General features: G+C 45.8%; 40 protein-coding genes and 2 pseudogenes (1 of these 42 only partly in view). 15 read left to right on the forward strand and 27 right to left on the reverse strand.

The features are described 5' to 3' along the window. From pal to motY, 8 genes are all read right to left on the reverse strand, one after another. Positions 1-11 carry the 5' end (the start) of a peptidoglycan-associated lipoprotein Pal gene (gene pal / locus Q4Q54_RS10275; RefSeq protein WP_006081256.1) on the reverse strand. The gene continues 526 nt to the left of window position 1, outside the view, so only the first 11 of its 537 coding nucleotides appear in the window; the start codon lies at positions 9-11; its stop codon lies off the left edge, out of view. 46 nt (positions 12-57) lie between these two features. Further along, positions 58-1,386: a Tol-Pal system beta propeller repeat protein TolB gene (tolB, locus tag Q4Q54_RS10280; protein ID WP_006081255.1), complete on the reverse strand. Its 1,329-nt coding sequence runs from the start codon at positions 1,384-1,386 to the stop codon at positions 58-60. Between the two features lie 13 nt (positions 1,387-1,399). Then, a complete protein-coding gene (gene tolA / locus Q4Q54_RS10285; protein WP_311988391.1) occupies positions 1,400-2,410 on the reverse strand; it encodes a cell envelope integrity protein TolA in 1,011 nt (336 codons plus the stop codon). Next, positions 2,411-2,845 carry a protein TolR gene (gene tolR, locus Q4Q54_RS10290; protein WP_006081253.1) on the reverse strand — a complete coding sequence of 145 codons (435 nt, stop codon included), beginning with the start codon at positions 2,843-2,845 and terminating at the stop codon, positions 2,411-2,413. It abuts the gene before it with no gap. Continuing rightward, entirely contained in the window at positions 2,845-3,531 is a 687-nt protein-coding gene (gene tolQ / locus Q4Q54_RS10295) for a protein TolQ (RefSeq protein WP_006081252.1), read from the reverse strand. Before tolQ ends, tolR begins: the two co-directional genes overlap by 1 nt. Then, entirely contained in the window at positions 3,521-3,922 is a 402-nt protein-coding gene (ybgC, locus tag Q4Q54_RS10300; protein ID WP_006081251.1) for a tol-pal system-associated acyl-CoA thioesterase, read from the reverse strand. Before ybgC ends, tolQ begins: the two co-directional genes overlap by 11 nt. 171 nt (positions 3,923-4,093) lie before the next feature. Then, positions 4,094-6,277 carry a prolyl oligopeptidase family serine peptidase gene (locus Q4Q54_RS10305; protein WP_311988392.1) on the reverse strand — a complete coding sequence of 728 codons (2,184 nt, stop codon included), beginning with the start codon at positions 6,275-6,277 and terminating at the stop codon, positions 4,094-4,096. 831 nt (positions 6,278-7,108) lie between these two features. Further along, the gene (motY, locus tag Q4Q54_RS10310; protein WP_063883092.1) at positions 7,109-7,978 is read right to left on the reverse strand and encodes a flagellar protein MotY; all 870 of its coding nucleotides are present in this window, start codon (positions 7,976-7,978) and stop codon (positions 7,109-7,111) included. A gap of 141 nt (positions 7,979-8,119) precedes the next feature. On the opposite strand from motY, the gene rnt reads away from it, so the two are divergent. After that, positions 8,120-8,791, forward strand: coding sequence for a ribonuclease T (gene rnt, locus Q4Q54_RS10315; protein ID WP_006081248.1), 672 nt, complete (start codon positions 8,120-8,122; stop codon positions 8,789-8,791). Positions 8,792-8,891: 100 nt separating this feature from the next. Here rnt and Q4Q54_RS10320 read toward each other — a convergent pair whose 3' ends face one another. Further along, entirely contained in the window at positions 8,892-9,497 is a 606-nt protein-coding gene (locus Q4Q54_RS10320) for a peroxiredoxin C (protein WP_006081247.1), read from the reverse strand. A 388-nt stretch (positions 9,498-9,885) separates the two neighbouring features. Here Q4Q54_RS10320 and Q4Q54_RS10325 point away from each other — a divergent pair, with 388 nt between their 5' ends. Next, positions 9,886-11,205, forward strand: coding sequence for a Na+/H+ antiporter family protein (locus tag Q4Q54_RS10325; RefSeq protein WP_311988393.1), 1,320 nt, complete (start codon positions 9,886-9,888; stop codon positions 11,203-11,205). 216 nt (positions 11,206-11,421) lie between these two features. Here the strand turns inward: Q4Q54_RS10325 and Q4Q54_RS10330 are convergent, their stop codons facing one another. Further along, positions 11,422-12,828, reverse strand: coding sequence for a GGDEF domain-containing protein (locus Q4Q54_RS10330; RefSeq protein ID WP_311988394.1), 1,407 nt, complete (start codon positions 12,826-12,828; stop codon positions 11,422-11,424). Positions 12,829-13,099: 271 nt separating this feature from the next. Further along, positions 13,100-13,726 carry a uracil phosphoribosyltransferase gene (gene upp, locus Q4Q54_RS10335; protein WP_006081245.1) on the reverse strand — a complete coding sequence of 209 codons (627 nt, stop codon included), beginning with the start codon at positions 13,724-13,726 and terminating at the stop codon, positions 13,100-13,102. Between the two features lie 331 nt (positions 13,727-14,057). Between upp and purM the strand changes: the two genes are divergently transcribed. The 7 genes and pseudogenes from purM to asnB all read left to right on the forward strand — a co-directional run bounded on the left by purM (position 14,058) and on the right by asnB (position 22,218). Further along, positions 14,058-15,095 (forward strand): phosphoribosylformylglycinamidine cyclo-ligase, encoded by a 1,038-nt coding sequence (gene purM / locus Q4Q54_RS10340; RefSeq protein ID WP_311988395.1) that lies wholly within the window; start codon positions 14,058-14,060, stop codon positions 15,093-15,095. Continuing rightward, positions 15,095-15,739, forward strand: coding sequence for a phosphoribosylglycinamide formyltransferase (gene purN, locus Q4Q54_RS10345; protein ID WP_012088897.1), 645 nt, complete (start codon positions 15,095-15,097; stop codon positions 15,737-15,739). Before purM ends, purN begins: the two co-directional genes overlap by 1 nt. A gap of 158 nt (positions 15,740-15,897) precedes the next feature. Further along, positions 15,898-16,212: pseudogene (locus tag Q4Q54_RS10350) on the forward strand (UMP phosphatase); the annotation flags it as partial. Between the two features lie 153 nt (positions 16,213-16,365). Beyond that, on the forward strand, positions 16,366-17,493 hold the full coding sequence (locus tag Q4Q54_RS10355) for an addiction module component (RefSeq protein ID WP_311988396.1): 1,128 nt from the start codon (positions 16,366-16,368) through the stop codon (positions 17,491-17,493). Between the two features lie 80 nt (positions 17,494-17,573). Next, positions 17,574-18,014, forward strand: a pseudogene (locus Q4Q54_RS10360) (HAD hydrolase-like protein); the annotation flags it as partial. Positions 18,015-18,256: 242 nt separating this feature from the next. Beyond that, positions 18,257-19,933 carry a M28 family metallopeptidase gene (locus Q4Q54_RS10365; protein ID WP_311988397.1) on the forward strand — a complete coding sequence of 559 codons (1,677 nt, stop codon included), beginning with the start codon at positions 18,257-18,259 and terminating at the stop codon, positions 19,931-19,933. A gap of 620 nt (positions 19,934-20,553) precedes the next feature. Then, positions 20,554-22,218, forward strand: coding sequence for an asparagine synthase B (asnB, locus tag Q4Q54_RS10370; protein WP_006087458.1), 1,665 nt, complete (start codon positions 20,554-20,556; stop codon positions 22,216-22,218). A gap of 205 nt (positions 22,219-22,423) precedes the next feature. Here the strand turns inward: asnB and Q4Q54_RS10375 are convergent, their stop codons facing one another. The 3 genes from Q4Q54_RS10375 to Q4Q54_RS10385 all read right to left on the reverse strand — a co-directional run bounded on the left by Q4Q54_RS10375 (position 22,424) and on the right by Q4Q54_RS10385 (position 28,147). Further along, positions 22,424-23,557, reverse strand: a complete 1,134-nt coding sequence (locus tag Q4Q54_RS10375) for a patatin family protein (protein WP_311988398.1) — start codon at positions 23,555-23,557, stop codon at positions 22,424-22,426. A 235-nt stretch (positions 23,558-23,792) separates the two neighbouring features. Then, entirely contained in the window at positions 23,793-26,039 is a 2,247-nt protein-coding gene (locus Q4Q54_RS10380) for a TonB-dependent receptor (RefSeq protein ID WP_311988410.1), read from the reverse strand. A gap of 317 nt (positions 26,040-26,356) precedes the next feature. Then, on the reverse strand, positions 26,357-28,147 hold the full coding sequence (locus Q4Q54_RS10385; protein WP_311988399.1) for an acyl-CoA dehydrogenase C-terminal domain-containing protein: 1,791 nt from the start codon (positions 28,145-28,147) through the stop codon (positions 26,357-26,359). A 246-nt stretch (positions 28,148-28,393) separates the two neighbouring features. On the opposite strand from Q4Q54_RS10385, the gene Q4Q54_RS10390 reads away from it, so the two are divergent. Continuing rightward, positions 28,394-29,242 (forward strand): D-hexose-6-phosphate mutarotase, encoded by an 849-nt coding sequence (locus Q4Q54_RS10390; protein WP_311988400.1) that lies wholly within the window; start codon positions 28,394-28,396, stop codon positions 29,240-29,242. A 177-nt stretch (positions 29,243-29,419) separates the two neighbouring features. On the opposite strand, the gene Q4Q54_RS10395 is transcribed toward Q4Q54_RS10390, so the two are convergent. The 11 genes from Q4Q54_RS10395 to yceD all read right to left on the reverse strand — a co-directional run bounded on the left by Q4Q54_RS10395 (position 29,420) and on the right by yceD (position 38,144). Then, positions 29,420-30,295 carry an NAD(P)-dependent oxidoreductase gene (locus Q4Q54_RS10395; protein WP_012088891.1) on the reverse strand — a complete coding sequence of 292 codons (876 nt, stop codon included), beginning with the start codon at positions 30,293-30,295 and terminating at the stop codon, positions 29,420-29,422. A 308-nt stretch (positions 30,296-30,603) separates the two neighbouring features. Further along, positions 30,604-31,083, reverse strand: a complete 480-nt coding sequence (locus tag Q4Q54_RS10400; RefSeq protein ID WP_006087464.1) for an acyl-CoA thioesterase — start codon at positions 31,081-31,083, stop codon at positions 30,604-30,606. A gap of 118 nt (positions 31,084-31,201) precedes the next feature. Then, complete coding sequence (locus Q4Q54_RS10405) at positions 31,202-31,570, reverse strand: hypothetical protein (protein WP_311901068.1); 369 nt, start codon at positions 31,568-31,570, stop codon at positions 31,202-31,204. Positions 31,571-31,803: 233 nt separating this feature from the next. Further along, complete coding sequence (fabF, locus tag Q4Q54_RS10410; RefSeq protein ID WP_311901069.1) at positions 31,804-33,042, reverse strand: beta-ketoacyl-ACP synthase II; 1,239 nt, start codon at positions 33,040-33,042, stop codon at positions 31,804-31,806. A gap of 236 nt (positions 33,043-33,278) precedes the next feature. Further along, positions 33,279-33,512, reverse strand: coding sequence for an acyl carrier protein (gene acpP, locus Q4Q54_RS10415; protein ID WP_006081231.1), 234 nt, complete (start codon positions 33,510-33,512; stop codon positions 33,279-33,281). A gap of 164 nt (positions 33,513-33,676) precedes the next feature. Then, positions 33,677-34,423, reverse strand: coding sequence for a 3-oxoacyl-ACP reductase FabG (gene fabG, locus Q4Q54_RS10420; RefSeq protein WP_006081230.1), 747 nt, complete (start codon positions 34,421-34,423; stop codon positions 33,677-33,679). A gap of 9 nt (positions 34,424-34,432) precedes the next feature. Next, positions 34,433-35,359: an ACP S-malonyltransferase gene (gene fabD, locus Q4Q54_RS10425; protein ID WP_311988401.1), complete on the reverse strand. Its 927-nt coding sequence runs from the start codon at positions 35,357-35,359 to the stop codon at positions 34,433-34,435. Between the two features lie 60 nt (positions 35,360-35,419). Beyond that, positions 35,420-36,379, reverse strand: coding sequence for a beta-ketoacyl-ACP synthase III (locus Q4Q54_RS10430; RefSeq protein WP_311988402.1), 960 nt, complete (start codon positions 36,377-36,379; stop codon positions 35,420-35,422). A gap of 9 nt (positions 36,380-36,388) precedes the next feature. Continuing rightward, complete coding sequence (gene plsX, locus Q4Q54_RS10435) at positions 36,389-37,417, reverse strand: phosphate acyltransferase PlsX (RefSeq protein ID WP_220592683.1); 1,029 nt, start codon at positions 37,415-37,417, stop codon at positions 36,389-36,391. Positions 37,418-37,432: 15 nt separating this feature from the next. Continuing rightward, positions 37,433-37,603 carry a 50S ribosomal protein L32 gene (gene rpmF, locus Q4Q54_RS10440; protein WP_006081226.1) on the reverse strand — a complete coding sequence of 57 codons (171 nt, stop codon included), beginning with the start codon at positions 37,601-37,603 and terminating at the stop codon, positions 37,433-37,435. Positions 37,604-37,619: 16 nt separating this feature from the next. Continuing rightward, complete coding sequence (yceD, locus tag Q4Q54_RS10445) at positions 37,620-38,144, reverse strand: 23S rRNA accumulation protein YceD (protein ID WP_006087468.1); 525 nt, start codon at positions 38,142-38,144, stop codon at positions 37,620-37,622. Positions 38,145-38,406: 262 nt separating this feature from the next. Between yceD and Q4Q54_RS10450 the strand changes: the two genes are divergently transcribed. After that, positions 38,407-38,991, forward strand: a complete 585-nt coding sequence (locus Q4Q54_RS10450; protein ID WP_311988403.1) for a nucleoside triphosphate pyrophosphatase — start codon at positions 38,407-38,409, stop codon at positions 38,989-38,991. Positions 38,992-39,186: 195 nt separating this feature from the next. Here Q4Q54_RS10450 and Q4Q54_RS10455 read toward each other — a convergent pair whose 3' ends face one another. Together Q4Q54_RS10455 and rluC are read right to left on the reverse strand one after the other, a co-directional pair. Next, positions 39,187-39,894: an HAD-IA family hydrolase gene (locus tag Q4Q54_RS10455; RefSeq protein ID WP_311988404.1), complete on the reverse strand. Its 708-nt coding sequence runs from the start codon at positions 39,892-39,894 to the stop codon at positions 39,187-39,189. 22 nt (positions 39,895-39,916) lie between these two features. Next, a complete protein-coding gene (rluC, locus tag Q4Q54_RS10460; protein ID WP_106650212.1) occupies positions 39,917-40,876 on the reverse strand; it encodes a 23S rRNA pseudouridine(955/2504/2580) synthase RluC in 960 nt (319 codons plus the stop codon). A 542-nt stretch (positions 40,877-41,418) separates the two neighbouring features. Here rluC and rne point away from each other — a divergent pair. The 4 genes from rne to Q4Q54_RS10480 all read left to right on the forward strand — a co-directional run. Beyond that, positions 41,419-44,850, forward strand: a complete 3,432-nt coding sequence (gene rne, locus Q4Q54_RS10465; RefSeq protein ID WP_311988405.1) for a ribonuclease E — start codon at positions 41,419-41,421, stop codon at positions 44,848-44,850. Positions 44,851-45,003: 153 nt separating this feature from the next. Next, positions 45,004-46,563, forward strand: coding sequence for a SulP family inorganic anion transporter (locus Q4Q54_RS10470; RefSeq protein ID WP_311988406.1), 1,560 nt, complete (start codon positions 45,004-45,006; stop codon positions 46,561-46,563). A 307-nt stretch (positions 46,564-46,870) separates the two neighbouring features. Further along, a complete protein-coding gene (locus Q4Q54_RS10475) occupies positions 46,871-47,761 on the forward strand; it encodes a site-specific integrase (protein WP_311988407.1) in 891 nt (296 codons plus the stop codon). Beyond that, a partial coding sequence (locus Q4Q54_RS10480) for a transposase zinc-binding domain-containing protein (RefSeq protein WP_311988408.1) occupies positions 47,758-48,017 on the forward strand: 260 nt, incomplete at its 3' end. The genes Q4Q54_RS10475 and Q4Q54_RS10480, both read left to right, overlap by 4 nt.

Consider the following 48,017-nt stretch of genomic DNA (forward strand, 5'->3'; position numbering starts at 1 on the left):
TTCAGATCCATTACGTGTTCCTTATAAAATTAAATGTGATTAAATCAAGGTATAACATTAGAGAAACGGTGACCAAGAAGGTGATTTCACCTCACCTTGACCTGCCGGTAATCTTGCTTTAAAACGTCCATCCGTAGAAACAGCTGCTAATACTTGCTTGCCTTGGTATGTAGTGCCATAGATCACCATAGTACCATTAGGGGCCACACTTGGAGATTCATCCAAACGTGTCGATGTCAGCACCTGCATAAAACGCGTACTTAAATCCATACGCGCAATATTAAATTTACCGTTCGTGCGATTAACAAAAATCATACTGCGACCATCAGGGGTAATTGAACCACCGAGGTTCCATTCACCTTCAAAGGTCTCGCGACTGACTTTACCTGAGCTCAACTCTACGCGATAAATCTGTGGTCTACCACCGCGCTCTGATGTAAAAATCAGCGACTTTCCATCAGGATACCATGATGGCTCAGTATCGATAGCATAGTGATTGGTAATACGCTTAATCGCTTTAGTTGCAATATCTATGATGTAAATTTCAGGCTGACCGTCTTTAGATAAAGTCACAGCCAAAGATTTTCCATCGGGTGAGAACGCAGGCGCACCGTTAATACCAGGAAAAGAGCTCACTTTAGTGCGCACTTGGGTATAAAGGTCTTGCACGAAGATCTCCGCTTTTTTGTTTTCAAAGCTTACGTACGCTAGACGACGACCATCGGGTGACCAAGTCGGTGACATCAACGGCTCTGGCGAGCGCAGTAACATTTGCTCATTGACGCCATCATAATCAGCAACCATCAATTGATATGGGGCTTTTTGAGTATGATTGACCACAACATAGGAGATCCGCGTTAAGAATGCGCCGCGAATACCGGTTAACTTTTCATAGACGATATCGCTGATCCTGTGTCCATATTGGCGAAATTGCGCCGCTGAAATCACAGTTTGACGGCTGTCCATCAAAAATTCTGTTGCACTAACTGGGCCTTTCAAAGCTTGGTTTTGGGCTTTGACTAAATCAATTAAATCAAAGCTCACCAAATATTGATCGGTACCATAAGGTTTAACGGTGCCTAGCACTAACGCTTCGGCGCCAACACTTGACCAAGAATTAGCTTGAAACTGTGCCACAGTGCCAATATTACGCTGAGGCAGTCCAAGTTCGTCTAAAGGTTTAAACGTACCGCTACGTACTAAGTCTGACATCACTACATCCGCAATCGCTTGCGGCGCGGCGCCAGGACCTTGCCAAACAAAAGGCATCACAGCGATAGGACGCGCAGCGTCAACACCTTCTGTGATCACAATATCCAATGCCGCTTTTGCGGGGGTGGTGCAAAGCAGAACCGCCAATGCTAACCATTTTGCCAATATTTTCATGGGACTCCTTTAATTAAAACGTTGGTTCAACGATTAAGTTAATTTCTTTCATCAAGTTATAAACCGCAGGGTCCGGAGACACTGGCAATTTACCCGCCTTCAAAATCGCTGCTTTTGCTGCACGACAAACATTTGGATCACCGCCTTTAGTTTGACTGCTGATCACAAAACCATCATTTGCTAATCGTACAGAGACAGTACAAGTCTTGCCACGCATAGATTCATCCACCACCAAATTTCGTTGGATAGTCGATTTAATCATTGCCTGATACTTACCCACTTCACTCTGCATCTGCTTATTCATGGTTTGCGACAATGCCGCCTGCTCCGCCGCTAATGCATCGGCCATTTCCTGCTCCTGCTGGGCGCGGGCTTTGGCTTCAGCATCCGCTTTGGCCTTAGCATCTGCTTTCGCTTTAGCTTCGGCCTTGGCTTTCGCATCTGCATCAGCCTTGGCTTTTTCAGCTTTGGCCTTAGCTTCCGCCTCCTTCAGCTTACGGTCACTTTCCGCTTTCGCTGCTGCGGCTTCTTCCACTTTGCGTTTTTCTGCTGCTTTTTGCGCGGCATCTTCGGCGACTTTACGCTCCTGCTCTTTCAGCTTACGGTCGGCTTCGGCTTTAACTGCCTTTTCCTTTTCCTGCTGCTGTTTCACTTGGGCTAGCTTGGTCGCTTCATTGGCCTTTTGGGTTTCAATTTCTTGCTGCTTACGTTCTTGCTCTAACTGTTTAATCTGAGCCTGTTCACGTTCGCGCGCTTGCTTCGCTTCTTGCGCTTTGCGCTCAAGCTCAGCTTGACGTTCTTGCTCACGGCGCTCTGCATCACGCTTTTCTTGCTTAAGTTTCTCAACTTGATTAGCGACTTTTTGCTGATCAACCATCACGGCTTTAACCGCTGGCGCACTAACTTGTTGCATAGGCTCAGGTTTGTGAGAGAAATCGATCCCCAACGCCAGAATAATTATCACGCCAATATGAATACCCGCTGAAATTGACAGAGGTAATGTTACATCTGACTTATCTGCCACCTATTTCTCCTTGGGTGAATCCGTCATCAAACCGACTGATGGCACGCCAGCACCTTGCAAGGTCACCATCAACTGAATCACTTTATCGTAAGGAATATTTCTATCGGCCTTAACCACCACTGGACGCTCAGGCTCTGTCACCATAAGCGCAGCAACTTCCGTCGCGAGCTCTTCCAAGTCCATCGGTACGTTGGTCGAACCGCCTTTATTCAGATAATAATCACCATCACCGTCAATCGAAGCCACCACAGGTGGCTTACTGTCAGCAGGTAAAACTTCCGCGGCCCCTTGAGGCAGCTCCACTTTTACCCCTTGGGTGACTATGGGCGCTGTTACCATAAAAATAATTAACAGCACGAGCATCACGTCGATATAGGGCACCACGTTGATTTCGGCAACGGGGCGACGACGTTTGCGCTGATAAGCTGGTTGCATTATGCCCCTTCCTTCTCACTGTATGCTTGGCGATGCAAAATGCTGGAGAACTCTTCCATAAAGTTTGCGTAGGCCATTTCCAATTTATCGACTTGAGTCGAGAAACGGTTGTACGCAATAACCGCAGGTATAGCAGCAAATAGACCCATAGCCGTTGCAATCAAGGCTTCAGCAATACCGGGGGCAACCATAGCTAAGGTCGCGTTTTCCATCGAACCAATGGCGATAAATGAATTCATAATCCCCCATACCGTACCAAATAAACCGATATAAGGGCTAGTCGAACCAATGGTCGCTAATAAGGGTAAGTTTGCTTCTAACTTTTCCATTTCGCGAGAAAGTGTCACACGCATCGCACGTGATGTACCGTCCATCACAGCATCAGGCACTTTGCTATTTAATTTATTCAGGCGTGAATATTCCTTAAAGCCAGTCACAAATAATGACTCTAAACCGCTATTATCTGGACGAGTCGATAATTCTTTATATAAACGGTTTAAATCAACGCCTGACCAAAATTTGTCTTCAAACTTCGCCGATTTACTTTTTGCGGATGTCAGTAAGCTACGGCGTTGTAAAATCACCGTCCAAGACATCACTGACAAGCAAAGTAAGGTGAACATAACAAATTTCACTAATAAACTGGCTTGTAAAAATAACCCAACAATCGACATATCAGCTTGCACTGTCAAACTCCTGCACAATATTTAAGGGAATAGCTCGGGGACGCATTCGTGACAGCGCAACACAAACAACCAGCACTGTGCCTTCACAATAACAGTCTCCCTGTTTATCGACCAAGCGTTGATGAAAGATCAACGAGGCCTTTTTCAACTCTATGACCTTAGTTTCAACAATAAGGTTCTGTTCAAAACGTGCCGCTTTGCGAAAATCTAATTCCGCACGCTTTACCACAAAGGCGGTATCGTCGGCTAACAGCGCAGTCTGACTCACGCCAAGGGCTTTTAGCCACTCGGTTCTCGCCCGCTCAAAAAAGTTGAGATAGTTCGAATGATAGACAACGCCGCCAGCGTCGGTGTCTTCGTAATAGACTGAAATAGGCCAATGAAACATCATTTGAAAATAAGCAAATTTTGGTTGAAAAATTGACGCTTACTATACCTAGGGAAACAAGACTTGTGAATGACCCGACGAAGATATAGATAGGAATAGCGCGGGTTTCAGATGAATAGGGGCAATTGTAAAAGACAATGGGGTCAAAGGACCCCATTTTATTAACATAGTTAGTTATTTTGCGATAGTTTGTGGCAGGGTTAGGCCAAAACTCTGCCATAAGAAACTGTAGATATCGGCAAATTCATCAATCTTCATCGCCGTCGGTTTACCCGCTCCGTGACCCGCATTAGACTCGATACGCATAATCACAGGTTCAGTGCCTTGTTGCTTATCCTGCAACATGGCCGCGAACTTAAAACTGTGTAATGGCACGACGCGATCATCATGATCGGCAGTCATCACCATAGTCGCTGGGTAAGCTTGCGCTTTCACATTGTGATAAGGCGAATAAGCCAATAGCGCTGGGAATTGATCTGCTTTATCGGCACTGCCATATTCACTCGTCCAAGCCCAACCGATAGTGAACTTATGGAAGCGCAGCATATCCAGAACGCCCACAGCAGGTAATACCGCAGCAAAGAGTTCAGGGCGTTGAGTTACCGCAGCGCCCATCAACAGACCACCGTTACTGCGGCCATAGGCACCTAACTTAGTGCTATTAGTGTATTTTTCACTCACTAGATATTCAGCGGCGGCAAAATAGTCATCAAACACATTTTGCTTTTTATCGAACATCCCCGCTTGATGCCAGCTTTCGCCGTATTCAGCGCCGCCACGTAAACTCGGCACAGCGTAAATACCGCCCATATCTAACCAAGCAATGTTGGCCGGACTAAAGCGTGGTGTCATCGAAATGGCAAAGCCACCATAGGCATACAGTAATGTTGGGTTTTGAGCGTTCTTCACTAAGCCTTTTTTGTAGGACAGCATCATAGGCACACGCGTGCCGTCTTTGCTGCGATAAAACACTTGCTCCGAAACATAGTCATCGGGATTAAACGATACTTTAGGTTTGGCAATTACGCTTGATTCAGCGGTTTTAAAGTCAAATTTATAGGTGGTCTCAGGTTGAATATAACTATTAAACACATAATAGAAATAGTCTTTGCTTGCTTTGCCAAAAGGCCCAGCCACATTGCCTTGGCCAGGTAATGCTACGTCTTGGCGCTTCTGCCCACCCATGCTGTAAATCGATAATTGACCTAATACATCGTGTAAATAACTCACCACTAAATGGTCATTAATTATGGCGACGTTATTAATGGGATCTGTAGACTCAGGAATAATGGTTTGCCATTGGGATTTATCGCTATTGCGGGTATCAATCGCAATCACTTTACCGTTAGGCGCATCTAAGTCGGTTTTAAAATAAAATACTGAACCATCATTACCGAGAAACTCATATTCAGCTTCTAAGTTGAGGATCAATTCCACCACTTGTGATTTAGGCTCAAATAAGGATTTATAGAAGAAACGATTACGCTTATCCGTACCTTGAGAAATCGACAGTAATAAGTATTCGCCTTTCTCGGATACCTCAATACCAAAGCCCCAATCTTTATTCTGTGGGCGCTCGTAAATCAATAAATCTTGGCGCTGATCTGTGCCTAATTTATGGTAATACACTTTTTGGTTGAAATTGACGTCGGCTAAGACATCTCCACCCGCTGGGGCATCATAGCGAGCATAAAACAAACCTTGGTTTTCTTTATCCCAGACTGCGCTAGAAAATTTAATCCATTTCAATTCATCGGCAAGTTTCTTACCGGTTGCGATATCAACAAATTGCCATTGCTGCCAATCTGAGCCCGAATTTGACACGCCATAGGCTAAAATTTTACCGTCATTACTTACTGCAACACCTGATAGTGCCACAGTGCCATCCGCAGACAGTTTGTTTGGATCGAGAACTGGCTTTTCAACGCCATCTAACCCTTTGACATACAAAACAGATTGCGCCTGCAGGCCATCATTACGGTAGTAAAATTGATTGTCGCCATTCTCAAATGGGGCTGATATTTTTTCGTAATTCCACAACTCAGTAATGCGATCGACCACAGCTTGTTTATTGGGGATCTTGGCTAAATAGGCTTGACCGAAGGCTTGTTGTTCTTTAACCCAAGCTTCCGTTTCTGGCGTATTGGCTTCTAAATGGCGGTAAGGGTCCGCCACGGCAACACCGTGAATGGTTTCGACGAGGTCATCTTTTTGAGTCACAGGATAAACCAATTTATTTGCGCTTGCCTGCTCAGTCGAATTTTGTTCAGGTGCATTGCCACTTTGGCAGGCACCGAGTGCCATTCCCAATGTGGCCACTAACAAACCTTGCTTTGCAAGGCGAAATCTTAATGCCATCTTGTTATCGTCCTTCTTGTGGTTTCGGGCTTAAGGCCTTTTCAGCAAGTACTATACAAGCAAAAAAAATCATGGCAATGCCGTAACTTAATAAGAAGATTTTTAGGTTATATCGCAGATTTAACAAAATGGCAGCAAGGATAAGCTTATTGAAGTGTATTATTATGCACTAATAGTGATTTATAAGTTATTAATCAAGGTAAATAGTGACTTAAGTGATATAGATCACCTTTGCATTCATTAGAATTACTAATGTTTATGGGCAATTTTTCTCGTTTGTTTTACCGCCGAGTTCACCATAGAATGTGCTTGTTTTCAGGAGATACCTGCTTGCAGATATCGAAAACAAAGAACTTTTAAACTGGTGTGTTCCCAACACTTCAGTTTCTTCCCTGGTTCTTATGCTTGACTTCCTTCCTTCAATTTGTTGATTGCAAATGCATTATTTTTGCGGCCCGCTTAGTTTAAGCGGGCTTTTTTTTATCCATTTCAAACACCATCCTACTTACGACGATATCAGGCTTTATGCCGCTATCACTATTCATGCCCTAGTCTCACTTTAGTTTTATTTGCAGCTTAACGATTACCGGCTCACGAACATCACAAATAAGAAAAACTCATAATCCCATTTAAAGCTCGCTGATACTGCAAAGGTTGAGGTTGAGGTTGAGGTTGAGGTTGAGGTTGAGGTTGAGGTTGAGCGAAATACTGCCAAGCTATCCAAAAATAACCACCTCCGCATCTATAAATGACAATGCCAAGTCAGTGACTTGGCATTGGATTGGGCTTAACTATATTGATGTGGCACAGGTTAAACACTGCACAAATACACTACAAAGGCTTACTGATCCGTATCACAACGCGGCGGTTACGTGCCCTTTCGTCCATATCATCGTTCGAAGCCACATGACGGCGCTCACCATGCCCTACAGTAACGATACGGTCTTGCGGAATACCGCTGGCAACAAAGAAATCTTTTACCGACTCCGCCCGTTTATCCGAGACTTTTTGGTTAACTGAACGACCACCGTAACTGTCGGTATACGCATCAACCAGCACTAACTCCACCAAAGGATCATAGGCTAAGTATTCTTGAACCCGAGACAGTTGCTGCTGGGAGAAACGAGTTAAATCGGTTCCGCCTTCATCATAGTTCAGCACAGTAAATGCGATATCTTCAAAGCTATAGGGCAACAGGTGCGCTAGACAAGCTTTGAACTCGCTGTATTTACGGCCAAAATTAACCGATGACAAACCCACAGCAATCTTATTTGACTCGTTATACCAATCAGCATAGTAAAACGTCGGTTCCATCCCGCGACTCAACTCAGCCAACATAGACCAAGCAGCACGTTTAGGCACCTCACCATTAAAGTACTTTTGATAATGCAGTGATGTGATCTCTTTTGAGACCACTCCCGGCCGCCACTGCGGCGCGCGACTAATTAACTTAGCTTGCGTGACTTGATCCGGTTTTACCCACATGTCTAAGGTAAAATTCATATTTTGCTGCTTACCCGCTTCGCTGGTAAAAATCGCTTTACCGTAGGAAGGGATATCGTGCTCGAGGCGACAAACGATGGGAGAATTCTCGCTCACTCGCCATTGGGAATCACTTAAAGAGGCGACATAATGGCGCAACTCTGCCGTTGCAGTTGCTGGAACGCATAAAATTGATACTAATATCAGTTTTCGCCACATAGCCTTTACTCATGTTTGATCGGTTACATGGCTTTATCGGCAAACTATTTAGTTCCTTTAGCTCATAAAACCATCAATCAAGCATGACACACCCCAACACATTTAGCATAATAGCGCCCTGTGAATTTTCTAGAGTACTTTATGAGTGACATTTGCGACGCGAACAAATTGAAATACCGATTTCGAGGCTACTTTCCCGTAGTCATTGATGTCGAAACTGCGGGCTTCAACTCTCAAACCGATGCGTTGCTAGAAATTGCCGTCACCCTACTGAAAATGGACAATGAAGGCGTGATAGGAATCGACAAAACCCTACACTTCCACATTGAGCCCTTTGAAGGCGCAAATTTAGAACCCGAAGCGTTAGCATTCAACGGCATTGATCCCACTAATCCGTTACGCGGAGCTGTGAGCGAGAAAGAAGCCTTTTTAGAAATCTTTAAAGCGGTGAAAAAAGCCCAAAAAGCCTCTGACTGCCATCGCAGTATCATAGTGGCGCATAATGCCGCTTTTGATCATGGTTTTGTGAGTAAGGCGATTGAACGTTGCGACTTAAAACGCTCGCCGTTTCATCCTTTTGCGACTTTCGATACTGCTACACTCGCCGGACTTGCCATTGGTCATACCGTACTTGCCAAAGCATGCATCATGGCGGGCATTCCCTTCGATAATAAAGAAGCCCATTCTGCGCTATATGATACTGAACGTACCGCAGAGCTTTTTTGTCACATAGTGAATCGTTGGAAATCATTAGGCGGCTGGCCGTTACTGGCCGTGGATGAGCAGGATGCACAAAGCGGTACTGAGGCATAAATTTAGCGGTTCACACTAGATCTTAAGCCATTTAAAAACAAAAAAGCTGCCATTGGCAGCTTTTTTCATTTAACAGACAACTGTGATTAACAAGTACTAATTACAGTGAGCTTGCGTTTTCAGACAGGTAAGCAGCAACACCTTCAGTGCTTGCATTCATACCTTTATCGCCTTTTTCCCAGCCAGCAGGACATACATCGCCGTGCTCTTCATGGAATTGCAGTGCGTCGATCATACGTAGCATTTCATCAACGTTACGGCCTAATGGCAGATCGTTAACAACTTGGTGACGAACCATGCCTTCTTTGTCGATCAGGAATGAACCACGGAAAGCTACACCCGCTTCTGGATGCTCAACATCGTATGCTTTACAGATTTCATGTTTAACGTCAGCCACTAACGTGTACTTAACTTGGCCAATACCGCCTTTTTCAACTGGGGTGTTGCGCCATGCGTTGTGAGTGAACTGAGAATCGATAGACACACCGATCACTTCCACGCCACGCTTAGTGAACTCTTCCATGCGGTGATCAAATGCGATCAACTCTGATGGACAAACGAAAGTGAAGTCAAGTGGATAGAAGAATACGACTGCTGGTTTGCCTTTGATGGCAGCAGTTAAGTTGAAGCTATCAACGATTTCGCCAGAACCTAATACAGCTGCAGCAGTAAAATCAGGAGCCTGACGGCCTACTAATACGCTCATTTTATATCTCCATCTATGAGTTGAACTAAGTGTAAGGCAAGATGCCCTTTCGCCAGTATGCTCTCCTCAACCTAGGTCGAGTTAAATCCTTACTGATTAAAAGGTGTTCTTACCAATCAAATCTTTAGGCATTATAAGTCGTGTGCTGTGCCTTACAACCTATTTAAGACCAATATCACATTTTTCAAGGGCATTTCCGTTTTGCCTGACTAAGGATAGAGCAATCTGCGTATCCTGTGTGCGCAGTAATCCACATTCGGCTAACAGACAAAACCCAGCATGATCACATTTTCAGATATTTTTCAGATAAGCCCTCGGCAAACTGGACATCCACAGCCTTTGCAGTCAAAAATAGCGTCTTTGGCTTAAAGAATTAAGAAAATTGACTATGAATGCAGTCGTTATTGCAGTGTGCTTAATGTTGGCACTCAGTTTAGCTAGGGTGAATGTGGTTATCGCCCTCACCGTGAGCGCTCTTGTGGCGGGACTTGTGGGCGGAATGGATCTGCACCAAACCATAGATGCCTTTAATACTGGCTTAGGTGGCGGCGCGCAAATTGCGCTCAGTTATGCATTATTAGGAGCCTTTGCTGTTGCACTCTCACACTCAGGTTTAACCACACTGATCTCAAGAAGCATCATCAGTAGTCTTGGGCAAGATCCTAATCCAACCAACACTAACTGGGTTCGCTGGTTACTGCTGCTATCGCTCCTCGTCATGTCGATGGCGTCACAGAATATTTTACCTATTCATATCGCCTTCATTCCGATTTTAGTGCCGCCTCTGTTGCATGTGATAACCAAACTGAAGATTGACCGTCGTTTAGTCGCCTGTGTTTTGACCTTTGGTCTCGTCACTACCTATATGATTTTACCGATTGGATTTGGTGGCATTTTCTTAAATGACATTCTGCTTTCCAACTTAACCAGTAATGGCTTAGCGGCTGTACGTGAGCAAATTCCACCAGCCATGTTAATTCCAGCGGCGGGCATGATAGTTGGTTTACTGACAGCTGTGTTTATCAGTTACCGTAAACCTCGGATCTACGATGAGGCCAAAGTGCTGGTTGCAGAGCCAGAAGAAACTCTCAACAAACGCAATATTATCATTGCCGCAGTGGCGATATTAGCCACCTTAGTGGTGCAACTTGAAACCGATTCGATGATTTTTGGCGCCTTAGTCGGCTTCATGATTTTCAGTTTCTCGGGCGCCTTAAAGCATGTCGCCGACCAAGATATTTTCAATCAAGGCGTGCGCATGATGGCCAACATCGGCTTTATCATGATTTCTGCCGCAGGTTTTGCCGCCGTAGTGAAAGAAACCGGTGAAGTGGGCACGCTTGTGGCTTCGCTTAGCGACATCATTGGTGATAATAAAGCCCTCGCCGCCTTCTTGATGCTGCTAGTGGGTCTACTGATCACTATGGGGATCGGCTCGTCTTTCTCCACCATTCCTATTATCGCGACCATTTATGTGCCTTTGGCGTTAAGTTTTGGTTTTTCAGTGGCGGCGACAATTGCGTTAGTCGGCACCGCCGCAGCGCTGGGTGATGCGGGCTCGCCAGCATCGGATTCCACCTTAGGGCCTACTGCGGGTTTGAATGCCGATGGGCAACACGACCACATTCGTGACAGCGTGATCCCGACCTTCATCCACTACAATATTCCACTGTTAGTGTTTGGCTGGATTGCGGCCATGGTGTTGTAAACACGATTGAATAGATTGAATAGATTGAATAGATTGAATAGATTGAATAGCAGTAATAGAAAGTAATGACAGCGCGGGCATTGTCCGCGCTGTTTTTTTATTGCCGGCTGCAACTTTATAGCGGTCACGTGACGCGTTAATTCACTCGATGATTAACTCAATAGCTAACTCAATATCAAAAGTTAACGCAATAATTAGCCTAATAACTAACGATAGTTACCGTGTCGCTTCGAGCTTGCGGCTACCCTGCTTATTCTTTTTATCCTCATACAGCGCTTTATCCGCCGCTTGCAGCACTGCCTCGAAGTTAGCATAGTCTTGCGAATCAGCGACACCGCAAGAAACGGTCAACACATTTAAAAATTGTCGCTCTGCCACAGCTTGACGTAAATGTTCAGCCAACACCAAAGCCCGATCGAAAGTACAATTAGCTAAGATGACGACAAACTCATCACCACCGGTTCTGATTAACAAATCGTTTTCTCGAAATACGCCGCGCATTGCATCGACAATTTGCATGATCGCCATGTCCCCGAGTTTATGCCCGTAGGTATCATTAATGGTTTTGATTTTATCGCCATCCACACAGATCACTGCGTAATGCCCCTTAGTTGCGACATCAAACAGTGCGGTCTCATAGACTTTCTTATTGTAGGTGCGAGTAAAAGCATCCAATAACATCGCTTCACTAAACCGTTGACGCTCAGTACGAAGTTTCCTAAAACGATTGATATTAATTTGAACGAAGAAGATCACAATAGATAACAAAAACCACAGGGGCAAATTCCACACAATAAAACGAAATATACTGATTTTGTATGTCAGTGAAGTTATGTTATCTAAATGATTTGTCATCGAATAAAACAAGAACTCCGGCGTCAGTTCAGCCCAAAGGCTATCTGTCGTGATCACCAACTCAGTGCCATAATCGGTATTGCGCCATTCCACATGTTTATTACGCATAAAACCCGACGTCATAAAGGCCGTGTCGGCAATCACATCACCAATAAAATGATTAGGATCGCTAGATGATGTAATCGGCGAGGCCATAGATAAAATGACTTTACCAGTCACTTCATCCTGATAAGGAATGGATAACACTATGCCATCGGCCAAGGACTCTGGCGTCGCGTCTTTCGCACAATAGTGCAGACTCTGACAAAACTCATTTGTCGAAGTACGGTCATTAATCAGCCGCGCTTTTACGTCCTCAGGGATTGGGGTAGCAAAATACACAGCATCACTACGATAAAGCCCCACATACAGGAAAATATCTTCTGCATTTGTCTTTTTACTGGAGTAGAGATAATCAAAGTAGCGTAAGACTTGCGCTTCTTCAGCAGAAAGCTCCACCCCTTGGGGCAGCATTAATCGGGTGGGATCGAGCTGAAAAGGCGCTAAAGAAGATTTATTGAAATCAATGATGTCGTGCAGGGATAAGCTTTTACCGAGCAGTTCAATATAGCTCGGTGTGATTTGCTTGGTTTTTACAAAAGACACAAAGGATTGGTGTTCTCTATCAATTTTAAACGGCAATAGGATCAGCAAGAATATGACAAATAACAGGGTCGCAAGTGCAAGTGACCGACGAAATAACAACCAGTTGAGTGCCGAATGTCCCATAATCCCTCTTAATCCTTGTTATACCGACAATATGCCTTGCTCAAAACTTAAGTAATGTCCCATTAAACCACAAAATAAACCAATAAAAACAACTGCAATTGCGAATAACTATTTGTCTTAATGCTAAACTTTAGCAGCTTAAAACAAAGTTGTTATAACTGTGGCGAACAAAAAAACAAAAAGGGAGCCTAGGCTCCCTTACTGAGTACATCCGCTCAACTGAGCATCAGCTACGCTAATTATTTAGCAACTTGATTTTTAACAGCTTTGGTTATTTAGTACCAAAGATTTTATCGCCCGCATCACCAAGACCAGGCAGGATATAGCCCTTCTCATTGAGGCACTTGTCGATAGCAGCGGTATATAACTCGATATCAGGATGCGCCGCTTCTAACGCTTTGATCCCTTCAGGCGCAGCCACTAACACTAAGGCTTTGATTGAAGTACAACCGCGCTTTTTCAATAAATCGACGGTCGCAATCATAGAACCACCAGTCGCGAGCATTGGGTCGACAACTAAGGCAATACGCTCGTTCATGTCGCTGGCGAGCTTTTCAAAGTAAGGTACAGGCTCAAGAGTTTCTTCGTCACGGTAAATACCGACAACTGAAATACGCGCACTTGGGATATGCTCAAGCACACCGTCCATCATGCCCAAACCCGCACGTAAAATCGGCACAACAGTGACTTTTTTACCTTTGATTTGGTCGACTTCAACCGGACCGTTCCAGCCTTCAATCGTCACCGTTTCAGTTTCGAAATCTGCGGTAGCTTCATAGGTTAATAAACTGCCCACTTCGGCGGCTAGCTCACGGAAACGTTTAGTGCTAATGTCACCTTCGCGCATTAAACCGATTTTGTGACGCACTAAAGGATGTTTAACCTCGACAACTTTCATTTTTCTCTCCTACTTTATTTTTCGGCGTATTATTTTAGGCAAATTTTTCAGATTCTAGTTGATTTGTTTACTAGGTAAAACATAAAGTTTTGCCATTAGGCCTAATCGTGAGCTATCTCCCAAGAATAATTCCCAATCGCTTAAGATACGTACCTTAATTTACTATTTTGTGACCAATCACAAGACTTCAAAAACTGAAATACAGTTTTACTCGGCCAAAAATACTCCGCCGAGGGGCATAAATCCAAATCATGACTTTCGACCCCTAGCACAAGCTGGTAGAATACCGCCGCATAAAATCCAATAACGATGTACCCGAGAGGATCCCTCCGTGAGCACACCTACCCCACTGAGCTATAAAGATGCCGGCGTTGATATTGATGCAGGTAATGCACTGGTAAGTAACATTAAAGCAGCCGTTAAACGTACCCGTCGTCCAGAAGTTATGGGCAACTTAGGTGGTTTTGGCGCCCTGTGTGAAATCCCCACTAAATACAAGCAACCGGTTTTAGTGTCTGGCACCGACGGTGTTGGGACTAAATTGCGTTTAGCTATCGACTATAAAAAACATGACACAGTCGGCATAGACTTAGTTGCTATGTGTGTGAACGATTTAATCGTTCAAGGTGCTGAGCCACTGTTTTTCCTCGATTACTATGCAACGGGCAAACTGGATGTTGAAACCGCGACGTCTGTCGTCAACGGTATCGGCGAAGGTTGTTTCCAATCTGGTTGTGCGTTAATCGGCGGTGAAACCGCTGAAATGCCAGGCATGTACGAAGGTGAAGATTACGACCTAGCAGGTTTCTGCGTGGGCGTAGTTGAAAAAGCCGACATCATTGACGGTAGCAAAGTTGCAGCGGGTGATGCGCTTATCGCATTAGCCTCGAGCGGCCCTCATTCAAATGGTTACTCTTTAGTACGTAAAGTATTAGAAGTGAGCCAAGCAGACCCTCAACAAGATCTCAATGGCAAAGCGCTAATTGAGCATCTACTTGAGCCAACCAAAATTTACGTAAAATCATTGCTGAAACTGATCGCAGCATCAGACGTACATGCAATGGCACACATTACTGGCGGCGGCTTCTGGGAAAACATCCCACGCGTACTACCAGATAATTTAAAAGCGGTTATCCAAGGCGATTCATGGCAATGGCCTGCTGTTTTCAGTTGGTTAATGGAAAATGGCAACATTGCAGAATATGAAATGTATCGCACCTTCAACTGTGGCGTCGGCATGTTAGTCGCGCTGCCAGCCGATAAAGTGGATGCAGCACTTGCATTACTGGCTGCAGAAGGCGAACAAGCTTGGCTGATCGGTGCTATCGCAGATCGTGAAGGCAATGAAGAGCAAGTGGAGATCCTGTAATGCCCCAGAGCTGTCGTGTAGTTGTATTAATTTCCGGAAATGGCAGTAACCTGCAAGCGATTATCGACGGTTGCGACGATAATCTGCAGGCCGAAGTTGTCGGAGTCATCAGTAATAAACCCGATGCCTATGGCCTAGTGCGCGCCCATCATGGCGAAATTGATACCAGCTGCGTGATAGCTCACCAAGGTGAATCTCGCTCTGAATACGATGCGCGTTTAATGACAGTAATTGAACAGTACCAACCCGATTTAATCGTGTTGGCAGGATTTATGCGGATCTTAACCGATGATTTCGTGAATCATTATCTAGGTCGCATGATCAATATCCATCCGTCACTGTTACCGAAATACACAGGCTTAAACACCCATCAACGTGCTATTGACGCTAACGACAGCGAACATGGTGCCAGCGTGCATTTTGTCACGCCAGAGCTTGATGCAGGTCCGGTGATTTTACAGGCTAAAGTGCCTGTTTATGAAGAAGATACCGCTGACATGCTCGCCGCCCGTGTGCATGAGCAAGAACATGCCATTTATCCACTCGTGGTGAAATGGTTTAGTCAGCACCGTCTTAACATGCAAAACGGCCAAGCCTATCTTGATGGCAATCTCATCGGCCCGAGCGGTTACGCGCCTGATTAGTTTCGCGAAATAGCAATTGGTCGCGAGATCACAAATAGAGACCTTAGGGTCTCTATTTTTTTAACTATTTTCCACAAAAGCATTGTTTTCTGGGGCAATGTGGCATTAGATAACTTAACGAAAAGTGATTTTTGCTCGGCATGACAAGAGACTATTAGATGAAAAATATTATCTGCGATATCGATGGTGTACTACTGCACGACAATAAACTGATCCCTGGCAGCGACAAATTTATCCAGCGTATTTTAGAACAAGGCAATCCGTTAGTCGTCCTGACTAACTATCCCGTACAAACGGGAAAGGATCTGCAAAACCGTTTAAGCGCTGCCGGTATTGATATTCCTGAAGAATGCTTTTATACCTCCGCGATGGCAACCGCTGACTTTTTACAGCACCAAGAAGGCAGCAAAGCCTATGTCATTGGTGAAGGCGCCCTCACCCACGAACTCTACAAAGCAGGCTTTACCATTACAGTGGTCTAATACAATCTGCACTTATAGTAATACCTCTCGCACTACTTCACAAACCTCATTTTAAAACAGCTAGTTACCTCCCTACTTCTTGCCATATTTGCTTAAAGCGATAGAATGCTTTTAATACATTTTGCACAGTAATAGGAGCACAACATGGAAGAAATTAATAACATGAACGAAGAAAGCTTTCTAAAAAGGAATAATATCTCAACTGAAGATAGGGAAAAATCAAAAATTGACTGGCCTACGTTGCAAAAAATAGGCGCAGACCAGCAAGCAAAGCTTGAGGAAAGGAAAGAAAGTGCTGAACTATTTGCACGAATGATCCAGAGGTGCCCAAAGGTTCATTCTGTTAGGTGGCGTGTTAAAGATCCTGAACACTTGATGGAAAAAATTGTCAGAAAAACTATTGAAGGCAGCGACACATACAATGAGATTTACTTAGGGATTAATGTAGATAATTATCACGAAATAGTAACTGATTTGGTCGGAGTGAGAGCACTTCATTTATTTAAAGATGATTGTTTTGGAATTGATGAATATCTACGTAATCTTTGGACGACAAAAGAGCAACCAGTCTACTACGTAAGAAGCGGAGATGACGAGACTACTGACCTTGAGAGATTTGAAGTTAAGCAGCATCCAGCAGGATATCGTTCTATACATTATGTTTTTGAATCTACGCCATTAAAACAAAAGATATATACAGAAGTTCAAGTAAGAACAATCTTCGAAGAAGGTTGGAGTGAAATAGACCATAAAGTTAGATACCCTAATTTCTCAGATAATGAACAAGTTTCATACTTTTTGAGAATTTTTAATAGGCTTGCTGGTAGCGCAGACGAAATGGGCACTTTCGTTAAAGAATTAGTTACTGAGCTTAAAGCAACAGCATCACAACTCACTGAGTTTGCAAATGAAAACGCTAAAATAAAAGAAGAAAATGAACAAAACATTGGTGAAATTGATCGCTTGTTCAATGAACTTGAAGCTTCAAAAGGAAATGTTCTTTCAAAAGACAATCTTGTTAGTCAGTTAAAAGCAGAAGTCGATAAATTAAAATCGCAATCGCAATCGCAATCGCAATTGCAATCGCTATCGCGTTTGCATAATGAGGTTTTTACATCAAATAGTAAGGCTAAAATCAACCAATCCGTGGATGTTATTAATATGATAAATGCCATACGTTCAAACATGAAAATGATTGATGATGCGACCGTAAAAACTTCTAAACAAAACAGCTCTAAAATCAAAGATCATAATAAACCGCCAGTTAAATAGAACTATCGTTCTAAGCCCTTACTAAACACATCTGCGTATTCTTGTTATAGTAAGGGTTAAGCCCCACAAGTCGGGTGCTAACCATTACCGATATCAACCCTGACTTTGTGATTGTCGGTGAAACCCGCTCCTACAATTGGGAAATGATCCATAAAGCTGCAGCTTTTGTGGCAGGTGGCGCCCGCTTTATTGCCACCAACCCTGACACTCATGGCCCAGCTTACAGCCCAGCCTGTGGCGCTTTATGTTCGCCAATCGAGCGTATTACCGGTAAAAAACCTTTCTACGTGGGTAAACCGAGCGCATGGATCATTCGCTCAGCGCTAAATCATATTGATGGGCACTCGGAAGACACTGTCATCATCGGCGACAATATGCGTACCGATATTTTAGCGGGCTTCCAAGCGGGGCTTGAAACCATTCTGGTCACCAGTGGCGTGAGTAAACTTGAAGATATCGACAAAGAACCGTTCCGCCCAAATCATGTATTCGCGTGCGCGGGCGACATCGATGTTGTTTAAACAATTATCTAAACCTTTGTCTAACCCTGCGTAGCCACTCTTGCTAGCTAGCCATTCCAACATTACCCATGCAACACGCCCAGCCCAAAGGCGTATTGCATAGGGTAAAGCAACATTAAGTAACACATTCACCTGCCGCTCAGCCTTGTGGCTCGCTGCGGCTTGCTTCATGATAAGTCTCGCTTCTGATTGATTAACAGAAATCTAAAATTCCTTAATTAAAACAACAGTAGGATTAACCTATGCGACGTCTGTATCCACTCTGTGCGCTGGCTATGCTCAGTGCCTGTAGTCCGAATGCATCACAGCCTGATAGCAACAGCACCTTAGCTGAACTCAAACCCGTGCAGTTTAATGAAGCGCGCTTTAGAAATGATATTAAAGCCCTGTCATCCGATGAATTTGAAGGTCGTGCGCCGACCACTCACGGTGAAAAACTCACCTTGGACTATTTGACTAAAGCCTTTACAGAGATGGGACTCAAGGGCGCGTACCAAGGCAGCTTTTTGCAACCTGTGCCTATGGTCAGCTATACCGCAGATGAAGCGCAGAAAGTCACGCTGGCAGGATTACCCTTTAAATACCGAAAAGATCTGGTGCTCAGCAGTCGCCACGATAACGGTGGTATTAGTATTGAGAACGCACCATTAGTCTTCGTCGGCTATGGAGTGAACGCACCCGAATATGGTTGGAATGATTACCAAGATCTCGACATGAAAGGCAAAATTGCAGTGATCTTAGTTAACGATCCCGGCTTTGCCCGCCCTGACTCGGGTAAGTTCAATGGTAAAGCCATGACCTATTACGGCCGCTGGAGTTATAAGTTTGAAGAGGCCAGCCGTCAAGGCGCCCTTGGTGCGCTGATCATCCATGATACTGAACCCGCCTCTTATCCTTGGTCTGTGGTAGAAAATAGCTGGACTGGACCACAGCAAGATCTGGTCCTCAGTAAAGCAGAACAAGATAGCCGTATCCAAGTCGAAGGCTGGCTTACATTGGATGCAGCAACCCAACTGTTTGATAAAGCGGGTTTATCACTGCCGAGCTTGATGGCGCGCGCCGCCGACAGCCCAATCAATGTCCCCCTTGAGCAAACTGCCAGTATCGCCTTTAAAAATAAAGCCGAATACGCAAATAGCTACAACGTAGTCGCCACACTCCCCGGCAGCACACAAGCCGACGAGCAAATCCACTACACCGCCCATTGGGATCACATAGGTAAAGACGAGACGAAAGCAGGCGATCAGATTTACAACGGCGCCATGGACAATGCCTCAGGCACTGCCGGCATTCTCGAAATCGCCAGACAATTAGCCGATAATGCGAAACAAGGCCACGGTTTAGCGCGCTCGGTCACCTTTATTGCCACCACAGGTGAAGAACAGGGCTTACTCGGTTCGCGCTATTACGCTGCCAATCCACTTTATCCTATCGACAAAACCGTGGCAGTGTTAAACCTCGACAGCACCAATATCTACGGCAAAACCAATGATTTTACGATTGTCGGCAAAGGCAAGTCTGAGTTAGAAACTTACCTTATCGATGCGGCGAAACAACAAAACCGCATCGCCATGGGTGAAAAAAATCCCGCTTCGGGCGGTTTCTTCCGTTCAGATCATTTCAGCTTTGCCAAACTGGGCGTGCCAGCGGTCTTTGCCGGCGGCGGTAGCGACCCCGTTGATGAGGCCACGGCTGCTTATAAAACCCAGATGCAAGCCACAATGAAAGGCTGTTATCACAATGTCTGCGATGAATACCATGAAGACTGGGATTTAAGCGGCGCGCTGCAAGATTTGCAAATCTACTACCAAGTCACGCGCACCTTGGGCAACAGCAAAGATTGGCCGGGATACTATCAAGGCACAGAGTTCAATAGCCTGCGCCCAGCTAAAACGACGCTTGTGACAGATACAAAATAGCAGCTTGTATCAGTGACAGCTTGTGAGAGGCGACTTGGTTAGTCGTCTCTTATTGACGCCCGCTAGTCGCACCTGCGAAATAAAGCGCCAGCTAAATAAAGCGCCAGCTAAATAAAGCGCCATCTCAGCCAGCACGGCAAAGCGCCAGACAAGATTGAAAAGCACGTGAACCATTCACGTGCTTTTTTTGTTTTTAGCTCACAAACAATACCTTTATCGCGAAATATCCATCCTGCCACACCATTCTGAATAGGCTTATGCCATTGGTTGATGTCAAACTCAGCGCATTAATTGATTAAAAATAAAACACTTAAACGAGCCAACTCATTATTTATGGTCTTTTTTAACGGTTTTTCTGTCATCGACACTTTTTTAAAACACATTGTGAATTCCCCAAAACCCCTCACGCCAAATCAGACAATAAAAACAAATCATCAAAAATAACGCAAATCAAATGAACTATTCTCAAATAAAAGCATTAAACATAAACATCTAAATCAACAAAAACGCCAATAAACAGATAAAACATCAAAAATAGTGTTTGGCAAATACCTAAATTGCTGGCACATTAAACCTCAATTGAGACATCCTCAAATGACAGACAGTGTGGGAGTTGTACTATGTGTTCAATCTTTTCGATTTTAGATATCCAATCTGATGCCAAAGAACTGCGCCAAGTCGCGCTAGAAATGTCTAAGCTAATGCGCCACCGTGGCCCTGACTGGTCAGGTATTTATGCCAGTGATAAGGCAATTCTTGCCCACGAACGTTTAGCAATTGTTGACATTGAACACGGTGCTCAGCCACTGCTAACCGAAGATGGCAGTTTGATCCTTGCGGTCAACGGCGAAATCTATAACCACAAAGAATTGAAAGCCCAGCTAGGCGATAAGTACAGCTATCAAACCAACTCTGACTGTGAAGTCATTCTGGCGCTGTATCAAGAATATGGCACTGACTTCCTTGATAAATTAAACGGTATCTTCGCCTTTGTGTTATATGACAAAGCCCAAGACAGATACCTTATCGGCCGCGATCACATGGGGATCATCCCGCTATACACAGGCCGTGACGCTGCGGGTAACTTCTATGTGGCCTCTGAAATGAAAGCGCTGATGCCAGTGTGTAAAACCGTAGAAGAGTTCTTACCGGGCCAGTATCTGTATTCAAAAGATGGTGAAGCCGTTAAATACTATAGCCGCGATTGGCAAAGCTATGATGCGGTTAAAGATAACCCAGCCAGCCAAGAAGAATTACGTGATGCATTAGAAGCAGCGGTTAAACGCCAATTGATGTCAGACGTGCCCTATGGTGTGTTGCTATCAGGTGGCTTAGATTCATCGATCATTTCCGCCGTGACGCAAACCTTTGCGAAACGCCGCATTGAAGACGATGGAGAAACCAACGCTTGGTGGCCACAGTTGCATTCTTTTGCCGTCGGCCTTGAAGGTGCGCCAGATTTAATCGCCGCCAAAAAAGTCGCAGATGCCATTGGTACGATTCACCATGAGATCCATTTCACCTTCCAAGAAGGCTTAGATGCGATTAAAGAAGTGATCTATCACTTAGAAACCTACGATGTCACCACCATACGTGCCGCGACACCTATGTATTTAATGGCGCGTAAAATCAAAGCCATGGGCATCAAAATGGTGTTATCGGGTGAAGGTGCTGACGAGCTATTTGGCGGCTATTTATACTTCCATAAAGCGCCAAACGCACAGGCATTCCACGAGGAATTAGTCCGCAAACTTGATAAACTGCATCTGTTCGATTGTCTGCGTGCCAACAAAGCCATGGCCGCTTGGGGATTAGAAGCCCGTGTGCCCTTCCTCGATAAAGAGTTTATGGATGTGGCGATGCGCATCAACCCAGAAGCGAAAATGTCTAAGGATGGTCGTATAGAGAAACACATTCTGCGCCAAGCCTTTGAGCATAAATTGCCAAAAGAAGTGGCGTGGCGTCAAAAGGAACAATTCAGTGACGGCGTAGGCTACTCTTGGATTGACGGTTTGAAAGAACAAGCTGCAGCGCGGGTGGATGATTTACAATTGGCAAACGCGAAATTCCGTTTCCCATACAACACCCCAGAGACCAAAGAAGCCTATTTCTATCGCTGCTTCTTTGAGGAACATTATCCATTGAGCGGCGCCGCAGAAACGGTTCCAGGTGGTAAATCCGTCGCCTGTTCAACGCCAGAAGCGCTGGCTTGGGACGAAAGCTTGCGCGGCATTATCGACCCATCGGGCCGAGCAGTACGCTCAGTGCACACCTCAAGTTATTAATAGCCTAACGTTAAAGTGCTCAGTTGATAAGCTAGGTTAATACGCTAAATTAATAAGCTAAGTGAATCAGCTGGATTGATAAACTGGTTAAGATAGCCAACCACAAAAGCCACCCTAGGGTGGCTTTTGTATTTCGATGCTGTTTACTTCTTAATGACTTAAACAAAAGCGGCTTTAACAAATGCAACTTAGCTCAACAACCAAGCTAGGCCGACAGCGCACTAAATGGCTGGATTTGAGAGTTAGCTTGAGAGTGGGTTTGAGTGTGAGCGTTGGTTTGCACTTGAGTGTGAAAATGAACATTCATCGGCGTCAATGCCATCGGATCTTGGGTTAAAAACTGCTTTCCGGCACTTATGCCCGCATGGTAATCGTGGCGTAAATCGGCATCGGTGCTACCCAGTAACTTACTCTGCAAATTTTCAGCGGCAAAAATCTGCACTATCTCCACATCCTCTGGCGGATTTGCCATAAAATCCAATTCATCCTGATAGGCTTGTTCGTGCTGCACTAGATAATCTATGGTTTTCGGGCAAAAGCCAGAAACACAAATCCAAGATTTAAGTTTATGCACCCAAGCCGATTGCGCCTGAAAATCCTCACTCACAGTGCGGATCACCACAATTTTACGGGCACCACGACGATAGGCCTCACGCACAGGTAAAGGCGCTGCTAAGCCGCCGTCGAGATAAAAATCACTGTCGATACCTTCGCTTGATGCTACACTGTGAGCAGAGGCACTCTTATCAGAGGCGCCATGTTCAGCCGCACCGTTATTACAGGCCTTATCACTATTACAGGCATTATCATTTAGCCAAGGCGTGAGTTTCACCCCTTGTTTATACAGAAATGGTAATGCGCTAGAAGCTTTAAGCAATTCGCGCCACTGGCTTTTACTGCTTGGACTTAAAAAATAACCCTTGCGATCACTGGCATTCGTAGTTGTGATAAGTAACTGCCGATGACCGAGTGAGGCTGTCGCCGCATTAAGATCTAATTTGAACATCCCTTGTCGAGTCTGCTCAAAATACCAATCTAAATCGACCACATTGCCACCAACTAACCCGCGACCGAGTCGATAGAAGCGTTTATGGCGCGATAAACCGCGGATCAAACGTTTGGCATAACCTTTCTGACGGGCCAAAAAACTGCTGAGATTCTGTGAGCCAGCAGAAGTACCAATAAATAAATCAAAGGGATCGAAGCCGTCATCAAGCCAAGCATCGAGCACGCCTGCGGTGAAAATACCGCGTTGACCACCACCTTCTGCAATCAGGGCCACCTGTGGGCTAGCGTTAGATTGAGCGTCTTTGGAGGCTAAGTGGCTGACTGCGTGCATAGGGAAACCTTATCGAATAGTTCATATAAGGCGAGTCTAAACAAGACGAATGAGAAAGGATAACGGATAGAAGCTATCATCTTAATAGGAAAATACTATTAAGATAGTGTGCAAGCATTAGCCGGTGATGATAACGACAGCAAATACTGGCAAAAATAATGGCAATGATGAACAAGGTTAGGCAGGTTAGCTTGTTCGTCATCCTTAACGAACAAGCTATTTTCACATCAATGCATTAAAACTTATGACTCAGTTCAAGGGTGATATTACGCGGCTCACCGGGGAAATGGCCATTACGCTCACTAAAACCACTGACGGCATATTCTTTATCGAAGATATTTTTAAGATTTAAGCGAACTTGAGTTTGATCCCACTGGGTCGTCCAGCTCATATCAAAAATCGTATGGGGCTTCACCGTTTGGCCATCGAGGCTGAACTGTTCACCCACGTAATCCATACCAAAGGCAATCGCCGAATCGATTGCATTGATATCGTAACGAGTCCATATTCCCGCTTGATGACGCGGCGCATTGGCAAAGTGCTTACTGTCGAAGGTATTGGTTAAATTGTCGTTCGTCACCCCTTTAACCACTTCAGTCTCGTTATAGGCATAGTTTGCCGTGACGGTCAGGTTATCGGTTAAATCCCCCACCAGCGTCCATTCAAGGCCTTGACTGTGTACTTCACCCAAATTAAGTAAAGCGGGAATGCCATCGTCATCGCCAGTATTTAAAGGGTTAGCTTGAGCGACATTTTGTTTTTCAATGCGATATACGGCGAGCGTGGTCATAAACTGGCCATCAAGCCACTCATTTTTCATCCCAAGTTCAATTTGATTACCCGTTTCTGGATCGAGGAAACCGTCAGCAATATCTTGTGCTTGATCGGTTAAAGATGCTGGATTGAAGCTCTCTGAGTAATTCAAATAAAAGGACATTGAATCGATTGGGCGATAATTAAGCCCTGCCCTTGGCGTTATCGCGTTATCGCTGAAGGAGAAACCGGTCTTTTTATCATAATCGTCAAACTGGCTGAAACGCAGACCGGCAATCAATGACCACTGTTCATTAAAGTGCAAGTGTTCCTGCACATAAAGGCCAAAACGGTTAGCACGGGTACCGTCGGTATCCATGTCTTTTAATTGATAGGTACTAGGATCCGTCTCACCATAGTTAAGGTCAAAAATATTTAGGTTACCCACGCCTTCCTTGCTGGTCGCGAGCTTGTAATGGTACTCGGTTTCCACATAGTGATAATCGCCACCGAACAGGAACTCATGTTCAAAACCTAAGGCATCGAATGCATAAACAAAATCATTGGTTAAACTGATTTCATCATTTGCCCGTGCTTGCACTCGGTATTCACGCTTAATGGTGCCATCTGCACTATTGGCTTTACCATCACCATTTACATCGACCCAACCTCTCGATTCATGATATTGCTGCGTGGAATCATTATTCAGATAGCGGATCTGCGTCTTGACCGAGAAATTATCGGTAAATTGATGATCGAGAATCGATTGCAGCACCAGCGCATCCATCTTCTGGAAGTCACTCTTCTCATTGGCATTATAGGATGGCGCAACGAGGAAGTTACCGTCATTATCGACAGGCACGCCGCGCAATCGATTGCCGCCTAAATCCTGCTTAATAATATCGAAAGTGGTGGTGAGCTTAGTATCATCACTGATTTCGTAGAGTAACCCACCCGCCACTTCGGCATTTTGGCTATCTGCATTATTGCGAAAGCTATCTTCCTGCTGATAATAGGCGCCAAAACGATAGGCAAGATTTTGGGTTAAGCCGCCAGTGAAATCCAGCGAGCCCCCCATCATGTCCTCGCTGCCCGTGCTTAAGGTCAGCTCTTTGCTCTCGACAAACGTCGGTTTTTTAGTGACATAGTTAATCATGCCGCCAGGTTCACCGCCGCCATAGAGTGCCGATGCAGGGCCTTTTAACACTTCAACCCGCTGCACATTAAAGAGTTGTGGCACAGAAAATCCCGAATAGGGATCGCCCCTTACCCCATCATAAAAAACGTTGGCATCGTCGCGGAAACCGCGAAAGGTCACGCCGGAATAACTAAACTCACTCACACCCGCGATTGAGCGGTATAAATCGGTAATATTGCGTGCCGCTTGGTCAACGATTAACTGCTCGGTCAGCACTTGCACCGACTGCGGCAATTCCATCACATTAATCGCCGTCTTAGTGCCAATCGTGGTTTCTTTATCGACGTACATTTGCATCGCGCGGCCATGGACGGCAATACGCTCAGGTGCTGCGAGTTTTATCTCCTCATCGGTCGTGGCTTGAGTCGGTGCAGGACTTGCAACAGATGAACTCGTAGACAAGGTCTGCTGTGGAGCCTCTTTATCGAGTACAGTTTCAGCGGCGAATGTCGACTGATGTTGAGCGAGTGCAAGTGCAATTAATGAGTAGGCGAAACGAGTCTTCACAGAATGTCCCCAGCGCGAGCGCATAAAAATGGCATAAACCAAAGGGTTTACAAATGTATTCAAACGAATTGGCCGTCATTATAAAGAATGATTTACGAATAACAACGATTATCATTTGAATTTACATAAATGTGAAATCTGTTAGGTAAATAGTTAGCGTCAGCTCACATTATCCTTGTGATATTTGGTTATGACTTAAACGAAACAGAGGTTCAGTCGCACAGACCTTAGATAGAAGTGTTAATGTGGGATAAAAATAAAAACCAGCGACAATGCGCTGGTTTTAGGTTGTTCTCGAACTGTTGTTAAGCAAGGGCTTAACTCAGCATATAAGTGAATGCTTAAAAGATAGCTTCATCTAATTGCGTTAGCATTTCACTCGCCTGCTCAATTTGCTTACGCAGACTGCGACCTTGCACCGCCCAGTAAGCCATATAGAAATCGGCGGTTTTCAATTTAGCTTGGTAAAACGCGGTTTCTTCGGTGCCCTGCTCCAACGCCGCTAAGGCCACCGCGGCACTTCTGGCCCACATCCATGCCAGTGCAGTCACGCCAAACAACTCCAGATAAGCCATAGAGGCTGCGCCGATAATGTCAGGATTGGTCGCAGCTTGTGCAGCTAAATAACCGCTAGCCTTTTGCAAATCACCCGCACAATCCATTAAACCACTCACGTAAGGTTGCATCGCCGCATTGGTGCTATGTGACTTAATAAACTCAGTCACTAAAACCGACCATTGCTGCATCGCCGCGCCGCGGTCGCTAAGCAATTTACGACCCACTAAATCCAGCGCCTGAATGCCGTTAGTGCCTTCATAAATCAGCGCAATACGGCTATCACGCACAAATTGCTCCATGCCCCACTCATGGATATAACCATGTCCACCAAACACTTGCTGCGCATCCACACAGGCATTAAAACCGCGGTTGGTGATAAAACCTTTCACAACGGGCGTAAACAGGGCTGCTAACTGGGATGCCGCTTTCGCTTTGGCGGGATCGGTATGGCGCTCAGCTTCATCGAGCCACAAAGCTTGTTGTCCAACTAAGGCTCTTGCGCCTTCATTAAAGGCTTTTTGCGACAGCAACATACGGCGCACATCGCCGTGAACCAAAATCGGATCGGCGGCTTTTTCTGGGGCTTTGGCACCGCTTAAAGCGCGGCTCTGTAATCTGTCTTTGGCATAGGCTAACGCATTTTGATAGGCAATCTCAGAGACCCCCAGCCCTTGCACGCCCACGCCTAAACGCGCTTGGTTCATCATAGTAAACATGGCGCGCAGTCCTTGGTGCGGCTCGCCAACAAGCTCGCCCAGCGCAGCTTCAAACACCATCACGCAGGTGGAGTTACCGTGAATGCCCATCTTATGTTCAAGGCCGCTGGCATATAAAGTGTTCGGCGCGCCTAGGCTACCATCGCCATTCACTAATACTTTAGGCACGGCAAACAGAGATATACCCTTCACGCCTTCTGGCGCATCCGGCAAGCGGGCTAATACTAGATGCACTATGTTGTCGGTGAGTTGGTGATCGCCTGAGGAGATAAAAATCTTCTCGCCAGTGATAGCAAAAACACCTTCGGATACTGGCACGGCTTTGGTGCGTAATAAGGCTAAGTCAGTACCGGCGTGGGACTCGGTCAAATTCATTGTCCCAGTCCATTCACCGCTAACCAATTTACTCAAATATTTTTGCTTAAGCGCATCACTGCCGTGGGCATGGATGGCGGCATAGGCGCCATGGGTCAAACCGGGATACATGGCAAAGGCCATGTTGGTTGCCGTTTGTATCTCAGTGGCAAAAATCCCCACGACTTCTGGCAGGCCTTGGCCGCCATATTCAGGATCGCAGGTCAGCGTTGGCCAGCCATTATCAACAAACTGCTGATAGGCATTATCAAAACCCTCAGGTGTAACCACCTTGCCATCGACCAATTTACAGCCTTGCAGATCGCCGACACTATTGAGCGGCAGCATGACTTCAGTACTAAAGTCGGCCATACCTTGCAGGATCGCATCGACAAGATCTGGATCGATTTCATCGAACCCCTTGAGAGCATCTTGCTGATAAATATGTAAAATTTCATTGAGGATAAATTGATAGTCGCGCAGCGGCGCTTGATAGACTGGCATAATCGCTTCCCTTTTCTTGTTAGACTGCAACTCAACTAAGTGATCTGACCACTTTGGTGCTCTGACCACTTTAGCTAAATTTGCTGAAAAAGAAAGCACTCCAACGGCCAGCAAAGACTTTTGTTTACACAAACGAACAGCGAAACCGTAAATTGATCGCAACAAAGCCTTATGTTATCGCGGAAAACTTTGTAAGCTAACTGCCTGTTTTTCTGATATGCCAGCAGAGTTAAGGATATTGCTACTATGGGTTCTGTCACTACTAAAAAGCACGCCAACGGGCTCGATTATGTCGAAGTGAATACGGCGTTATGTCAGGCAAGAATTTTTTTGCAGGGCGCGCAAATAGACTATTTTCAACCCGTAGGAAAACCACCTTTACTGTGGGTTTCATCGGCGGACGATTATCAACCCGGTAATGGGATCCGTGGCGGTGTGCCTGTATGCTGGCCTTGGTTTGGCATGAGTAGTGAAGCAAACTTCCCCCAACACGGTTTCGCCCGCACCCGCATTTGGGCGCTGGAATCGGTAGAAATGCGTAATCAGTTGGTGGATTTACGTTTTAGCTTAAAAATCAGTGAGCAAGATAAAATTTATTGGCCGCATAACACTCAGGTCAGCGTGTTATTCACCCTAGGCGATGCCCTAAGCATTAGCCTTGTAAATACCAACCTAGGCGATGAAACCGTGACGCTTACCCAAGCGCTGCACACTTATTTTCCGATTGAGGATATCCACCAACTCAAAGCGAGCGGTTTTAGTGGCTCAAAATACATCGAATTTGCCGAGGGGCCTTATCCGCAAACTACGGATGAAGTGCGCTTTGATCGCGAGACGGATCGTGTCTATACCGAACTCGGCCCTGTGCAATTATTGCATACGCCGCAGGGAATCATTGAAGTCAGCCGCGAGAACAGCCAATCCGCCGTATTATGGAATCCATGGATTGAAAAGTCACAACGCCTTGGCCGGTTTAATCCAGAGGATTATTTGACCATGGTCTGCCTAGAAGCGGCCAATGTTTTAGAAGATAAAGTCGTGCTTGCCCCAAGTGAAACCCACAGTTTAGTGACCCATATTTGCTGGAAAGACTAACGATTTAATATCCTGTTCTTAAAATCTAGAGCTTAAAATCTGGAGCTTAAAATCGAGAGCTTAATATCTAGTTCTAAATCCTAGTCAAAAACGATACACACAAAAATGCCCAGTCCGATTTGCCAACGCAATCGGGACTGGGCATTTTTATCAGTGCAAAATCTAAGTTTTATAAGCTTATTTCGCCGATTTCTCGAGGCGCGCTAACAGGCTAGACGTATCCCAACGGTTACCGCCCATGCCCTGTACTTCTGAATAGAATTGATCGACTAACGCGGTTAATGGCAAGTGTGAACCATTGCGGCGAGCTTCTTCTAAGGCGATGCCTAAATCTTTACGCATCCAATCGACGGCAAAACCAAAATCATAGCTTTGGCCCCACATCGTCTTGTAGCGATTTTCCATTTGCCAGCTTTGCGCCGCGCCTTTGCTAATCACTTCAATGACTTTCTCGCCATCGAGTCCTGCCTTGCGCGCAAACTGTAATGCTTCAGCTAAACCTTGCACCACGCCCGCGATACAGATTTGGTTCACCATCTTAGTTAACTGACCTGCACCAACCTCACCTAAACGCTCGGCGCAGCGGGCAAAGGCTTCAATCACAGGTTTAACACGGGCAAACACAGCTTCATCGCCGCCAACCATCACAGTCAAGGCGCCATTTTCGGCGCCCGCTTGACCGCCCGACACAGGCGCATCGAGGAAATCAATGCCCTTTTCCGCTAACACTTGATGAAGCTCACGAGCGACATCGGCCGAAGCCGTAGTATGGTCAACCAGCACTGCGCCCTTTTTCATCCCATGAATAACGCCATCACTGCCTAATACCACTTCACGCAGATCGTTATCATTGCCCACGCAAGTAAACACAATATCTTGACCCTCTGCCGCTTCCTTTGGCGTTGGGCAGCAGCGTCCGCCATAGGTGTCGACCCAAGTTTGTGCCTTGGCAAAAGTGCGATTATAAACAGTGACCTCATGGCCTTTGTTCAATAAATGCCTCGCCATGGGATATCCCATTACGCCTAAACCAATAAATGCGACTTTTGCCATGAAGTGATCCTCAAATAGGTAAACAAGGTGAATCAAGTAGAAATTGCTGAATCGAGTTGTATTTCGTCTGCCCAATATGTTACCGCTAAACCCTCAACAACAAATACTAATAAAGTGCCAGTAAGTGTTTCAATCTATGGGTTCAATTACGGATGTTTATTTAGGGAAATAGGCAGTGAAAAATAATGGCGGCAGTTTAGCATTCATCCCGCATAGCGTCAGGTTGAAATCGGACCGACAGGCAAACGCACTTTTCGGCAGAGACAACAAAGGCGCCTTAAGCGCCTTTGTTGATTTAATTTATGGGGCTATTTCACCACATGGGCTTCCATTTCAGCGCCAATCTTTTTACGCATTTCCATCAAGCGCAGCGCAGAATCGCGCAAATGAATATCATGTTCAGTTTGCGGTATCCACTCAGGCACTGGCGTAGGCTGGCCATGTTCATCAACAGCCACCATGATCACAATACAGTGGGTAGTGAGATGACGTTCAGAGACTTTAGGATCACCGGCCCGCACATCGATACCGATATGCATAGAAGTTTTCCCCGTATAAATCACCTTAGCGCTGACTTCGACTATGTTGCCCACTAAAATGGGTTGCACAAAACGAATCCCGCCCGCATAGGCAGTAATACAATATTTACCGCTCCAACCCGCTGCACAGGCATAGGCCGCGAGATCGATCCACTTCATCACAGCGCCACCGTGGACCTTACCACCAAAATTTACATCCGCAGGCTCTGACAAAAATCTCAGGGTGCTTTGTCTATCGATACCAGCCATATAACCTCAACTTATTCAGCCACTGTGGCTCAATGTCTTCGTGCAATAAGCTGAGTTTACGATAGAAATCCCCAATAGCGTAAAGATAATTACGATTGGCCTCGCCAAAGAATTCGATTTAACCAAAGTGACTAATAAGCACGCAGCAAAGCAGTAAACTCGGCAAGGCTAAACGGTAAAGCCATAGCTGTAGCGCGCTGCTGACAAAGCGAGTGACCTTTGCAAAAGTGTACACACCTAAGCCAAGCATGAAGAAACCTAGCACTTCGAGACCCGAGGACATATTGCTGTCGCCACCAACATTAATCGCCGTCACCAATAAGGCAAACCAGACGACCACGTAAGCGGCTATTGCTAAGGTAAAAGTCTTGATCCCTATGTCCATGTTAGGATGCCAAACTTTAAATTCACCGCGGATCAATTCGGTCAGATTGGCCGTTAATGCGCCGATGAGGGGGACAAGCGGGATCACCGCAGGGTTTAACATGACACACTCCATCAAGATTAAATATATCTGTCATTATCTGTGGCCAATAGAATTAAACAAGCTTGATGAACAAAGGTTAACGTCATGGATATCAGGTAGTTAGAAAGTGATTCTTATCACAATAAAGGCGTAAAATAATGCTACTCAATTCACAATCTCAATGGATTTTATCCATAAAAAATGCGCCCTCAGGCGCATTTCTTCACTGTTTTTTTGCACTATCAATGCAAGTTTTACACTTTCTTAAACAGTAATGAACCGTTAGTCCCACCAAAACCGAAGGAATTACACAGAGCGTAATCCATCTTCACGTCACGGGCAGTATGAGCAACAAAGTCTAAATCACAACCTTCATCTGGATTATCCAAATTGATGGTTGGCGGAACAGCTTGGTCGCGCAGTGCTAGTAAGGTGAAAATCGCTTCAACTGCACCTGCAGCACCTAAGAGGTGACCCGTCATCGATTTAGTCGAGCTAACCAGTACTTTATAGGCGTGATCGCCAAATACAGACTTAACCGCTGCCGCTTCCGCTTTATCACCCGCAGGCGTTGACGTACCGTGGGCGTTGATATAGCCAATTTGCTCCAGTGATAACTTAGCGTCATTAATGGCATTGACCATAGCCGCAGCAGCGCCAGCACCGTCGCTTGGAGGCGATGTCATGTGGAAAGCATCACCGCTCATACCAAAACCGACTAACTCGCCGTAAATGGTCGCACCGCGCGCTTTAGCGTGTTCGTACTCTTCCATCACCATCACACCCGCACCGTCACCGATCACAAAACCATCACGGTCTTTATCCCATGGACGACTTGCCGCAGTCGGATCGTCATTGCGTGTCGATAATGCTTTCGCAGCACCAAAACCTGCCACGCCTAAAGGAGAAGTGACATCCTCAGCACCGCCCGCAACCATCACGTCTGCATCGCCATAGGCAATGGTACGCGCCGCAAAACCGATATTGTGCACGCCCGTAGTACAAGCGGTCGTCACGGCGAAATTGGGTCCTTTCATGCCAAACATGATCGACAAGTGGCCCGAAATCATATTGATGATAGTGCTAGGTACAAAGAAAGGAGAAACCTTACGCGGGCCACCATTCATCAATGCGCTGTGGTTTTGTTCAATTAACCACATACCGCCCATACCTGCACCAATAGCAGTACCGACACGACCTGGGTTTTCTTTGCTCATATCCAGACCTGAGTCTTGGATAGCTTGAATGCCAGCCGCCATACCGTATTGAATAAAGAGGTCCATCTTACGGGCATCTTTTTTCGTTAAGTATTGCTCAATATCGAAATCTTTTACTGAACCACTGAAACGAGTGGTAAATTCACTGGCATCAAATTTGGTTATCGGTGCAATACCACTCTTACCCGAAAGCAAAGCCTTCCAAGTAGTATCGACAGTATTGCCCACTGGAGTTACTAACCCCAAACCGGTTACCACTACACGACGTTTAGACACGGCAGTCACCTTTAAATGCTAAATTTTTTAGTTCTGATAGATAAAACAAGGCTTTCTATCATTAGACAATTTCTTAAATAACTTTATTTAGAAAAATTCGCCAATCTGCGGCGAGCATCTCGTGGATAACAATTAAAACACGATCCAGAGACGATTGAATGGCACGGAGACAGAATTTGACGGGGGTAAAACAAAAACAGGCGGCAAAAATGCCGCCTGTCTTCAAGAATTCAGAATTACTGATTCTTAGAAACGTAGTCGATCGCTGCTTGAACAGTAGTGATCTTTTCAGCTTCTTCATCAGGGATCTCGGTATCAAACTCTTCTTCCAGAGCCATAACCAACTCAACAGTGTCCAGAGAATCTGCACCCAGATCGTCAACGAAAGATGCCGCTGGCTTAACGTCTTCTTCTTTAACGCCCAGTTGCTCTACAATGATTTTCTTTACACGTTCTTCGATGTTGCTCATTAGTTTTCTTTCCTATTCAAATTACGCACTTGCGTAAGATTGCGAGTAGTTTATTAGATTTGGCTGACAATGCAAGCTTAGTTTTCGTGGTCTAACCACGAAATTTCACTATCAATTGATACAGATCACTACTCAGTTGCGACAGAAATCCCTGCCATTCGCCCTTAAACCATGTACATGCCGCCATTCACATGCAAAGTTTCGCCTGTGATGTAAGCGGCTGAGTCCGAGGCCAAGAAGAGCACTGCGTTCGCAATTTCTTGCGCTTGCCCTAATCGTTCCATCGGAACCTGTGACATGATAGCTTTTTGCTGCTCTTCGGTCAGCTCATCTGTCATATCGGTCTGGATAAATCCAGGAGCGATAGCATTAACTGTAATTTGACGAGATGCAACCTCTCTTGCAAGAGATTTTGTAAATCCAATCAAACCCGCCTTTGCTGCCGAGTAGTTAACTTGACCTGCATTGCCCATGGTGCCTACCACTGAACCGATATTGATGATTCGGCCAAAGCGCTTTTTCATCATGGTACGCATCACAGGTTTTGATAGTCTAAATAACGATGTCAGGTTAGTGTCGATAATATCCTGCCATTCATCATCTTTCATCCGCATCAGCAGATTATCACGGGTTATACCCGCGTTGTTGACTAGAATATCAACATCACCGGCTTTTTCTTTGATCGAGGCGAATAAATGTGTAACAGATTCACTATCTGTGACATTAAGCACTAAACCAAAACCTTTGTCACCCAGATATTCTTGGATCGCCGCAGCGCCCTTCTCACTGGTTGCGGTTCCAATAACCACTGCACCGGCTTCGACCAGTGTTTCAGCGATCGCACGGCCAATACCGCGGCTCGCACCAGTCACCAAAGCCACTTTGCCTGTTAAATTCAGGTTGAAACTCATATAAACTCCTTACTCAGTTAATGCTGCTAATGAAGCAACATCATTAACCGCTTGGGCTGATAGTGATTTATTAATTCGTTTTGCTAATCCTGTCAATACTTTACCAGGACCACATTCCACCAGTTGGGTAATGCCTTTTTGGGCCATTAGCTCAACAGTTTCGCTCCAGCGGACAGGACAATATAACTGACGTACTAATGCATCTTTAATGTCATCAGCAGAGGTGGGTGATGCCACATCAACGTTATTAATCACAGTAATCGTTGGGGCATTAAACTGTACATCATTTAATGCCACGGCCAGTTTATCCGCCGCAGGTTTCATTAATGCGCAGTGTGATGGCACGCTGACAGGTAAAGCCACCGCCATTTTAGCACCCGCAGCTTTACAAGCTGCAGCAGCGCGCTCAACGGCGTCTTTTTGACCCGCGATAACCACTTGACCAGGACTGTTGAAGTTGACAGGGCTCACCACGTCACCTTGAGCCGCTTCGGCGCAGGCATTGGCGATACCGTCATTGTCTAACCCAATAATGGCATACATGGCGCCTGTGCCAGCGGGAACCGCTTGCTGCATCAGCTGACCGCGTAATTCCACCAACTTAATTGCGTCTTTAAAATCCATCACACCGGCGCACACTAAAGCAGAATATTCGCCTAGGCTGTGACCCGCTAACATGGCCGGCATAGATTTGCCTGAAGCCACGTAGGCACGCCAAATCGCCACGCTCGCCGCTAATAGGGCTGGTTGGGTTTTATCGGTTTCATTTAAGCTTTCAACGGGACCTTGCTGAACCAATGCCCACAGGTCATAACCTAAGACGTCACTCGCCTCGGCAAAGGTTTGCCCAACAACGGCGTGTGATTCGGCAAGCTCGGCTAACATGCCTAGGGCTTGTGAACCTTGGCCTGGAAATACAAAAGCAACATTTTCCATATTCAAATTACCTATGGCTAACTTAATTTATTGAAAATCATGTGGAAACACATGTAGAGCTTAGAAGCGGATAAGCGCACTGCCCCACGCAAAACCAGCACCAAAGGCCTCGAGCAGCAGTAGATGCCCACGCTGAATACGGCCATCACGCACGGCTTCATCTAATGCGATAGGCACAGAGGCCGCCGAGGTATTACCGTGTTTAGCTAAGGTCAATACGACTTTATCAAGACTCATATCGAGCTTTTTCGCGGTGGCATTAATAATACGGAAATTAGCTTGGTGTGGGACTAACCAGTCAATTTCTGACTTATCGATATTGTTGATGCGCAAAGTCTCTGTCACAACATGGGACAATTGAGTCACAGCCACTTTAAAGACATCGTTACCTTTCATGGTCATAAAGCCGACCGCTTCTGAGATTTCGCCTTTACGTGGTGGAAATGCGCATTTCAATAAGTCGCCTTGGCGACCATCGGCATAAATGTGGGTCGAAATGATCCCTGGCGTTTCAGATGCGCCAATCACAACAGCGCCCGCACCATCACCAAATAAAATAATCGTTGAACGATCTTCTGGCTCACATAGGCGAGACAGCACATCGGCACCAATCACTAATACTTTTTTAGCAGCGCCCGTTTTAACAAATTGGTCGGCAACAGATAAAGCATAAACAAAGCCTGAACAAGCCGCAGCGATGTCGAATGCTGGAATGGTATGCACGCCAAGCATGGCTTGGATTTCACAGGCCGCTGCTGGAAAAGCATTGGGGGCACTGGTGGTGCCGCAAACGATCATGTCTAAATCTGATGCTTCTATGCCAGCCATTTCCAGCGCTTTGAGTGCCGCTTGGTAGCCCATAGTTGAAACGGTTTCATCGAAGGCCGCAATGCGACGTTCTGATATACCTGTACGTTCAACAATCCATTGGTCACTGGTTTCCACCATTTTTTCCAAATCTTGATTGCTACGCACCTGCACTGGCAGATAACTACCAGTTCCGAGAATTTTTGTATGCATAAGGAGGGATCAGTTATTTATATCTAAAAGAATCGACTCCAAACGATCTTTTATCATTTCAGGGAGTCGACGTTGAGCTTCCGTTACTGCCAAACTAATTGCTTGTAAATAGGCAGTTTCATCCGCGTTTCCATGGCTTTTTACAACTATTCCGCGCAATCCTATCAGACTTGCACCGTTATAGTGGTCGGGGTTCATCTGACTAAGGACCGCCTGAATACGTGGGGCGATAAGTTTAGCCAGAAAACGAACAAATAAACCTTGGGTTAGTCCCCGTTTTAACTGATGTACCAATAATTTGGCAATGCCTTCAGAGGTTTTAAGCGTGATGTTACCCACAAACCCATCACAAACAATCACATCCACATTACCGGAGTAGATTTCATCCCCTTCGATAAAACCCGTGTAATTGATTTGTTCTGTGTGTTGCAGTAACTGCGCCGCTTGCTGAACTTGATCGTTACCTTTAATCTCTTCAATGCCCACATTGAGCAAAGCGACTTTTGGCCGAGATTTCTTATCTACCGCTTCGCACAGGACTGAGCCCATCACGGCAAATTGAAATAAGGTTTCCGAGTCACAGGAAATATTCGCGCCCAAATCCAACAAATAAACCGGTTTTTGAGTCACCGCAGGTAAACAACTGACTAATGCGGGTCGATCAACACCAGGCAAGGTCTTCAGCAATACTTTCGCCATTGCCATTAACGCACCTGTGTTACCGGCACTCACACACGCTTGTGCGCGGTCGTCACGCACTAACTCAATCGCCAATCGCATGGAACTGTTTTTACGTGTACGCAAAGCATGCACAGGTCGATCGGACATACTAACGACTTCATCGGTATGAATGATTTCTATGCGTGAAAGTAGATTTGCTTCGGTTTGACGTAGATAGACATCAATTTCAGTCTTGTCACCGACTAAAATGATTTTAAGAAAAGAATGTAATTTTAGTGCCCGCAAGGCTGCAGGCACCGTGACGTGGGGGCCATGATCACCACCCATTGCATCTAACGCAAGCGTCAGATTCGTCATTAGGAAACCAACAAATTACTTGTTGATTACCTTTTTACCGCGATAGAAGCCATCTGCAGTCACATTGTGACGCATATGGATTTCACCGCTGGTAGCGTCTACAGACAGCTGAGCAGTGCTCAGTGCGTCATGTGAACGGCGCATTCCGCGCTTTGAACGTGATTTTTTGTTCTGTTGTACAGCCATTGGCCTGTCTCCTAGATTACTTGCTCTTCAGTTTTTCTAACACTGCAAACGGATTTGGACGCTCCTCATGAGCGGGTTCGATCTCGCCTACAACCATGTCTTTAGATCCAGCACTGCAATCAATTTCTTGATGCATTGGGATTATCGGCATAGCGACTATCAATTCATCTTCGATCAATTGATGTAGACGCACTTCGCCAATTTCATTGCACTCAATTGGGTCATACGCATCCGGGAGCTCATCGATTTCTGCCTTAGTCCGGCATGGACCGAAGCAAAACTCGACCGTAACCTCAGTGGTAAATAGCGTCATGCAACGTTGACATATCAGAGTGAGCTCCGTCACAGCCTTCCCTTTCAGGTAGACTATCCCCTGTAAATCTACGCCACATTCAAGCGACACTGCCACATCGGAACAGTCGCCGGCACATAACTCATTTAATCTTTTCAATTGCACACCAGGAACAACGCCCTGATAAACTAGGCGACTCGAGGCGGCGCGAAATGGATCAATTGAAACCGGTATCTTTACTGTTTGCATAAGGCGCGCATATTATAGTTTGAAAACGCTAGAGTCAAAGAAAAAATTCTAACTTAAGTCCCAGTTTGCGACTTAAGCCTTTCTCCAGCTCCAACATTGAAATTGACGGAAGCGAAATAGTACCCAAGCACGAGGTCGCATACAAGCATAAGCCGACTAAAATAGTCGCATTCACGGAAAAGAAACCGTAAAAGACGAAACTCTTGCACTCTCTAGCGCAGATTGGTCACAATATGAGTCACTCTTTTGCGGATATCCTATTATGCCAACCCCATTAATCTTAGCTTCGACCTCTGTATACCGACAGTCTTTACTGCAAAAACTCGGTCTTCCCTTCGAATGCTGCAATCCTGATATTGACGAAACGGCGCATATCGATGAATCGGCCCATGCCTTAGTGCTGCGATTAGCCAAAGCAAAAGCCGTCGCAGGTGCAGAACAATTCCCCGATGGGCTGATTATTGGCTCCGATCAAGTTGCCGTCATTGATGGCAAGATTATCGGTAAGCCCCATCATTTTGATAATGCCGTCGCGCAGCTCACCCAAGCCTCTGGTAAAACCATCACCTTTTATACGGGTCTTGCACTCTACAACGCCGAAAAGGGCGCCATGGCCGCCGAGGTTGAACCCTTTACGGTGCATTTCAGGCATCTTAGCCATGCGCAAATTGTCGCCTACGTAGAAAAAGAACAGCCCTATTATTGCGCGGGCAGTTTTAAGAGCGAAGGCTTAGGTATCGCGTTATTTACCGAGCTTGAAGGTCGCGATCCTAATACCTTGGTTGGCTTACCACTGATTTTACTGACCGAAATGCTGCTAGCCCAAGGGGTAGACGTTCTCGCTTAATGGGCATAAACATTTGCTTATTCGTTTGCTGAAGTTTTGCTCAGCGAACTCTGTTTATTAAATCGATTAAGCGCACCAATAAATGCCGAGCAGCAGATTCGTTTTATTGACGAGAAGATAGGACGTAAATAAAGGTAACTAGGAAGTACTCATGCCTAGCGGCATGTATTGCCGCTTCAGCACTAAATAGCAAGGCTAGAGGTATTGCAGCAATTGCGCAGGTGAATCAATCAAGGCAATAGGTTTCGCCCGCAGCAACTTTTCGGCACTATGAGCGCCATAGGTCACACCAACGCTATCAATCCCTGCATTGGCCGCCATGGTTAAATCCAGCAGAGAATCACCCACCATTAAAGCTCTGTTCGGTGCAATATTCAATTCTTTCAGTAAGCTTGAGATCATTTCAGGATGGGGTTTACTGTGCACTTCATCGGCGCAGCGTGACGCAACAAAGTATCGACCTAAGCCCGTTTGCTCGAAAACGCGATCAAGTCCCGCACGAGCCTTACCGGTTGCAACAGCTAATTGATAACCTTGAGTATGTAACTCGTCGATTAAAAGGGGCGCTTGTGCAAAGAGCGGTGTTGGCGTGGCGTCTAAATGCAAATATTGCGCTTTAAACTCGGCGCGCATCTGCTGATATTGATCATCTTCGCCTTGACCAAATGCATTTTTAGGATGTTGAGGCTGAGAATATACAGAAGAAGCGCTGAGATTGAGTCCCTGAGGAAACAGGACTCGCAGCGCTTCTGTCATAGAAAGACCGATAATATCGCTTTCGCTTGGGATAGGTAACTGCAATGCCCTAGCCATATTTTCAATACAAGTGATAATTTTACCGATGGAATCCATCAGAGTGCCATCCCAATCGAAAATCACTAAATCGTATTGCTTTATCTTCATCCTTGAAACCTATCCCTGTTAATTACGCACGCTTTAACTTATCGAGTAATTGCGACAAGTTTTCATCTAAGGGCGCAGAGACCCGCATCACTTCATCATTTTCTGGATGAATGAACATCAACTCAGCCGCATGTAAAAAGAGTCGAGTTAAGCCTAATGCACGCATGCTGTCGTCAAACCCTTGCTCGCTGTATTTATCATCACAGGCGATAGGATGACCCGCAAATTGGCAATGCACCCGAATTTGGTGAGTCCGCCCAGTGACAGGGCTTGCCTTCACAAGCGTACACCCTTGGTAACGTTGCATAATTTTAAAGCGCGTTTCTGAAGGTTTACCTTCCGCATTAACACGCACTATGCGCTCACCGGATTTTAGGGTGATTTTTAATAAAGGCTGTTTAACGGCTTTATCTTGAGCAGACCATTCACCTTTCACTAAAGCCAGATAGTCTTTCTGCATCTTTTTATATCGAAGCTGATCATGCAGATGTTTAAGCGCACTACGTTTTTTCGCCACCAACAACACACCCGAAGTATCTTTATCGAGACGATGTACTAACTCTAAAAACTTCTGTTGAGGGCGCAGCGAACGCAGGGCTTCAATCACACCGTAATCGACACCACTACCGCCATGCACAGCAATGCCTGCAGGTTTATTCAACACGATCAAATGATTGTCTTCGTGCAGAATACGGTCTTCGAGTTGCGAAACTTTGCTTAAGTTCGCCGATGGCGCGGTACGATTATCTGGCTCTGCCACTCGGACAGGCGGAATACGTACTATGTCACCAATCTGCAATTTATACTCGGGTTTGATGCGTTTCTTATTTACTCGAACCTCGCCCTTACGGACAATCCGATAGATCATGCTTTTCGGCACGCCCTTCAGCTTGGTCATTAAGTAGTTATCGATACGCTGTTCGAAGTGATCTTCATCAATCGTGATCAACTGAACCTGTTGTGTGGTGGATTCTATATTCATGATGCGCCATCTAATTATAACGGTCGCCATTGTACAACAACTGAGAAGAATTGTGCCTTTCCATTGCTGAATTTTTTGATTATTGCTATATTTCACCAGCGATTAGGGATAAGCCGTGAATAAAGTGTTCACAACGCCCTGATCCCAAGCGGAAAATTTAACGGATAAAAAAACACTTTCCTGATAGCAAGTCATTGATTTGCAAATCGTATAATAAGTAAAAATACCACAAATGCGTTTTTTACGATTAAATCGAGAAAGTCGCCTTACTTTAATAAGGTTTACCCTAGATTTTCCTCCCCGATTTCGAAGGATATTTTAACTTGTCGTCAGACAAACCGATTCGACTTGGGCATTACCGGAAAGAAACTAAAGAATTTATGGGGTTGGTTGATGTTTTACAACGAATTCCTTGTTTTTGTAATCATTAAAAAATAAGCCATAAATAGGATGCGACACGCAGCGACTGCGTCTAACAGCAATGCGCACCTCTTGCCTAGCCACCAGCCGTGAGGCTCAGTTGACCTACTGCTAGGCCCGTAATGCAGCGAAGCGCGATGTTTGATGACCTCTATTTAAAGAAGAATGACGTCATCATGAAACGTATGTTAATCAATGCAACTCAATCAGAAGAGTTGCGTGTTGCCCTTGTTGATGGGCAACAACTGTATGATCTAGATATTGAAAGTCCAGGTCATGAGCAAAAAAAATCAAACATTTACAAAGGTAAAATTACCCGCGTAGAACCGTCTTTAGAAGCCGCTTTCGTTGACTACGGTGCCGATCGTCACGGCTTTTTACCGCTAAAAGAAATCGCCAGAGAATATTTCCCGAAAGGGTATTCATTTCAAGGTCGCCCAAATATCAAAGAAGTGGTCAGTGAAGGACAGGAAGTTATTGTCCAAATTGACAAAGAAGAACGCGGCAATAAAGGCGCAGCCTTAACGACCTTCATCAGCCTTGCAGGCTCTTACTTAGTATTAATGCCAAACAACCCACGTGCAGGCGGGATTTCTCGTCGCATCGAAGGTGATGAGCGTACTGAGTTAAAAGAAGCAATGGCCGATTTAGAAGTGCCAGCGGGCATGGGGCTTATCGTTCGTACTGCCGGTGTAGGCAAAGAATCAGCCGAATTAAAGTGGGACTTAAAAGTTCTGCAACACCACTGGGCTGCTATCACCGAAGCTTCACAAGTTAAAGGCGCTCCTTTCTTAATTCATCAAGAAAGCAACGTGATTGTGCGCGCTATTCGTGACTATTTACGTCGTGATGTAGGCGAGATCCTCATCGACCACCCACGTATTTACGAAGAAGCTAAGCAACATATCGCCTTAGTTCGCCCTGATTTCGTCGAGCGCGTAAAACTTTACGAAGCCGAAGTGCCATTATTTACTCACTTCCAAATTGAATCGCAAATCGAATCCGCTTTCCAACGCGAAGTGCGTCTGCCATCTGGTGGGTCGATTGTTATCGACCCAACGGAAGCCTTAACCTCAATCGATATCAACTCTGCCCGTGCCACTAAAGGCGGCGATATTGAAGAGACTGCGCTGAACACTAACCTTGAAGCCGCCGATGAAATTGCCCGTCAATTACGTCTACGTGACTTAGGTGGATTAGTGGTGATCGACTTTATCGATATGACGCCTGTGCGCCATCAGCGTGAAGTTGAAAACCGCTTACGTGATGCAGTTCACCACGACCGTGCCCGTGTGCAATTAGGCCGTATTTCTCGTTTCGGTTTGATGGAAATGTCGCGTCAACGTCTACGCCCATCACTCGAAGAATCAGCGGCACACATCTGCCCTCGCTGTCATGGCCAAGGCACAATTCGCAGTACTGAGTCTTTAGCACTGTCGATTTTACGTTTGATGGAAGAAGAAGCCATCAAAGAAAACACCTCGCAAATCGAAGCCATTGTACCTGTCGATGTGGCGGCATTCTTGTTAAACGAGAAACGCAAAGCCATTCGCATCACAGAGCAACGTCACGATGTCGAAGTATATGTGATACCTGATGCGCACATGATGACGCCAGATTATCGCGTGATCCGTCACCGTAGTGATGATGAAATCAGCGAATCGAGCTATAAGCGTATCGAACAGCCTGAAGCTAAATTGTATGAGCCACGTAAACTGGAACGTACCGCAGCGCCTATTCCGGCATTAAAAGGGTTTGCCGCGCCACAGAAAGTGGAACAAGCCCCATCACCAACGGTGAAAGTTGAAGCGCCACAACCAGGTTTCTTCAGCAAGCTTGTGAGTGCAATCAGTGCTATGTTTGCACCAAGCGAAAAAGCAGAACCCGTAAAAGTTGTTGAAACTAAAACAACCGATACCAGTGCAGCTAACGCTAACCGCCGTAACCGTCGCAACGATACTCGCCGCCCACGTAATGCCCAAGATGCCGACAAAGCAAAAGAAAGCACTCGTGAGCCACGCAGCCGTAATTCGAAAAAACCGGCTGATGCAGCGGTAAATACAAGCGCTCAAGAACGTCCTGTTCGTGAGAAAGAAGAAACTAAACGTCCAGCGCGATCCGAACCTAAGCCACGTGTACAAGCACCAAAAGATGTGGTTGCTGACGTAGAAGCCGATGCACCTAAGCAAGAAGTCGCCCGTGAACGTCGTCAACGTCGTAACATGCGCCGTAAGGTGCGTATCGATAATGGCCATAACACGCCAGATAATGCTATTCCAATTGCACCAGAAGATGCCGCTGAAGTATTAGCTGAGATTGCTGCAGTTAACGCCGCGGCGGCGAGCACTATCAGTGTTGACACTAAAACTGAAGTTGCCCAAGCACCAACTGAAACAAAAGCACCAAGAACACGTCGTCAGCCTCGTAAAGAAACGGCACCTGTTCAAGAAGCGGCAGAAAATATTGCAGTAGAAGAAAAAGCAGTAATGTCTACAGAAACTGAAGCCCCAGCAGTTGAGCCAGTGAAAACAGCTGAACAAACTGAAGTGGTTACAGCTGATGTTGTAGCACCTATGGATGCGATATCGCAAGATAACGACACAATTGATGCTGAAAGCGAAACTGCTGATGATCAAGCAAAACGCGAGCAAAGAGATGGTCAACGTCGTAGCCGTCGTAGCCCGCGTCACCTTCGTGCAGCGGGTCAACGCCGTCGTCGCGACGAAGATGACCAAGGTACATCAACGCCAGCGCAATTCATCCCTAACGATGAATTGGGTGCTGACCAAGAGTATCCAACCGAAGTCGCCAGTGTCCGTGTAGAAACGCCAGTTGTTGCAACTAAAACAGATGCAGTGACTGAAACTCAAGTAACTGCTAAGTCCATTGAAGTAGAAACAGCACAAGCTAGCGAAGCACCTGTTGTTGAAGCTCCTGTAGTCGTTAAAGCTGAAGCGAAAGTTGAAACGCCAGCAAGTGACGTTGCATCAGTCGAAACTCAGCCAGTGGAGACTAAAGCCACTGAAGCGGATGCGCCAAAAACGGTTGAAGTTAAAATTGACGTTGCACCAGTCGTTGAAGCTCCAGTAGCCAGCGTTGCAGTAGAAACCGAAGTGGTTAACGCCCCTGTAGTTGAAAGCCCAGCGATTACACCAGCTGCGCTAAAAGTTGAAGCGGCTAAAGTTGAAGTGGCTAAGACTGAAACTGCTGTAGAGCCAAGCGTTGCACCAAGTGTTGAAGTTAAAGAAGCGATTAAAGCTGCAGCCTCTGCTCCAATGGCAAAACCTGCTGCTATCGCTAAGCCTCAAGCAACAGTGCAAGTGGCCCCAACGACAGTGAATCCGCAAATCACTGACGCCCTTGTAGTCAACAAGCCGAAAGCCGCAAGCCGTTTTGGTTCTATGGTGTCTTCGGATATGACCAAGCCTGTAGTTGAAGTGAGAGAGCAAGTGGCAGTGCCTAAAGGACGCGAGTATGAGAATACTACAACCGAAGAGCCTACCGCCAAAATTAAACTCACTAACGGTGCTGAGTCGGATATGGCTCGTCCATAACCACTTTAGTTAGTCAGAAAAGCCATGCGATTGCATGGCTTTTTTATTTCTATCGTAAAACACACACTATATTTAAGGTTTAGCTCAATCCATTTTTTTGTTAGTATTCGCGCCTTATTTTTATCCACACAACAACTTAATAACAGAGGTTCAATGTTTGATCTCATTCGCCACAAAACGTCTAGCCATAAAGCCGATGTGCTTTCAGGGCTAACAGTTGCACTTGCGCTTATTCCTGAAGCGGTCGCATTTGCCTTTGTCGCCCATGTAGAGCCTATGGTTGGACTTTATGCCGCCTTTATTATGGGGCTAATAACGGCACTGATTGGTGGCCGTCCTGGAATGATTTCGGGTGCGACTGGCGCTATGGCCGTTGTCATGGTGTCTTTGGTCGTTGAGCACGGTGTCCAATATTTATTTGCTGCCGTGGTCTTAGCGGGACTTATCCAGATCTCTGCTGGCGTGTGTAAACTCGGTAAATTCATTCGCATAGTGCCCTATCCCGTCATGATTGGCTTTGTGAATGGTCTAGCGATTGTAATTTTCCTCGCCCAGTTAGGTCAGTTTAAAGTTAAGGATGCCAGCGGAAATCTAGTCTGGCTGCCCCAAGAACCATTAATGTTGATGTTAGGTTTAGTGGCTCTGACGATGGCCATTATTTATTTTCTGCCTAAGATCACCACAGCAGTCCCTTCATCATTAGCCGCAATCCTCACTGTGACGGCACTTGTCGTAGGACTCGATCTGGATACTCGTAACGTACTCGATTTCCTCAAAACCATGAGTGGTAACGACAATGCGACCATAGCAGGTTCATTACCTAGCTTTGCGATTCCCTCTGTGCCTTTTAATCTTGAAACCTTATATATCATCCTGCCCTATGCCTGCATCTTGGCGGCAGTCGGTCTTATCGAATCTCTGCTAACGCTGACTGTGATAGATGAGATGACTAATACCCGTGGCCGCAGCAACAAAGAATGCGTCGGCCAAGGCCTTGGAAACATCACCAGCGGCTTCTTCGGCGCTATGGGTGGTTGTGCCATGATAGGTCAATCTATGATTAATATTAACTCGGGTGGACGCGGCCGATTATCAGGAATTACAGCTGCAGTTGCACTGCTTGCCTTTATCTTATTTGGCGCTTCATTTATTGAGATTATTCCCCTTGCGGCGCTGGTTGGAGTGATGTTTATCGTTGTGCTCGGCACCTTTGAATGGGCAAGCTTTAAGTTTATGGGCAAGGTCCCGAAACACGATGCCTTTGTTATCGTGCTAGTGACAACGGTAACCGTATTTACCGATCTAGCATTTGCGGTATTTGTCGGTGTCATCGTTTCTGCCTTAGTCTTTGCCTGGGAACATGCCAAGCATATCAATGTGACTGAAGAGCAGAACAATCAAGGCTGGAAAGTCTACAAACTCAATGGTCCATTGTTTTTCGGCTCAATCGCAAACTTCCTCGAATTATTTGACCCAGCAAAAGATCCTCAAGATGTGGTTATCGACTTTAAGAACTCTCGAGTCGCCGATCACTCCGCATTAGAAGCAATAGACACGCTCGCTGAGCGTTATGGTAATGCTGGTAAGAAGTTACACTTGATCCACTTGAGCGCTGACTGTAAAGCACTGCTGCATAAAGCGGGTGATCTCGTCGAAGTGAATCAACTCGACGATCCTCACTATAAAGTGGCCGATGATAAGCTGGATTCATAATCTAATTTTCAACAATAAGTGCTAGCTTAAATTAAATATGAAATACCAAAGCCTGAATCGCAATGTTCAGGCTTTTTTATCGACTCAACGCCAATCATTGAATGGCAAAAAGCTGAGTCATATCAATCTATAATCCATCCCACACGATTTTAGCAGTAATTATCTGAATTCTGGTTTAGCCATGGCGAAATGTGTAGTTCAACGAAGCCGCTTTGCGGCAGGAACAAGATAAAACCATCCTTTTGCCCCTCATCCTAAATACTTGCTAGACGCGACCTGCTTCGGTCGCAAACCTAGGAGTATCATCATGGACATTCACGAACAACAACGCTTTGATTTACTTTATGAACAACATCTTACCAACTTAACCTTGCAAGGCAAGCGGCCTGCAACCATTGATGCCTATAGCCGAGCTATACGCCGTATTGCGGCATATTTTGACTGCTGCCCCGATACCCTGACCTCCGATGATTTAAAGCGCTATTTTGCCGACTTAATTGCCTCACATTCATGGAGCACCGTCAAACTCGACCGTAACGGCTTGCAGTTTTTCTACTTTCACGTCCTCAATAAATCTTGGCAGTGGCTTAATATTGTTAAGCCTCCACAGGTGAAACACCTGCCCGATATCCTCACGCCCTGCGAGGTCGCGATAGTTATCAGCCTCACGCGTCAACTGCGTTATCAGGTCTGTTTCTTAACCCTGTACAGCATGGGTTTGCGCCTAGGGGAAGCGATATCATTGCAGGTCGGGGATATTGATGCGGGGCTGATGCAAGTGCATATCTGTGATGCTAAAGGTGGCAAGGATAGACTGGTGCCTTTACCTCAACGCACCTTGTTAGCCTTACGCTATTATTGGCGCACCCACCGTCATCCTCGTTTGTTGTTTCCAGGTAAAGATAATCAACCCGACTCACTCATGGACAGAGGTGGGCTCCAAAAAGCCATGAAGCAAGTCATTTTCGAGTGCAACATTCATAAAGCCATCAGTCCGCACAGTCTACGCCACAGTTATGCCACCCATTTACTGGAGCAAGGACTCGATTTGCGCTCAGTGCAAACACTGCTCGGCCACCATAGCCTGAATACCACCGCCCGTTACACGCGGCTCACTGACATCACTCGAAAAAACACTTGTGAGGCGATTAACCAACTAACCAACGGCTTAGCCTTGAGGTGGGAGTGTGGGTTATGAGCCAGTTTATCGATATCTTACGCCAACATCTGGCGGATTTTCAGCGGCGTTATGCCCATCAAATCACCCCAGAAATACATGCTGCTATCCATGCCATGCTCAGCTGTCGCTGTAACACGGCGAGAGTGAGCTGCTGGGGTTGTCAAACCTGCGAGCAACAGCTTGAGTTTCCGCTCTCTTGCGGTCATCGCAGTTGCCCACAGTGTCAACATGGCACCACATGTGACTGGTTGAGTAAACAACAAGCCAAGTTATT

The sequence above is a fragment of the Shewanella sp. SP2S2-4 genome (genome assembly GCF_031932025.1).
Lineage (GTDB): Bacteria > Pseudomonadota > Gammaproteobacteria > Enterobacterales > Shewanellaceae > Shewanella > Shewanella baltica.

Bases quoted from the DNA above. Each gene is read 5' to 3' on its own strand.
- rne (WP_311988405.1), top strand. From the start codon at position 41,419: ATGCAGCGAAGCGCGATGTTTGATGACCTCTATTTAAAGAAGAATGAC.
- Q4Q54_RS10475 (WP_311988407.1), top strand. From the start codon at position 46,871: ATGGACATTCACGAACAACAACGCTTTGATTTACTTTATGAACAACAT.
- tolB (WP_006081255.1), bottom strand. From the start codon at position 1,386: ATGAAAATATTGGCAAAATGGTTAGCATTGGCGGTTCTGCTTTGCACC.
- Q4Q54_RS10320 (WP_006081247.1), bottom strand. From the start codon at position 9,497: ATGAGCGTATTAGTAGGCCGTCAGGCTCCTGATTTTACTGCTGCAGCT.
- Q4Q54_RS10450 (WP_311988403.1), top strand. From the start codon at position 38,407: ATGCCAACCCCATTAATCTTAGCTTCGACCTCTGTATACCGACAGTCT.
- Q4Q54_RS10365 (WP_311988397.1), top strand. From the start codon at position 18,257: ATGCGACGTCTGTATCCACTCTGTGCGCTGGCTATGCTCAGTGCCTGT.
- Q4Q54_RS10375 (WP_311988398.1), bottom strand. From the start codon at position 23,557: ATGCACGCAGTCAGCCACTTAGCCTCCAAAGACGCTCAATCTAACGCT.
- ybgC (WP_006081251.1), bottom strand. From the start codon at position 3,922: ATGATGTTTCATTGGCCTATTTCAGTCTATTACGAAGACACCGACGCT.
- Q4Q54_RS10305 (WP_311988392.1), bottom strand. From the start codon at position 6,277: ATGGCATTAAGATTTCGCCTTGCAAAGCAAGGTTTGTTAGTGGCCACA.
- rluC (WP_106650212.1), bottom strand. From the start codon at position 40,876: ATGAATATAGAATCCACCACACAACAGGTTCAGTTGATCACGATTGAT.
- Q4Q54_RS10395 (WP_012088891.1), bottom strand. From the start codon at position 30,295: ATGGCAAAAGTCGCATTTATTGGTTTAGGCGTAATGGGATATCCCATG.
- Q4Q54_RS10330 (WP_311988394.1), bottom strand. From the start codon at position 12,828: ATGGGACATTCGGCACTCAACTGGTTGTTATTTCGTCGGTCACTTGCA.
- Q4Q54_RS10455 (WP_311988404.1), bottom strand. From the start codon at position 39,894: ATGAAGATAAAGCAATACGATTTAGTGATTTTCGATTGGGATGGCACT.
- purN (WP_012088897.1), top strand. From the start codon at position 15,095: ATGCCCCAGAGCTGTCGTGTAGTTGTATTAATTTCCGGAAATGGCAGT.
- motY (WP_063883092.1), bottom strand. From the start codon at position 7,978: ATGTGGCGAAAACTGATATTAGTATCAATTTTATGCGTTCCAGCAACT.
- asnB (WP_006087458.1), top strand. From the start codon at position 20,554: ATGTGTTCAATCTTTTCGATTTTAGATATCCAATCTGATGCCAAAGAA.
- fabG (WP_006081230.1), bottom strand. From the start codon at position 34,423: ATGAGTTTCAACCTGAATTTAACAGGCAAAGTGGCTTTGGTGACTGGT.
- Q4Q54_RS10470 (WP_311988406.1), top strand. From the start codon at position 45,004: ATGTTTGATCTCATTCGCCACAAAACGTCTAGCCATAAAGCCGATGTG.
- Q4Q54_RS10390 (WP_311988400.1), top strand. From the start codon at position 28,394: ATGGGTTCTGTCACTACTAAAAAGCACGCCAACGGGCTCGATTATGTC.
- Q4Q54_RS10325 (WP_311988393.1), top strand. From the start codon at position 9,886: ATGAATGCAGTCGTTATTGCAGTGTGCTTAATGTTGGCACTCAGTTTA.
- rpmF (WP_006081226.1), bottom strand. From the start codon at position 37,603: ATGGCTGTACAACAGAACAAAAAATCACGTTCAAAGCGCGGAATGCGC.
- Q4Q54_RS10355 (WP_311988396.1), top strand. From the start codon at position 16,366: ATGGAAGAAATTAATAACATGAACGAAGAAAGCTTTCTAAAAAGGAAT.
- Q4Q54_RS10430 (WP_311988402.1), bottom strand. From the start codon at position 36,379: ATGCATACAAAAATTCTCGGAACTGGTAGTTATCTGCCAGTGCAGGTG.
- Q4Q54_RS10380 (WP_311988410.1), bottom strand. From the start codon at position 26,039: ATGCGCTCGCGCTGGGGACATTCTGTGAAGACTCGTTTCGCCTACTCA.
- tolR (WP_006081253.1), bottom strand. From the start codon at position 2,845: ATGCAACCAGCTTATCAGCGCAAACGTCGTCGCCCCGTTGCCGAAATC.
- yceD (WP_006087468.1), bottom strand. From the start codon at position 38,144: ATGCAAACAGTAAAGATACCGGTTTCAATTGATCCATTTCGCGCCGCC.
- fabD (WP_311988401.1), bottom strand. From the start codon at position 35,359: ATGGAAAATGTTGCTTTTGTATTTCCAGGCCAAGGTTCACAAGCCCTA.
- acpP (WP_006081231.1), bottom strand. From the start codon at position 33,512: ATGAGCAACATCGAAGAACGTGTAAAGAAAATCATTGTAGAGCAACTG.
- Q4Q54_RS10400 (WP_006087464.1), bottom strand. From the start codon at position 31,083: ATGGCTGGTATCGATAGACAAAGCACCCTGAGATTTTTGTCAGAGCCT.
- Q4Q54_RS10405 (WP_311901068.1), bottom strand. From the start codon at position 31,570: ATGTTAAACCCTGCGGTGATCCCGCTTGTCCCCCTCATCGGCGCATTA.
- rnt (WP_006081248.1), top strand. From the start codon at position 8,120: ATGAGTGACATTTGCGACGCGAACAAATTGAAATACCGATTTCGAGGC.
- upp (WP_006081245.1), bottom strand. From the start codon at position 13,726: ATGAAAGTTGTCGAGGTTAAACATCCTTTAGTGCGTCACAAAATCGGT.
- Q4Q54_RS10385 (WP_311988399.1), bottom strand. From the start codon at position 28,147: ATGCCAGTCTATCAAGCGCCGCTGCGCGACTATCAATTTATCCTCAAT.
- plsX (WP_220592683.1), bottom strand. From the start codon at position 37,417: ATGACGAATCTGACGCTTGCGTTAGATGCAATGGGTGGTGATCATGGC.